Source organism: Nocardioides daeguensis, from assembly GCF_019192965.1.
GTDB lineage: Bacteria > Actinomycetota > Actinomycetes > Propionibacteriales > Nocardioidaceae > Nocardioides > Nocardioides daeguensis.
In genome coordinates this window covers 54196-99414 of record NZ_JAHTKU010000016.1, presented here as the reverse complement: position 1 = coordinate 99414, position 45219 = coordinate 54196, and the positions used below count along the sequence as shown (strand labels likewise).

Sequence of the window (45219 nt, the reverse complement as noted above, 5' to 3'; positions counted from 1 at the left end):
ATGCACGATGAGTGGATCGCGGGCGACCGCCGCTACCTGTCCGAAGGATCCATGGCGAAGCTCTACGAGACCAGCGATACTGACCCCGTCGCCGCCATCGAGAGCAGCGACACGTAGGCACCGAGGACCACCTCAAGCCCACCACCCCACGGGGCTCTGTCCTTGGCGGAAACCACCTAGCGAGGAGAGGCGATCGGTCCGGTGCGGCCGGTTGGGTTCCGGCGTTGCAGCGAGCCACTCCCCCCTACAGTCCCGCTATCACCCGATCTCGGACAAAAACCAAAGCCCTTCAGAAATGAAGGAAACCGCAGGCTGAGAGGCTGTCGCACGAATCTCTGGCGGGTCACAGTCGCCCCCGCTGGGCGTTCCTTCCCCGGGGCCGGGAACCCCCCTCAGGCCAGCCGGTAGACCTTGAGCAGGTTGTGGGTGGCGCAGATGAGCTTCCACTCGCTGTCTGCGGCCGTGAGTCCTCGTCGGGCGATCGTCCTGATGCCTCGGTTGTGCTTGATCTGGGCGAAAACGGGCTCGATGCTCGGTGCTCGTTTCTTATAGGTGCTCCGACCGTGCGGGGTGTCGAGCTTGGCGATCATCGTGGTGGTCAGCGGATCCGGGTCACCGGCTCGACGGCGGCGTAGGAGCTGGTTGACCCGGGCTCTGGTGACCCCGAGTTGCTCGGCTGCGGCGAGCGTGTCGAGTTCGCCGGTCTGCACGCGGTCGAGGACCTCGGTGCGTGCCTGCTCGCTCTCGGCGATCTTCTTCAGTTGCCGAGCACGTCCGGGCGCGATGAACGACTCGACTCCCTTCAGGGCCACGTTGTCGACACTCCAGTAGCCGGCATCGGCCACGACTCGGCGCACCCGGCGTCGTTCCCCGGCGGCCTTCAGGTTGGTCTTCGCGGCCGCGACCATCGGCGCATACGCCGGTGCGTCCATCGCCAGGTTGGTGGCTTCGGCAGCGATGACGAACTGGTCGGCGGTCGACACAGCTTGGACGTTGTAGCCCTGAACGTAGCCGTCCTTGGTCTTCAGCAGACGACTGTCTGGGTCGGTGACATTGGCCCGCTGACGTGACTTGTGTGTTGCCGATCCCGGCGTGGGGCGGCGACCTCGGATCGGCTTGCCCGTGGCCGCTTCCTTCTCAGCCCGCCTAGCGAGGTGTGCTTCGTAGGACTTCTCTGCGGCCTCCGCTTCAAGTTCGTCGAGCAGGGCACGCAGGCGGGCGCGGCGCCCGCTTCGATTGCCCAGGCCACCGTCGGCGTCGCCGTGGTGATCGCTGCGGTCGGCCTCTTGCGCAGCGTCTTCGGCCGCATCCGTGGCATCGGCTTCGGCGAGGATCTCTGCGGCGATCTGCTCGGCGGTCATGCTCGCGTCACGCGAAGCGTTGGCATTGAGCTTGGTGCCGTCGATTGCGATCAACCCCGGCCGGAGCAGTCCAGCGCGGGCGCACAGAGCGAGAACCTGGCCGAACAAGCCCGCGATAGCCGTCTCATGGGTCGCCCGGAACCGGGCGATAGTGGCGTGGTCGGGCTGCTGGTTTGCCGCGACGACACGGAAGGCGACGTCCTCGACCAAGCGCTTCTCGATCCTGCGGCTGGACCGTTCACCCACGCTGTAGGCGTACACGAGAAGCGCCAGCATCATCTGCGGGTCGTAGGCCGCGCCGCCCCGGCCATCAGCTCGATATCCAGCCAGGAACGCGGACAGATCGAGCTCGGCGACGACGTCGATGACGAACCAAGCCAAGTGACCTTCGGGCAGCCACTCCGCCACCGACGGCGGCATCAGCAGCAGTTGCTCACGATCGACAGCAGCGAAGTTGTAGGCCACGGCTCAGTATTTCGACTCGGTCGCCGAGCCACCATCCGCAACGCCGCATCGGCCTGGTTCGTGCGACAGCCTCCTGACCTGCGGTTTCTCTGGTGGAGCCTAGGGGACTCGAACCCCTAACCCCCTGCTTGCAAAGCAGGTGCGCTACCAATTGCGCCAAGGCCCCTCACCCGGCCGTACGACGACCGGGGGGTGATTCAGTTCTTGGGGAGGGTGTCGGTGGCCTCGGCCCAGAGGGCCTGCTCGGCCTTGCTCTCCTGGAGCTTCTTGCCGGCGAGGACGACGCCGACGAGCCCGAAGACCGCGAGAAGAATCTTCTTCATGAACCGCTCCTTCTTCGAAGAAGCCCCGGTCCGCGGTGACCGCGGCCGGGGCTTTCCGTGGGCCTAAGAGGACTTGAACCTCTGACCCCCACATTATCAGTGTGGTGCTCTAACCGTCTGAGCTATAGGCCCGGGTGACTCGCCGATCTGGGTGGAAGCCCCTCGGCAGCGAGCCGAGGACAGACACTACCGGAGGGGGCTTGTGGGGGACAAAACGGGGCGGCTCGATCGTCCTCGCCCAGCGGCTCGGACCACGCGACGAGCTCCCCTGGCGTCAGTTGTCCTCGGCGAGGGTGATCTCGACGCCGCCGAGGAGGGCGGCCGACATGTTGTAGAGGAAGGCGACCAGGGTGGCGGCCGCGGTGATCAGGACGACGTCGATGGCCGCCACGAGCATCGTGAAGCCCAGGACGCGACTGGTGCCGACGTAGTCCTCGATCCGGAAGGACGCCACGTCGTTGCCGCCGATGCCCTCCTGGATCGTGGAGTTGATCGAGTCCCAGACGCCGGCGGCGCCGAGCACCTGCCAGACCATCGCCACCGACACCACGGTGACGACGGCGAAGGCGATGGACAGCAGGAAGGACGTCTTCATCACCGACCACGGGTCGACGCGGGTCAGGCGCAGGCGCGCCCGGCGCGGGGGGCGACCCCGGACAGGCGCGCCCGGTACGGCGCCCGGGGCGGCCGGCGGGACGGGACCGGGCGCCGAGGGCGCGCCGGCAGGGCGGCCTGCGGCGGCCGCCGGCCGGACCACGGTGTCCTCGACGCGCTCGGTCATCAGATCTCACTCTCCCCGGCGGCCTCGTTCGTGCCCTCGGATCCCTCGATTGTGGCATCCGGAGCCTGAACCTGCGATTCCGTCGAGCCCTCGCCGGCACCCTCGGCACCGTCCACGGCACCATCCACGGCACCGTCCTCGGCGCCCTCCTCGTCGGCGTCCTTCGCCTCGACCGAGCGGGCGACGACGGCGACGGCGTCGCCCTTCTTCGGGCTGACGAACTTCACGCCCTGGGTGGCGCGGCCGGTGGGGCGGAAGTCGTCGTTGATCGGGCTGCGCACGACCTGGCCGGACTGGGTGATCGAGAGGACCTCGTCGCCGTCGACGACGATGAACGCACCGACGAGCGAGCCGCGCTCCTCGTTCTCCAGCTTCATCGCCTTCACGCCGAGACCGCCGCGGCCCTGGATCTTGTACTCCGAGATCCGGGTGCGCTTGGCGTAGCCGCCGTCGGTGATGGTGAAGACGTACTGGATGTTCTCGTCGCTCTCCTCCTGCGCGGCATCCGCAGCCCGGATCACCGTGAGGGAGAGGACGGCGTCACCGTCGCGGAACTTCATGCCCGTCACGCCGGAGGTGGCCCGGCCCATCGGGCGCAGCTGCTCGTCGTCGGCGCCGAAGCGGATCGACTGGCCCTTGCGGGAGACCAGCAGGATCGAGTCCTCGCTGGCCACCAGCTCGGCGCCGATCAGCTCGTCGTCGTCGTCGCGGAAGTTGATCGCGATGACGCCGGCCTGGCGCGGGCTGTTGTAGTCGCCGAGCCGGGTCTTCTTGACCAGGCCCTTCTTCGTGGCGAGGACGAGGTACGGCGCCTGCTCGTAGTCGCGGATCGCCAGCACCTGCGCGATCGACTCGTCGGGCTGGAACGACAGCAGGCCGGCGACGTGGCCGCCCTTCGCGTCGCGCGAGGCCTCGGGCAGGTTGTAGACCTTGGTCCGGTAGACCCGGCCGGCCGTCGTGAAGAACAACAGCCAGTGGTGCGAGGTGGTCGAGATGAAGTGGTCGACCACGTCGTCGCCGCGCAGCGAGGCGCCGCGCACGCCCTTCCCGCCGCGCTTCTGCGTGCGGTACTGGTCGGCGCGGGTCCGCTTGGCGTAGCCGCCGCGGGTGATCGAGACGACCTGGTCCTCGTCGGGGATCAGGTCCTCCATGGACATGTCGCCGGCGGCCGCGATGATCTGGGTACGACGGTCGTCGCCGTACTTCTCGACGATCTCGCCGAGCTCGTCGACGACGATCTGCCGCTGGCGCGCGACGTTCGCGAGGATGTCCTTGAGGTCGGCGATCTCGAGCTCGATGGCGGCGAGGTCGTCGATGATCTTCTGGCGCTGCAGGGCGGCGAGGCGGCGCAGCTGCATCTCGAGGATGGCGTCGGCCTGGAGCTCGTCGACGTCGAGCAGCTCCATCAGGCCCTGGCGCGCCTCGGCCACGTCGGGCGAGCGCCGGATGAGGGCGATCACCTCGTCGAGCATGTCGAGGGCCTTGACCAGACCACGCAGGATGTGGGCCCGCTCCTCGGCCTTCTTCAGCCGGAACTCGGTACGACGACGGATGACGTCGACCTGGTGCTCGACCCAGTTGCTGATGAACTGGTCGATGGTCAGCGTGCGCGGCACGCCGTCGACCAGGGCCAGCATGTTGGCCGAGAAGTTGGTCTGCAGCTCGGTGTGCTTGAGCAGGTTGTTGAGGACGACGCGGGCGACCGCGTCGCGCTTGAGCACGATGACGATCCGCTGACCCACGCGCGACGACGTCTCGTTGCGGACGTCGCTGATGCCCTGCACCTTGCCGGCGTCGGCGAGCTCGGCGATCTTCACCAGCAGGTTGTCGGGGTTGACCATGTAGGGCAGGTCGGTGATCACCAGGACGGTACGACCCGACTTGTCCTCGTCGACCTCGATGATCGCGCGCTGGGTGACCGAGCCGCGCCCGGTGCGGTAGGCCTGCTCGATGCCCTCGCGGCCCACGATGAGCGCGCCGTTGGGGAAGTCGGGGCCCTTGATCCGCTCGAGGAGCGCGTCCTGCAGCTCCTCGCGGGTGGCGTCGGGGTGCTCGAGCGCCCAGGTGGCGCCGGCCGCGACCTCACGCAGGTTGTGCGGCGGGATGTTGGTCGCCATGCCGACCGCGATGCCGGCGGAGCCGTTGACCAGCAGGTTGGGGAACCGGGCCGGCAGGATCGTCGGCTCCTCGGTCTTCCCGTCGTAGTTCGGGGTCATGTCGACGGTCTCTTCGTCGATGTCCCGGACCATCTCCATGGCCAGCGGCGCCATCCGGCACTCGGTGTACCGCATGGCCGCGGCCGGGTCGTTGCCCGGCGAGCCGAAGTTGCCCTGGCCGGCGACCAGCGGGTTGCGCATCACCCATGGCTGCGCGAGGCGGACCAGGGTGTCGTAGATCGCGGTGTCGCCGTGGGGGTGGTAGTTACCCATCACGTCGCCGACGACGCGGGCGCACTTGTTGAAGCCGCGGTCGGGGCGGTAGCCGCCGTCGTACATGGCGTAGAGGACGCGGCGGTGCACGGGCTTGAGGCCGTCGCGCACGTCGGGCAGCGCGCGACCGACGATGACCGCCATCGCGTAGTCGATGTAGGAGCGCTTCATCGACTCCTGCAGGTCGACGGGCTGGATCCGGCCACCACCGTCGCCGTTGTCGTAGGAGGTGTCCGTAGGCGTCTCAGTCACGATTGCTCTTTCTGCTTCGATCTATCGATATCTAGGGTTGGGGTTAGAGACCTAGATATCGAGGAATCGGACGTCCTTGGCGTTGCGCTGGATGAAGGAGCGGCGCTGCTCCACGTCCTCGCCCATCAGGATCGAGAAGATCTCGTCGGCCTGCGCCGCGTCCTCCAGGGTCACCTGCAGCAGCACCCGCTGGGCGGGGTCGAGCGTGGTCTCCCACAGCTCGTCGGCGTTCATCTCGCCGAGACCCTTGTAGCGCTGGATCGGCGCGTCCTTGGGCAGCTTCTTGCCCTGCTCGAGACCGTCGCGCATGACCGCGTCGCGCTCGGCGTCGGAGTAGACGAACTCGTGCTCGTGCGGCTTGTTCCACTTGATCCGGTACAGCGGCGGCTGGGCGAGGTAGACGTGGCCGGCGTCGATGAGCGGGCGCATGAACCGGAACAGCAGGGTCAGCAGCAGGGTGTTGATGTGGTGGCCGTCGACGTCGGCATCAGCCATCAGCACGATCTTGTGGTAGCGCAGCTTGGCGAGGTCGAACTCCTCGTGGACGCCCGTGCCGAGCGCCGAGATGATCGCCTGCACCTCCTGGTTGGCCAGGACCTTGTCGATGCGCGCCTTCTCGACGTTGAGGATCTTTCCGCGGATCGGAAGGATCGCCTGGATCCGGTTCTCGCGGCCCATGACCGCCGAGCCGCCGGCCGAGTCACCCTCGACGATGAAGACCTCGCACTCCTCCGGGTTGCGCGAGCTGCAGTCGCGCAGCTTGCCCGGGAGGCCGCCGCCGCCGAGCAGGCCCTTGCGGTTGCGGGCCAGGTCGCGGGCCTTGCGGGCCGCGATCCGCGCGGTCGCCGCGGCCTGCGCCTTGCGGATGACCTCCTTGCCCTCGTTGGGGTTCTGCTCCAGCCAGGCGCCGAGCTGGTCGTTGACGACCGACTGCACGAAGCCCTTCGCCTCGGTGTTGCCGAGCTTGGCCTTCGTCTGGCCCTCGAACTGCGGGTTGGAGATCTTCAGGCTGATGATGGCGGTGAGACCCTCGCGGATGTCGTCACCGGTCAGCCGGTCCTCCTTCTTCTTGATCAGGCCCCACTCCTCGCCCCACCGGTTGACCAGTGAGGTGAGCGCGGCGCGGAAGCCCTCCTCGTGGGTGCCGCCCTCGGGGGTGTTGATCGTGTTGGCGAAGGTGTGGACCGACTCGTTGTACGACGACACCTGCCACTGCATGGCCAGCTCGAGGCTCATCGGGTTGGGCACGTCGTCGCCGGTGTCGGCCTCGGCCGCGATGATCGAGCTGACGGTGGTCTTGTTGCGGTTGAGGAAGTCGACGTAGTCGGCCAGGCCCCGCTCGTACTGGAAGACCTGCTCGAGCGCCTTGTGCCCGTCGACGTCGACCGCGTGGACCGAGCCGGCTGCTGCCGTGGACGGCGCGACGCCGGCGTCGTCGGACCCGGTGCCGTCCTCCACCGCGTCGGCGATCTCCTCGGCCTTGGGCCGGGCGTCGCGCATCTCGATCCGCAGGCCCTTGTTGAGGAAGGCCATCTCGCGGAACCGGGTCGAGATGGTCTCGAGGTTGTAGTCGGTGGTCTCGAAGATCTCGGGCGAGGCGAACCAGGTGACCGTCGTACCGGTGCGCTCGCCCTCCTCCAGCGGGCGCACCTGGCGCAGGTCGAAGTCGGGGACCCCGAGGGAGAAGTCCTGCTCCCACAGGTAGCCGCGGTTCTTGATCTCCAGGCGCAGCCTCGTGGACAGCGCGTTGACGACCGACGAGCCGACGCCGTGCAGACCGCCGGAGACCTTGTAGCCGCCGCCGCCGAACTTGCCGCCCGCGTGCAGGACGGTGAGCGCCAGCGTCGCCGCCGGGAGCTCCTGGCCGGGAGCGGTGTCGGTCGGGATGCCGCGACCGTTGTCGGACACGCTGACCGAGCCGTCGGCGTTGAGCGAGACCTTGATCGTGTCGCAGTGGCCGGCGAGCGCCTCGTCCACCGCGTTGTCGACGATCTCCCAGATCAGGTGGTGCAGGCCACGCTCGCCGGTCGAGCCGATGTACATGCCCGGGCGCTTGCGGACCGCCTCGAGGCCCTCGAGGACCTGGATCGCCGAGGCGTCGTACTCGCCCGTCGTCGCGGGGACCTGGGGCTCGACCTCGGGGGACTGGTCGTCAGTGGACACGCGGGACCTCATTCACTTGGTCGTTCGGGGCACGCCCGTCCCCGACTTTTGTCGAAGGCATGGCGAAGGCCGAGCATGGCGTCCCGAGACGCGTTCCCGGCCGATGCCCCATTCTAGCCGTCTGAGGGCCCCAGGACACGCGTGGCGGCGCCGTCGGGGGACAACGGCGGGTGAAATGTGGTCGCAGGCGGCCCAGAAACGGCGATCGGAGCGCCGAACGGGGGTGTCGATGAGCCCCAGTACGACGCCCGGGTCCCCGGTCAGCCGTAGGTGTCGCGCGGGCCGCGGCTGCCGGGGGCCTTGCGCCGGCCGTGCTTCCAGCTCGGCGCGTGCGGCCCGAGCACCTCCACGACCGTGACCGTGCCGTCGCCCAGCTCCTCGTTGAGGCGGCGCACCACCGTCGAGGCGAGCAGCTTGAGCTGGGTGGCCCAGGCGGTCGAGTCGGTACGGACGACGAGGACGCCGTCGGTCAGCGACTCCGGCGTGCTGTGGGCGCCGATCTCCGGGCCGACGATCTCGGCCCAGCGGGCGAAGACGCCCCGCACCTGCAGGTCGAGGCCCCAGCCGCGCCCGTCGATCAACCGCCCCACCTCGCTGCCGAGGCCCTGGGGGTCGCGCCCGTCGGGATGGGCACCGCTCAGCTGGGGGTCGTTCCGGCTCCCGCGCCGCCGGAAGGCGGCGAACGCGGAACCGGACCCACCCGTGCCGGGACCGACGCGGGGCAGGCGCCGCGCGGGCGTCGTACTGGAGCCGGCAGTGCCGAGCATCTGCGAACGGGCCAGGTCGAGACCGTCGGGGCGGTGCTCCTCCCCGGGCTCGACGGCGTCGGCCGCCACGGGCTGGTCGGGCCGGTCGGGCTGGTCCGCCTGGTCGGGCAGGTCAGACACGGGTCACCTCCCCCGCGGCGACGTGGAAGGTGACCCCGGCCAGCTGCGCCGGGACGTCGGCCGGCACGGCCGCGGTCACCAGCACCTGCTCGGCACCGGCCACCAGCTCGGCCAGCTGGACCCGGCGCTCGGCGTCGAGCTCGGCGAAGACGTCGTCGAGGACCAGGATCGGGTCGTCGCCGTCGGCCCGCAGCAGGTCGTACGACGCCAGCCGCAACGCCAGCGCGAACGACCACGACTCCCCGTGGCTGGCGTACCCGCGCACCGGCAGCCGCTGGTCGTCGCCCGGGCCGAGGGTGAGCAGCAGGTCGTCGCGGTGCGGGCCGACCAGCGTCACGCCGCGGCCGATCTCGTCGGACTGCCGGCGCGCCAGCTCGGCCCGGAAGGCCTCCTCGGTCGGCTCCGCGACGTTCGGCTCGTAGCTGATCCGGGCGTCGTCGCGCGACGCACCGCGGGCCACCGCCTCGTACGCCTTCCCCACGTACGGCGCCAGCTCGGCGCTCAACGCCAGCCGGGCCGCGAGCAGCTCGGTGCCGGTCGTGACCAGGTGGTCGTCCCACACCGCCAGCGTCGCGAGGGCCGCGTCGCGGCTCGACCCGCGGGCGGCGTACAGGGTCTTGAGGAGGGTGTTGCGCTGCTTGAGCACCCGCTCGTAGTCGGCGATCAGGCCGGCGTAGCGCGGGGTGCGCAGCACCAGCAGGTCGTCGAGGAAGCGACGACGACCACCGGGGTCGCCCTTGACGAGGGCGAGGTCCTCGGGACTGAACACGACGGTGCGCACGATGCCGGCGAGCTCGCGCACCCGCGGCAGGGGTGAGCGGTTGATCCGCGCGCGGTTGGCCTTGCCGGGGTTGAGCTCGACCTCGAGCACCGCGGTGCGACCCTCGCGGACGACGGCCGCCCGGATCACCGCCTGGCCGGCGCCGGCCCGGATCAGCGGGGCATCGGTCGCCACCCGGTGCGACGAGAGCCGCGAGAGGTAGTCGACCGCCTCCACCAGGTTGGTCTTGCCCTGACCGTTCGAACCGACGAACGCCGTGACGCCGGGTTCGAGCTCGACGTCGACGTCGGCGTACGACCGGAAGTCGTGCAGGCTCAGCCGTGCGACGTGCACGTCCTCACCTCCCCCGCTGCGCTCACGTGACGATTCTCCCCCAACGCGCTCGGCGAAGTGCGTTTGGACACCGCCGCAGAACCCTAGGCTGAGGCGCATGACGCAACCACCCACCCCTCCCTACGGCGCTCCCGACCCCTACGGCCAGCAGCCCCATCAGCCGCAGCAGCCGCCGGCCGGCTACGGCGCGCCGATGGCCGGGCCGTTCTTCATCAGCTACCTCGGCCAGGAGCAGGGCCCGATCGACTTCGGCCAGCTCGCCCAGATGGCGGTCTCCGGCCAGCTCAAGGCCGACACCGCGGTCCGCACCGCCGACAGCCAGCAGTACGTCCTCGCCAAGGACGTGCCCGGGCTGTTCTCCGACAAGGAGTGGGTGATGACGCTGATCTTCACCTGGGTGCTCGGCAGCCTCGGCATCGACCGCTTCTACCTGGGCTACACCGGTCTGGGCATCGCCAAGCTGCTCACCTGCGGCGGGCTCGGCATCTGGGCGCTCATCGACGCCATCTTGATCACCCTGCGCAAGGTTCCCGACGCCCAGGGCCGCCCGCTGCGCTGACCATCCGAACCGTGTCCACCACCCACGCGCCGGCGACCCGGCGGCTCGCCACCTCCGAGGTGGTCGCAGCCGTCGGCGTCGCCGCGCTGGGTGTGGGCACCCTGCTCTCCCCCGAGCACATCGAGGATGGGCCGGTCATCTGCCCGTTCCGCCGGATGACCGGGCTGCCGTGCCCCGGCTGCGGCCTGACCCGGTCCTGGACCTACCTCGTCCACGGCTGGTGGCGCGACGCCTTCACCGCCCACCTCTTCGGGCCGCTGCTCGCGGCCTTCGTGCTGGCACTCGCCGTCGTCGTCGTCCGCAACCGGGTACGACGGACCGCGGCTCCCTCCTTCGACCGGGTCGTCAGGCACCCGCTCGCGGTCGCCGTGATCGTCGCGTGGCTCGGCTGGGCCGTGGTCCGCGCGTTCGTCGCGCTCTGACTCGTCCGCGCAACCGCTCGCTCAGGCGTCCGGGTTGGCCTCGCCGCCCGGCGGCGGCTCGGTGTGCACGGCGTGCCCGCCGAACTGGTTGCGCATCGCCGCGATCGCCTTCATCGCCGGGCTGTCGGCCTGCCGCGAGGTGAACCGGGCGAACAGCGAGGAGGCGATGACGTGCATCGGCACGGCGTTGTCGATCGCGGCCTGCACCGTCCAGCGGCCCTCGCCCGAGTCGTCGGCGTACCCGCGCAGCGCCTCGAGGTGCTCGTCGTCCTCGATCGCCTCGGTAAGCAAGTCGAGCAGCCAGGACCGGATCACGGTTCCGTGGCGCCAGGACTCGAAGATCGCGGGCACGTTCTCGACGATGTCGACCTTCTCGAGCAGCTCCCAGCCCTCGGCGTAAGCCTGCATCATCGCGTACTCGATGCCGTTGTGGACCATCTTCGCGAAGTGGCCGGCACCGGGGGTCGGTCCGGCGTGGACCGCCCCGCCGTCCTCGGGCTTGAGGGCGTCGAAGGCCGGCTGGACCTTGGCGATGTCGTCGGGCGATCCGCCGTACATGAGCGCGTAGCCGTTCTCGAGGCCCCAGACCCCGCCGGAGACGCCGCAGTCGACGAAGCCGATGCCCTTCTCGGCGAGCGAGGCGGCGTTGACCGCGTCGTCGGTGTACTTGGAGTTGCCGCCGTCGACGACCAGGTCGCCCTCGCCGAGGAGATCCTTGAGCTCCGCGATCGTCGAGCGGGTCGGGTCGCCGGCGGGCACCATCACCCACACCACCTTCGGCGCCCCGTCGACGCCGAGCGCCTCGACCATCGCCGCCAACGAAGGGACGTCGGCCAGCTCGGGGTTGCGGTCGTAGCCGACCACGGTGTGGCCGGCGTTGCGCAACCGGGTGCGCATGTTGCCGCCCATCTTTCCGAGTCCGACGAGTCCGATCTGCACGGCGGTGCTCCCTTTGAGTGGCGGTCCGAGTGGCGGTGCGGGGATCAGCTGAGCAGGCGGCGCGGCATCAGCAGGTAGCGGAACGAACTGCCGTCCTCGGCGTCGTTCTCGTCGCCGGTGCCGCTGATGACGACCGGCTTCGAGGCCTGCGTGAAGGCCAGCTCGACGACGGCCTGGTCGATGGCGGTGAGCCCGTCGAGCAGGAAGTTCGGGTTGAAGCCGGTGACCAGGTCGTCGCCCTCGATCTCCGCGGGCACCGACTCGGAGGCCTGGGCGTCGTCACCGGAACCGGCGTCGAGGATCAGGGCACCATCGCGGAAGCTCAGCTGGACCGCGGTGTTGCGGTCGGCGACGAGCGAGACGCGCTTGACCGACTCGATCAGCTCCTGCCGGTCGATCCTCGCGACCGTGAGCTTCTCGTTGGGGAACAGGCTGCGCACCTTCGGGAACTCGCCGTCGAGCAGGCGGGTCGTGGTGCGTCGTACGCCGCCGGGGCCGGTGCCCTCGAAGCCGATGATGCCGTCGCCCGCGCCGGAGGCGGAGAGCGCGATCGTCACCTCGGGGCCCGCGGTGAGCGACTTCGCCGTGTCGCCGAGGACCTTGGCCGGCACCAGGGCGGCGAGGGTGGCGTCGGGGGTGCCGGGGTTCCAGGTCAGCTCGCGCTGCGAGAGGCGGAACCGGTCGGTCGCGAGCAGCGCGATCGTCGAGCCGTCGATCTCGAGGCGGACACCGGTCAGCACCGGGAGCATGTCGTCGCGGCCGGCGGCAGTGACCGCCTGGGCGACGGCGTGCGCGAAGGCCTCGCTCGGGACGGTGCCGGTGGCGGCCGGCATCTCGGGGATCGTCGGGTAGTCCTCGACCGGCAGCGTCTGCAGGGAGAACCGGGACGAACCGCAGGTCAACGACACCCGGGCCCCGTCGAGCACCAGGTCGACCGGCTTGTTGGGGAGGCTGCGGCAGATGTCGGCGAGCAGGCGGCCGCTGACCAGCGCCCGGCCCTCGTCGCTCACCTCGGCGGCAAGGGTCGCGCGTGCGGAGGTCTCGTAGTCGAACGTCGAGAGCACCAGGCCCTCGTTCCCGGCCTCGATGAGGAGTCCCGCAAGCACGGGCGCGCTGGGCCGGACGGGCAGGCTGCGCGCAGCCCAGGCGACGGCGTCGGCGAGGACGTCGCGGTCGACACGGAACTTCACGTCGTCGTACCTCTCACGTGATGGGTGGGAGTTGCATCCTGCCACGTCGTCCCTGAGGTCGGCATGGGGAGGGAGCGAAGAGGGATTGATCCACAGATCGGGGGTCCGGAGGAGTTCCGGCGATCGAGGTCCGCATGGAGTCAGGGAGTGGTCATAGCGGTGGTGGAAACTGTGGAGAACCGGTGTTTCCGCAGGTGAACGGCGATGTGACCGGTGGATGACGGTTGTGGACGAGATCGGGAATCACAAGGATCGATGTGGACCACGGAGCCGGTGTGGAGGGCCGCGTCGGCGCCTCCACGGAATCCTCCCCGTGTAGTTCGCACAGTTCCGTGGGCTTTGTCCACAGGCCCGGGGTCGTGCGCCGGCTGTGGCGCGGCTCCCGGGCGTCGCGCGTCGTCAGCCCTGGCGGGCCTGCATCTTGACCCGGTTCGTCAGCTCGCTGACCTGGTTGAAGACGGCGCGACGCTCGCCGAGGAGCTGGTTGATCTTCCGCTCGGCGTACATGACGGTCGTGTGGTCGCGGTTGCCGAACTGGGCGCCGATCTTCGGCAGCGACAGACCGGTGAGCTCGCGGCACAGGTACATGGCGATCTGCCGGGCCATCACCAGGTGGCGGCCGCGGCTCGGGCCGGTGAGCTCGTCGATCGAGAGCCCGAAGTACGCCGCGGTCTGGGCGATGATCAGCGACGCGGTGATCTCGGGCTCGCCGCCCTCGGGGATGAGGTCCTTGAGCACGATCTCGGCCAGCGTCATGTCGACGTCTTGCCGGTTGAGGTTGGCGAACGCCGTCACCCGGATCAGGGCGCCCTCGAGCTCGCGGATGTTGGTCTGGATCTTCGAGGCGATGAACTCGAGCACGTCGGAGGGTGCCGTGAGGCGGTCCATCGCGGCCTTCTTGCGAAGGATCGCGATCCGGGTCTCGAGGTCGGGCGGCTGCACGTCGGTGATCAGGCCCCACTCGAACCGGTTGCGCAGCCGGTCCTCGAGCGCCTCGAGCCGCTTGGGCGGGCGGTCGGAGGTGAGCACGATCTGCTTGTTGGCGTTGTGGAGGGTGTTGAAGGTGTGGAAGAACTCCTCCTGGGTCTGGGTCTTGCCCTCCAGGAACTGGATGTCGTCGATGAGCAGGACGTCCACGTCGCGGTACTTCCGCTTGAACCGGTCCTGCCGGTCGTCGCGGATCGCGTTGATGAACTCGTTGGTGAACTCCTCGCTGGAGACGTAGCGCACCTTGGAGCCGGCGTAGATCGTGCGCACGTAGTGGCCGATCGCGTGCAGCAGGTGGGTCTTGCCCAGGCCGGACTCGCCGTAGACGAGCAGTGGGTTGTAGCTGCGGCCGGGGGCCTCGCTCACCGCGACCGCGGCGGCGTGGGGGAACCGGTTGGAGGAGCCGATGACGAAGGTCTCGAACGTGTACTTGGGGTTGAGCCGCGACTCGCCGCTCGGGGTCGCCGGGGTCGCCGGCGGGACCGGCGCGCTGAGCGGGGGCGCCAGGTCGGGCACGCGAGGCGATGAATCGACAGGTGGATTTGTCGACATGGCGACATGTCGATCCTGCGGCTCGCTCAAGGCGACGTCCTCGCGCGGGCGCTCGAACGCCGGCGGGGTCTCGAACGCGTCGTACGCCGGCCCGTCGGCGTAGGACGAGGAGGGCCCCTGGTCCGCGCCGAGCTCGTGGCGCAGCGAGCTGTCGACGGTGACCGCGAGCTGGACCTCGTGACCGAAGCGCTCGGTCAGCGCGTCCTCGAGCTCGCCGCGCAGCCGGCCCTCGAGGCGCTTGCGGGTGAAGTCGTCGGGGACGGCGACGATGGCGGTGCTGCCGTGCAGGGTCACCGGGCGGCTGGCCTGCAGCCACGCGCGCTGGTGGGTCTGCAGCTCACCGACGACCGTCGTCCACTCCTGGACGAGGCGCGCCGTCGCGGGATCGACGGGAGGAGTGTCCGGGGCGGTGCTGCTCGAGGTGTCGGTCTCGTCTCGGGGCTGATCCGGGTAGCCGGTCACGCCACTCCCTCTCGCTCGTCTGTCTGCCGGAGCCGGAACGCGTCGGGCGGGCGACGCTGGCTCCACAGGTTTGTCCACAGGTTGTGAACTCTTGCATCATCGGGCTGACAATGCCGAACCGAGGCCTGTCCGGTCAGCCCTGGTCGAGGCGTTTGCGCAGGTCAGCGGCCATCTCCCGAGAAGGAGAGGGCAACTGTGCGGCATCCGTCGACCAAGGCGGCCGGCACCGGCGGGGAATCCCGGATCCGTCGAACCTAACCCGTCCGGAGGCCGGCGATCAACCCGCTATCCACAGGTTGTGACGTCGCCGACCTCCGGCGTGCGTCGCCGCCGTCCGGACGCCGCCGGTTTGACCCCCGATCCGGCCTCCGCGTACCGTTGATTGGTCAACCGGTGTCGACCGGTGCCGCATGTCCACGACGCCCCGGATCTCACCGGTCATCGTGGCTGCGCGGTGCCGGCCGACGTGCTGTGCGGCTCCAGACCGGAGCTGGCTCCCGGCTGCCGGAGACCCTTCCCGACATCTGCATCATCCTGAGAGGCCGATCGTGAGCAAGCGGACGTACCAGCCCAACAACCGTCGTCGCCACAAGGTGCACGGTTTCCGACTGCGCATGCGCACCCGCGCCGGTCGCGCCATCCTGGCGAACCGTCGCCGGAAGGGCCGCTCGAGCCTGTCCGTCTGAGGACGGACCAGCGTGTCCGCCCAGCGGTTCCCGTGGGGCTGACGTGCTCGCTGCCGACCAGCGGCTGAGCGAACCGGACCTGTTCCGGGCCGCCAGCCGCAAGGGTCGTCGTGCCGGCTCGCGAACCCTCGTCGCCCACCTGCTGCTCCCCGACGAGCAGCAGGTTGTCGGCATGTCCGGGGACGGTGGGCGTGGGGCACGGCCCGCTCGGGTCGGTTTCGTGGTCAGCAAGGCCGTCGGCAACGCCGTCGTCCGCAACCGCGTGAAGCGCCGGCTGCGGCACGCCGTGCGACCGGCGCTCGCGGACCTGCCCGCGGGGGCGGTCCTCGTCGTGCGCGCACAGGCAGCCGCGGCGCAGGCGTCGTACCCGGAACTGGGGGCCGACCTCGCACGTTGTCTGGACCGCGTGGCGACCCACGCCCCGGCCGTCGGCGAGGAGGCGCGATGAAGTGGTTGCTCATCGGTCTGGTGCGCGGCTACCAGCTGCTCATCAGCCCGCTGCTGGGTCCGACCTGCCGCTACTACCCGTCGTGCTCGGCGTACGCCGTCCAGGCGCTCCAGGTGCACGGCGCGGTCAAGGGCAGCTGGCTGGCTGCCCGCCGGCTGCTGCGCTGCCACCCCTGGTCCCCCGGTGGCGTCGACCACGTCCCGCCGCGACGTCGACCCCGGCACGAGCACGCGCACGACGAGCACGGGCACGACGAGCACTCCACCACGCGCGCTGAGCGCACCACCGAACTCCGCTCGGCGACCGCCGGGCGTCACCCCTTCCAGCAAGGAGCCTGATTCGTGGGCATCATCGGCGACATCGGCCACTTCATCATGGTGCCGCTGTACTACATCATCTCGGCGGTGCTCCTCGCCTGGCACAAGCTGTTCACCGTCCTCGGGCTCGACCCTGACGGCGGCATGTCCTGGGCGCTGTCGATCATCGGTCTGACCCTGGTCATCCGCGCGGCGCTGATCCCGCTGTTCGTCAAGCAGATCAAGTCCAGCCGCAACATGCAGCTGCTGCAGCCCAAGGTGAAGGAGCTGCAGAAGAAGTACGGCCACGACCGGCAGAAGCTGGCCGAGGAGACGATGAAGCTCTACAAGGACGCCGGGACCAACCCGTTCGCGTCCTGCCTGCCGATCCTGCTGCAGATGCCGATCTTCTTCGCCCTCTTCCGGCTGCTGTCCGGGGCGACCAAGAGCGACAAGCCGCACGGCTTCCTGACCGTCGAGAAGGCCCATCAGTTCGGCGAGTCGAAGCTCTTCGGCTCGCTGCCGATCAACGGCAACTTCTGGGAGTCGCGCACCTGGGGCGACGACCCCAACGCCGCCGTCATGATCGTCGCCGCGATCCTAGTGCTGGCGATGACCGCGACCACCTTCATCACGCAGCGTCAGCTGATGGCCAAGAACATGCCCGCCGAGGCGATGAGCGGCCCGTACGCGCAGCAGCAGAAGATGCTGCTCTACATCCTCCCGGTGGCCTTCGGCCTCGGCGGTATCGCGTTCCCGATCGGTGTCCTCCTCTACTGGACGACCTCGAACCTGTGGACCATGGGCCAGCAGTTCTACGTCATCCGCAACAACCCGGCGCCCGGCACCCCCGCCTTCAAGGCCAAGCAGGACCGCGACAAGGCCAAGGCCGCCCGCCACGGCCACACCGCGACCGAGACCATCGTCGAGGCCGCTCCGGAGCCGGAGCAGCGCCCCAGCACCCGCCAGCAGCCCAAGCGGCAGAGCCGGGCGCAGCGCAGGACCACGCCGAAGCCGGGCGGCGACGCCGCCGGCGGAGGCACCAAGAACCCGTCGGCCGACCGGGAGAGCTACGACCCCGAGGCCGGAACCGAGAAGAGCGAGGGAGACACCAAGTGAGCGCCGAGACCGAGACCGAGACCGGTACCGAGGCCGAGACCGAGGAGACGGCGGCCGCCGCCGACGTGGCCGACGACCTCCAGGACGAGACCCCCGCCGCCGAGGGTGAGCGCATCTCTCGCCTCGAGCACGAGGGCGACATCGCCGCCGACTACCTCGAGGAGCTCCTCGACATCGCCGACCTCGACGGCGACCTGGACATCGACGTGGAGGCCGACCGGGCCGCTGTGTCGATCGTCGGTGCCGACCTGACCCAGCTCGTCGGTCGCGATGGCAAGGTGCTCGAGGCGCTGCAGGAGCTGACCCGGCTGGCTGTCTACCGGGAGACCGGCGAGCGTTCGCGGCTGATGCTCGACATCTCGGGCTACCGCGCCGACAAGCGCACCCGGCTGACCAAGCTCGGTACCGAGACGGCCGCCGAGGTCGCGAAGTCCGGTGAGCCGGTCTCGCTGGAGCCGATGTCCCCCTTCGAGCGGAAGATCGTGCACGACGCCGTCGCGGCCGCCGGCCTCCGCTCGGAGTCCGCCGGTGTGGAGCCGCGGCGCCACGTCGTGGTCCTGCCGGCCTGACGTCGCGCTGTCGACGTTTCACGTGAAACACGACGACGACACCACACCCCCGGTGTCCCCCGGTCCACAGGACCGGGTGGACCCGGGGGTGCTGCGTGCTGCCCTCCCCGCTCCCCCGGCGGTCCTGGCGGAGGTCTTCTCCGCTGACCGCCTCGATCTCGTGCTGGCGTACGCCGACCTGCTGGCGACCGACGGTGTCGTCCGCGGCCTGATCGGCCCCCGCGAGACACCCCGGCTCTGGGAGCGCCACCTGATCAACTGCGGCCTGCTAGCCGCGGCCCTGCCTGCCGACGCCACCGTCGCCGACGTCGGGTCCGGAGCGGGCCTGCCGGGCCTGGTGCTCGCGATCGCCCGCCCGGACCTGCGAGTGACCCTGATCGAGCCGTTGCTGCGCCGCACCACCTTCCTCGAGGAGGCCGTCGAGCGGCTCGGCCTCGACAACGTCACCGTGGTCCGCGGCCGTGCGGACGCCCTCCACGGAGTCGCCACGTACGACGTCGTCACCGCGCGCGCCGTGGCTGCGCTCGACAAGCTCGCGACCTGGTGCATGCCACTGGTCGCCCCCGACGGTGCCCTGCTCGCCATGAAGGGCACCAGTGCCCTCGCGGAGGTCGCGGAGGCCGCGAAGACCACCCGGTGTCTCGGCTGTGCCCCGGCCGTCGTGGAGGAGCTCGGCGCGGAGCTCGCCGCCGACGGCGCCGTCGAGCCGATCCGCATCGTCCGCCTGTCGTGGGCCGACCCGGCCCGCGTATCGTTGCCGCTTCGTGCGCAGCGCGCTCCTCGCGGAGCGCGTGGAGGTTCGTCGCGAAGGAAGAGGAGGAAGTCGTGAGTGACTCGTTGGGTCCCGGTCCCGGGTTTTCCACCGGTCCGGAGCCGACTGCTGAGCGTGAGTCTCCACAGAACGCCCCTAGTTATCCACAGGCTAGCCCGGAAGGGACCGTCGTGACCGAGGACCATGTTTCACGTGAAACCGACGCCGCGACGGGAGGCGTTTCACGTGAAACGCCTCCCGTAGCGCCGTCGGCGCCGCTGACCGCCGCCCAGCTCGCCGAGCGGGCGGCCGGGTTCGACGACGACCTCACTCCCCTCGCTCGTGCCGCCCAGGCGACCGTCATGGTCCGGGCGGGGATCCCGCAGGAGCAGCTGAGCCGACCGCAGGAGACGCGCGTCTTCGTGGTGGCCAACCAGAAGGGCGGCGTCGGCAAGACGACGTCCACGGTCAACCTCGCCGCCGCCCTCACGCAGCTCGGGCAGCGGGTCCTGGTCATCGACCTCGACCCCCAGGGCAACGCGTCGACCGCGCTCAACATCGAGCACCGCCAGGGCACGCCCTCGTCCTACGAGCTGCTCGTCGACGGCGTCGCGATCGCCGACATCTCCCAGCCCTGTCCGGACGCGTCCGGTCTGTGGGTGGTCCCGGCGACCATCGACCTCGCCGGCGCCGAGATCGAGCTGGTCAGCGTCGTGGCCCGCGAGCAGCGGTTGAAGAAGGCGCTCGACGCCCACCCGCGGATCGGCACCGCTGCCGAGGTCGGCGAGGACCGCTTCGACTACGTGTTCATCGACTGCCCGCCCTCGCTCGGCCTGCTCACCCTGAACGCGCTCGTGGCGGGCGCCGAGATGCTCATCCCGATCCAGGCGGAGTACTACGCCCTCGAGGGCCTCGGCCAGCTTCTCGCGACGGTCGACATGGTGCGCGCGCACCTCAACCCCGAGCTCGCGGTGTCGACCATCGTGCTGACGATGTACGACGCCCGGACCCGGCTCGCGGCCGGCGTCGCGACCGAGGTGCGCGAGCACTTCGGCGACCAGGTGCTGAAGACCGCGATCCCGCGCTCGGTGCGGGTGTCCGAGGCGCCGTCCTACGGCCAGACCGTGATGACCTACGATCCGGGTTCGCCGGGCGCGCTCAGCTACCTCGAGGCGGCGCGCGAGATCGTCGTCCGAGGGAGTCTCTCGTGAACGCCCAAGCCCCCCGTCGCGGTCTCGGCCGCGGTCTCGGCTCGCTCATCCCCACCGCCCCGCCGGCGCCGGTACCTGCCCCGACCGAGGGCGCCGATGTCAACCGGAACGCCCAGGATGCGGACTTTGCCGCTGGAGCCGCTTCCAGCGCATCGGCGGGCCCCAGGTCCACCCCGCCTGCGAACGGCGCTCAGATCGCGAATTCGGGTCTGCAGCCCGTCGATGGTGCCTACTTCGCCGAGCTGCCCGTCGGGCAGATCTCGCCGAACGCGGTCAACCCGCGGACGGTCTTCGACGAGGAGGCGATGGCCGAGCTGGTCCACTCCATCAAGGAGATCGGCCTGCTCCAGCCCGTCGTGGTCCGCAAGACGGGCACCGACGCCTATGAGCTGGTCATGGGTGAGCGGCGCTGGCGCGCGACCCAGCTCGCCGGCCTCACCACGATCCCCGCGATCGTGCGCGAGACCGACGACACCGACATGCTCCGGGATGCTCTGCTCGAGAACCTGCACCGCAGCAACCTGAACCCCCTCGAGGAGGCGGCCGCCTACCAGCAGCTGCTCGAGGACTTCTCCTGCACGCACGACGAGCTCGCCCAGCGGATCGGTCGCTCCCGCCCGCAGATCAGCAACACGCTGCGGTTGCTCAAGCTCTCCCCCGCCGTCCAGCGCCGGGTCGCCGCCGGCGTCTTGTCGGCCGGCCACGCGCGGGCGCTGCTGGGCGTCGGCGATGCCGACCAGCAGGACCGGCTGGCCCAGCGCGTCGTCGCTGAGGGGATCTCGGTGCGCGGCCTCGAGGAGATCGTCGCGGTCGGCGACGGGACCACGGCGCCGGCACCTCGCCCGCGCCGGGCCAAGCCCAAGGCCCCTGGTCTCGGTGAGCTGTCCGAGCGTCTCGGCGACCGGTTGGAGACGCGGGTCAAGATCGACCTCGGCAAGGCCAAGGGCAAGATCTCCATCGAGTTCGCCAACACCGGCGACCTGCAGCGAATCGTCGACCTGATCGACCCGCGCAACCGGGCCGACCGCCCGATCTGACGCGCCGATCCCGGGAACGGGGCGCGAACGCTTCGGCGCTCGCGCCCCGTTTGCACGTGGAACGCCGCTCGCGTGCGCCCGCGACGCTCTCCCGCCGGCGTCGTGGGGACGCCGCCTCCCCTCCCGAGCCTCAGCGGAGCGATGGGGATTTGTCGACAAAGCGACAGACCGACATAGCGATATATCGCCGAGTCGACCTGGCGGGGTGCCGCGGAGCGGGAGCGTCGGCCACCACGGGGCCCGTCCCACCAGCGGGGTCACCAGCTCCGCGGGCAGCTCCGCGGTCACGTTGGGTGCTTAAGGCGCCCGACGACGGCGCGGTGCCGATGTTCCACGTGGAACATCCGCCGCGAGGCTGCAGGCCGTGGCCTCGGTGGCCGGCGGGTCGTCGAGGACCGCGCCGGCCCAGATCCGGGTCAGCCGGCGTTCTTCTCCGCGGCCTTCGCGGCCCGCTTGGCGGCGCGGGCGCGCAGCTCGGCCTTGTCGAGGGCGGCGGCCTCGTCGGGCGTGGGTGCGGAACCACCGAACCGCGCCGGCGTCCACCAGCTGCCCGGCGCCTTCTCGGCCTCCGGGTACTCCGCGATGACCTCGTCGAGCATCCGCTGCATCACCCTGCGCAGCTCGGCGGTCTCGGCGTCGACGTCCTCTCCGGTGGGGTACATCGGCTCGCCGACCTTGACGATGATCGTCTTGGCCGAGCGGGAGAAGTCCTTGGGGTGGTCCTTGGTCATCAGCCGGTGGGCGCCCCACACGATGACCGGGATGAGCGGCACGCCGGCGTCGGCGGCGATCCGGGCCGCGCCGGACTTGAGCTCCTTGATCTCGAAGGAGCGGGAGATGGTCGCCTCGGGGTAGATGCCGACGACCTCACCGGCCTCGAGGTAGCTGAGCGCGTCCTTCATCGCCTGCACGCCCGAGGACCGGTCGACGCGGATGTGGTGGAAGGACCGGAGCAGGTGACCCACGCCCGGCGCGTCCATCATCTCCTTCTTGATCATGAACCGGACCAGCCGCTTGCGCGGCTCGGCGCCCGCGCCGGCGTAGATGAAGTCGATGTAGCCGGTGTGGTTGATCGCCATCAGCGCGCCGCCCTTGCGGGGCACGTTCTCGGAGCCGGACACGATCACCCGCTGCCGCATCAGCTTGAACAGCACCTTGGCGGTGAGGATGACGGGCGGGTACGTGATGTCGAGCATGACGAGAGTCTGTCAGGCGCGTGGGGCGGATCAGCGCCGGGCCGCGAGGAATTCCGCGATCCGGCCGATCGCCTCCTCGAGCATCTCGACGTCGGGCAGCGCGACGAGGCGGAAGTGGTCGGGCTCGAACCAGTTGAAGCCGGTGCCGTGGGTGACCAGGATCTTCTTGGCCCGCAGCAGCTCGATCACGAACGCCTCGTCGTCCTCGATCGGGTACATCTCCGGGTCCAGGCGCGGGAAGCAGTACAGCGCACCGCGCGGGCGGACGGAGGTGACGCCGGGGATCTCGTTGAGCAGCTTGTCGGCGAGCATCGCCTGCTCGTAGAACCGGCCGCCGGGGACGATCAGCTCGTTGATGGACTGGTAGCCGCCGAGCGCGGTCTGGATCGCGTGCTGGGCCGGGACGTTGGCGCACATGCGCATGTTGGCGAGCGTGGTGAGGCCCTCGATGAAGTCCTCGGCGATCTCCTTGGGGCCCGAGATCATCACCCAGCCGGCGCGGTAGCCGCACACCCGGTAGGCCTTGGACAGGCCGCTGAAGGTCAGGCAGAGGACGTCGTTGCCGGCGGCCGTCGCCGCGTGGTGGTGCACGGCGTCGTCGAAGAGGATCTTCTCGTAGATCTCGTCGGCGAACACGACCAGGTGGTGGCGCCGGGCGATGTCGACCAGTTGGGTGACCATCTCCTTGCTGTAGACCGCACCGGTGGGGTTGTTGGGGTTGATGATGACCAGGCCGTGGGTGTTCTCGGTGATCTTCGACTCGATGTCCTCGAGGTCCGGCATCCAGCCGTTCTCCTCGTCGCACCGGTAGTGGACCGGCGTACCGCCGGACAGCGACACCGCGCCGGTCCACAGCGGGTAGTCCGGCGCCGGGACGAGGATCTCGTTGCCGTCGTCGAGGAAGGCCTGGAGCACCATCGAGATCATCTCGGAGACGCCGTTGCCGATGAAGACGTCCTCGACGGCGGTGTCCCTCAGGCCGCGCCACTGGTAGTACTGCGCGACCGCGGTACGGGCGGAGTAGATGCCGCGGGAGTCGGAGTAGCCCTGGGCATCGGGCAGGTTGTGCACCATGTCGGCCACGATCGCCTCGGGTGCCTCGAAGCCGAACGGTGCCGGGTTGCCGATGTTGAGCTTGAGGATCTTGTGACCCTCGGCCTCGAGGCGCTGGGCCTCGACGAGGATCGGTCCCCGGACGTCGTAGCGGACGTTGCGGAGCTTCTGGCTCTGGCGGATCTTGCGCACGAACCACATTCTCTCAGGTCAGCGCCACCGGTTTCCCCCGCGCTCACCGACGTACCATCGAAGCCGTGGCCCGGACCACGGTCCCCCTCACGCTCGACCTGCTCGGCGACCTGTTCGATGACGCGGACGCGCCGTGCCGGACCTGTCTGTTCTGGGAGCGGGAGCCGGTGCACCGCCAGCGCCTCGACGCCGAGGAGCGCGCGGCCGAGAAGGAGGCCTGGGTCTCGGAGGTGCTGCGTGAGTGGGGGTCCTGCGGCCGGGTCGCGCTCGTCGACGGGCGGCCGGTCGGGTACGTCGTCTACGCGCCCGCGTCCTACGTGCCCGGGGCGGCGGCCTTCCCCACCGCGCCCGTCTCCGCGGACGCCGTGCTGCTGACGACCGTCTGGGTGCGCCCGGAGCACACGCGCGGCGGCATCGGGCGGCTGCTGGTGCAGGGCATGGCCCGCGACCTGGTCGGGCGCGAGGGCATCCGCGCCGTGGAGGCGTTCGCCCGCACCGGCCGCCTCGGGCCGGGCCGGATCCCGGAGTGCGTCGTCCCCGCGGAGTTCCTCGCGCGGGTCGGCTTCAAGACCCAGCGCGCGCACCCGCGCACCCCGCGGATGCGGATGGAGATGCGCTCGCTGGTGACCTGGCGCAGCGAGGTCGAGGCGGCGTGGGAGCGGCTCGTGGGCGCCGTACGCCGGCCCAAGCAGGCCGCGACCCCGGTCAGCCGCCGCTGAGCGGCCCCGCCGCAGCGGCGAACAGGTCGCGACGTCCGGGGACCGGCGGGACATGAGCGGGAAGTGAGCGGGAAATGAGCAAGCCCCCGGCCGTGGGCCGGGGGCTTGCTCGGGGGAACGTCAGTTGATGAAGTCGGCGAGCTCGTTGAGGATCGCGGCCTTCGGCCGGGCGCCGACGATGGTCTTGACGACCTCGCCGCCCTGGTAGACGTTGATGGTCGGGATGCCGGTGACCCGGTACGACGCGGGGGTGACCGGGTTCTCGTCCACGTTCATCTTGAAGAAGGTGATCTTGTCGCCGTGGGCGCCGGCGATCTCATCGAGGATCGGGGCGACCTGGCGGCACGGACCGCACCACTCGGCCCAGAAGTCCACGAGGACGGGCTTGTCGGACTTGAGAACCTGCGCGTCGAACTCGGCGTCGGTCACGGCGGAGATGTTGTCGGCCACTGGGGGCCCCCTTCGGGAACTTGGTTGAACGTAACGTCTGTGGACTTGAACCTACGCGTTGGCCGGGGCATTCCCGGCGGTCGCGGCGGCGTGGTCGAGCTCGGCGAGGTAGCGCTCGGCGTCGAGCGCCGCCGAGCAGCCGGTGCCGGCGGCCGTGATGGCCTGCCGGTAGGTGTGGTCGACCAGGTCACCGGCCGCGAACACGCCCCGGATGTTGGTGGCCGTCGAGCCGGGCTGAACGAGCACGTAGCCGTTGTCGTCGAGGTCGACCTGGCCGACCAGCAGCTCGGAGCGCGGCTCGTGCCCGATCGCGATGAACAGGCCGGTCGCCGGCAGCTCGCTGGTCTCGCCGGTGACGGTGTCCTTGAGGGTGAGCGACTCCAGGGAGTCCTCGCCGTTGATGGACTCCACGACGGAGTTCCACACGATCTCGAGCTTGGGGTCGGCGAACGCCCGCTCCTGCATGATCTTCGAGGCGCGCAGCTCGTCGCGACGCACGATCAGGGACACCTTGGAGCCGAACCGGGTGAGGAAGGTGGCCTCCTCGACGGCCGAGTCGCCGCCGCCGACCACCGCGATGTGCTGCTCGCGGAAGAAGAACCCGTCGCAGGTCGCGCAGTAGGAGACGCCGCGGCCGGAGAGCCGGTCCTCGTTGGGGAGGTCGAGCTTGCGATAGCCCGAGCCGGTGGACAGGATCACCGCGCGGGCGGTGTAGGTGTCGGTGGCGGTCTTGACGATCTTGATGTCGCCGGTGAGGTCGACCTCAACCACGTCGTCGGCGACCAGCTCGGCGCCGAACCGCTCGGCCTGGGCGCGCATCTCGTCCATCAGCGCCGGGCCCTGGATGCCGTCGCGGAAGCCGGGGAAGTTCTCCACCTCGGTGGTGTTCATGAGCGCGCCGCCGGCGGTGACCGAGCCCTCGAAGACGAGCGGGCTCAGCTGCGCCCGCGCGGCGTAGATCGCGGCGGTGTAGCCGGACGGCCCGGACCCGATGACGATGACGTTGCGGGGTTCGGACGTGACGGACTCGGACATGAGACTCCCAACGGGATCTGGTCAGCGGGATCTGACCGGCGGATCGGGTACGGCGGACACTTCGACAACGTGATCGTAGGCCGAGAGATTCCGCGGGCGGGGCGCCGGTCCGTGGACGGGCGCGGAGGGTGGGCGGCGCTCAGTCGGTCGCGGCGAGCGTGGTGGAGTGGATCACGTCGCCCGTGCCGCACGCGAGCACCTCCGCGACCTGGGTCGACCCGACCGGGAGCCGGAACGCGACCACGGCCGGCTTGCCGTCGTACTGGACGCCGACGAGGTAGCCGGGACCGAAGTCGGCGGGGTCGCACATGAAGCCGGCCGGGGAGGTGAGCGTCGCGCCGGAGTAGTCGACCTCGCGGGGGTGGGGCAGGTCGGCGCGCTGGAGGGCGACCAGGTCCTCGCGCAGGTGGGCGGCGCGCACCTCGCGCACCGGTTGGTCGGTGGGAACCCGCTGCGCCTCGACGGAGGGTGCGCCCGCGGCGTCGTCCCTGGTCGGCGCAGCGGCCTCGGGGGCCGTCTTCGCGGCCTCGTCCAGGGCACCGGCCGTGCCGGCGACGCCGGCGCTGTCGCGGGCCGACTCGTCGTGGGCCGCGTCGTGGGCGGCGGTCATGTCGTCCTGGCTCTGGTGGTCCGACACCATGCCGACGCCGACGCTCACCACGGCCACGGCCGCAGCGGCGCCGAGGAGCATCCGGACCCGTCGCCGCCGCCGGCGTGCCGCCGCGTCGAGGGGGACGACGACCGCCTCGGGATGCGACGCGTGCACCCCGCCGAGCGGGCGGGTGCCCGAGGTCCGCTCGGCGGCCAGGTCCGCGATCACGTCGTCGATCCGGGCGGCGACGTCGCCGGGCATGGGCACCGGGCCGCCCGCGTCCGCGAGGGCGCGGCGGATCGCTTCCTCCCGGGCGGGAGTCAGGGGCTCGGTGGCGTCGTTCATGGGGGTCCTGGCGTGGGGTCCCGGGCGGGACGGGGCGGGTGATCAGTCGACGGCGGTCCCGGCGGGTGGTCCGCGGGGCGTCACCGATCCGACGTCCGGTGCCGCGCTCGGGTTCCCGGTGACGTGGGGCGCGCGGTCCGCGGCCCCGTCGGCCCCGTCGGCCAGGTCGTCGAGCACGTCGGCGAGGAGCACCGCGAGCCGGGCCCGGCCCCGGGAGCAACGGCTCTTCACCGTGCCCTCGGCGCAGTCGAGGATCTGCGCGACCTCGGCGACCGGATAGCCCTCCATGTCGACGAGCACGATCGCCGCCCGTTGCTCCTCGGGCAGGGTCCGCAGCGCGGCGAGCACCTGCTGGCGGCGCTCGACGACCAGGCCGTGCTCGGCCGGGTCGGTCGGCTCGGCCGGGTCGGTCGGGGCGCCGGCGCTCGCGTGGTGCGCGTGACCGCCGGCGAGGTCGTCGAGGTCGTCGGGCAGTGGCTCGGCCCGGCGTACCTTCTCCGCGCGCAGGCGGTCGAGGCAGGCGTTGACGACGACCCGGTGCAGCCAGGTGGTCACCGCGGCGTCACCGCGGAAGGTCGCGGCGCGGCGGAACGCGGAGACGAGGCCGTCCTGGAGACCGTCGGCCGCGGTCTCGCGGTGGCCGCAGGTCCGCAGCGCGACCGCCCACAGCCGGTCGCGGTGGCGGGCGACCAGGGTGCCGAACGCCGTGGGGTCGCCGGCGACGTGCGCGTCGAGCAGCTGCTGGTCGCTCGGCTCGGCGGACTCACCCACCACGGACCACCACCTCGGAGACCTCGGCCCGGAAGTCGCTACCGACCTCGGGCAGGGCCGTCCACCACAGCACGAGGTAGCGAGCCGCCACCGGTTCCCCGGGCGTCAGCGTCAGCCTGCCGCCGCCGGTGTCGGTGGCGACCGGGGTGCCCGTGGGTGCCTGCGCGGGGGCGGTGGTGCCCGCCACGGGGTACAGGCCCACCCGGTTGGGGCCCATCACGCCCTCGTCGACCATGCGGACCTCGACGCCGGCCACGGTGCGGGCGCGGCCGAGGTCGAGGACCAGGCCGACGCCGGTCTTGATGCCGGTGGGGCCGAGCTGGTCGTAGTAGGTCTCGGTGCGCCAGCTGGTCCTCGGGTCGCCGTCGACCACGTTGCCCGACAGTGCCTGGTTCTCCTCGCCGTCGGTGCCGAGCGGGTCGATGGCGCTCGCCACGACCCCCTTGATCGCGCCGGCCCGTCCGCTCGTCGTCTCCGCGGTGCTCGGCGTCCGCTCCGGGTCGCCGCCGAGCACGGTCCGGCCGCGGCCGAGGTTGAACGCGATCGCCACGGCCACCAGCAGCAGCACCGCGAGGCCGACGGCCATCGCCAGGCGCAGCCAGCTGCGGCCGGGCACCGTCTCCACCTCGCCGGTCGCGCTCGGGTCGCCGGGGCCGGTGTCGGTGTCCCACGGCCAGAACCCGGTCGGCGTGGCGCCCGGCGGCGGGCCGCCGGGGGCGGGTTCGGCCGGCACGGGCGGCAGCCGGCGTCGTACGCCGTCGGGCGGGTCGGGCGCGAACAGCGGTCGCTCGGGCAGCTCCTCGAACGGGGGCGGCGGGGGCGGCGGGGTGCTCCGGGTCCGCAGCCAGGTCACGTCCTCGTCACCGAAGACGGGCATGCCGGCCTCGGTGGGGAGCTCGCTGACCAGCGGGATCGGCGGACCGGTGTCCTCGGGCGCGGGCTCCCGCTCGGGCTCCGGCTCCGACGCCGGCTCGGGCTCGGGCTCGGGCGCCGCCGGGACGACCGGGATGTCGTCGCGGGAGGCGTCGTGGGGCAGCGGGTCGGCCATGGCGGGCAGCCAGACCGGGCGCAGCTCGTTGATCGGCGGGATCGCGCGGGCCAACTTCTCCGGCATCCCGGTCGGGTCCCCGACGAAGGCCAGCAGCTCGGCGGCGATGCTGGCCGCGGAGGAGACGTCCGGATGGTCGGCGCCGCGTCGCCGCCACCGGGGCGCGGCGCTGCGCTGGTCGAGCTCGCGCCAGAGCACGTCGAGCGGCTGCGGGACGCCGGCGACCACCTGGCGCGGGCTGAGGGTGGTGTCGTTCTCGCGCGGCGCGGCCGGGACGATCGAGCCCGACGGGCCCGGCCAGGTCGCGGTCAGCGCGCAGTGCAGCAGCCCGCCGAGGTCCTCGAGGTCGCCCTGGACGTCGCCGGGCGAGAGCCCGTGCAGGGCGGCGTCGACGCACATCCCGATGATGCGCACCGCGCCGTACCGGTCGATGAGGACGTTCTCCGGGTTGAGCCGGCCGTGCGTCACCCCGGCCGCGTGCGCGCGGGCCAGGGCGTCGGCGATGTCGGCCACCAGCCAGGCGGCGTTGCGCGGGCTCAGCGGCCCGTCGTGGGTGACCAGGATGTCGAGGGAGATGCCGGTCCCCCACTCGTTGACCACGAAGCAGCGGCCGTCCTCCTCCTCGGCGTCGAGCACGCGCAGGATCCGGGGGTCGAGGACCCGGGCCGAGGTACGCGCGGCCTCCACCAGGTCGCGCGCCCGCGCGTCGTCCTGGTCGATGACGTGCAGCGCCACGAACCGTTCGAGCACCCGGTCGTGGGCACGCCAGAAGCGCCCGCCCCCGCTCTCGCTGAGCAGGTCGATCAACCGGTAGCGGCCGGCCAGGACATCGCCCGACCGCGTCGACGTCGCCACCTCGTCCCCCTACCGATCCATCCTCGAGTCCCTCCGGTCACCTTAGACCGGGCGCTGCCTGAACTATCGCCTGCGCAGCCGCCGGCCGACGGTGTCGGCGACGGACGTCACCTCGTCGAGGCCCAGCGGCCGGGAGACGCCCAGCAGGACGGCGCCCGCGCCGGCGCTGACCAGCGCCACCTCGAGCGCGGCCCACAGCCAGTTCGGGTGCGTGCCGACCAGCTCGACGACGGTGTCGGTGACCACGATGTCGAGGAACCGGGCGACCACGAACACGGCCACGCCGGCCGCCAGCAGGCGCAGCAGGAAACCGCGCCGGCGCCACACGGCGCCCTTCGGCAGGCCGCCGCGCCGCAGCGTGCGCAGCAGCACGACGGAGGAGAGGCTCGCGCCGACGGTGTACGCGCCGCCGTACGCCAGCACCAGCATCGGCGAGGTGTCCCACGGGTCGACCCGGCTGACGAACAGGAGCGCCAGGCTGATGTTGGTGGCCGCGATCGCGCACTGGACGAAGAAGACGATCTTGTTGAGCTCGAGGGCGTAGAACCCGCGCAGCACCAGGTAGTGGACGGTGAACGCGACGACTGCGAAGCCGAAGAGCACCATCGACGACTCGAAGCGGTGGACGTACGGCGCCGTCGCGCCGTGACCCCACACGACCTGGGCCAGCGGGAGCGCGATCGAGGGCAGCAGCGCCGCGAACGGGACGACGACCGACAGGGCAGTGCGCAGCGTCGAGCCGAGGGTGGTGGCGAGCCGGCCCATGTCGTCGCCGGCGGCGGCCGCGGACAGGCGCGGCAGGATCGCGGTCGCCAGGGAGACGGTGATGATCGAGTGCGGGACCATCGTCACCAGCATCACGTTCGAGTAGATGGTGATGCCGGTGCCGTCCTCGGCGGCGGCGGTGCCGCCCGACGCGAGACGCACCACGACGACGTACGCGATCTGGTTGACGACGACGAACAGCACCGTCCAGATCGCCAGGTGCAGGGTGTGGCCGAGCCCAACGCCGCGCCAGTCGAAGCGGGGCCGGACGCGCACCCCGGCCGCCCGCAGGTAGGGCAGCAGGATCAGCAGCTGGACGGCGATGCCGACGGTCGAGCCGATGCCGAGCAGGGCCTCCTGGCCGGAGGTGAACGCACCCCGCTGCTCGGCCGTCGTGGCCGGACCGAAGGCGACCAGGTAGGCCACCAGCACGGCGATCGAGATGACGTTGTTGGCGATCGGCGCCCACATCATCGGGCCGAACCGACCGCGGGCGTTGAGCACCTGCCCGACCAGCACGAACATGCCGTAGAAGAAGACCTGCGGCAGGCAGTAGCGCGCGAAGTCGATCGCCGACTGGCGCTGCTCGGCCAGCTCCGGTGCGTTGTAGCTCGGCACCAGCACCTGCATCACCAGCGGCGCGGCCACGACGAGCAGCACCGTCACCAGGCCCAGGAAGCAGGCGGCGAGGGTCATCACCCGGTCGACGTACGCCGCGCCGCCGTCGGGGTCGTTCTTCATCGAGCGGACCAGCTGCGGCACCAGCACCGCGTTGAACACCCCGCCCGCGAGCAGGATGTAGAGCATGTTCGGCACCGTGTTGGCCACGGTGAAGATGTCGGCGTGCAGCGAGATGCCGAGGGCGGCTGCGAGCAGGGTCGAGCGGATGAAGCCGCTGAACCGGGACACGATCGTGCCGGCCGCCATCACCGCGGTGTTGGCGAGGATCTTCTTCTGCTCCCCGCCGGACCCGGCGTCGCTGTCGGTCTCGCTCACGCGGTGACCTCGTCGGCGTCGTCGGGCATGCCGTCGCCGCGCGAGGCGCGGAACCGGCGGACCAGGCGGATGCCGATGGCGACGAACAGGATCCCGGCCCCGGTGCCGATGATCGCCCAGATCACGACGCCCACCTGGCCGGAGCGGATCGGCAGCTGGTCCTCGGCGCCGATCGGCGTACCGTCGGCGTCGGTCAGCCGGAGCCGGACGTTGTGGACGCCGGTGCCGTGCATGTCGGCGCTGATCGGGACCGACGAGCGGCTGTTGGCAGCCAGCACGATCGGGTTGGCGGCCTTGATCGTGGCGTCGGAGTCGGTGGCGGCCTCGATCCGCACGGTGACCGCATGGTCGAGGGTGTTGCGGATCGCGACGTTGAAGCTGCCGGAGCTGCTCGACAGGGTGACGCCCTGCGGCGCGTCGATGCTGACCTTGTCGAGCTGGTCGCTCACCCAGGAGCGGGACCGGGCCAGGCGCGGGGCGGCGTCGGCGTCGTCGCGCATGGCGTACGACGTCCCGGCGAGCGCCTCGCCGACCAGCGTGGTGCCGATCGTGTACTCCTCGCCGAGGATGCTCTGCAGCGACCGGCCGGACCGGATCAGCGCGCCCGCCTCGTCGAGGACGCTGGCGTCGAGCTGGGCCGCGACCTGGCCCTCGGGGTAGGTGAGGTCGTCGGGGTCGACCTGGCGCCCCGGGTCGCCCGGATCGGCGGCCAGCTCGTCGGTGCGGGTCAGTGTCGGCAGGTCGACCGGCCGGACCAGCGCGGGGTCGAGGCCGGTCCAGAACTCGTCGGCGCCGGCCGCGTCGATGCTGGAGGGCAGCACCACGGCGAGCGGCGCGGGGCGCTCGTCACCGGCGGCGAGGATCCGGACGGTCGCCTCGCTGAGCAGCCGCTGGCGCAGCGCCACCGGCGCCAGCGCCGGGTCGGGACCCGGACCGCCGCGGGCGGTCGCGGTGCTCGTGGGCACGACCGGCCGGTCCCCGACCAGGGGGCCGGCGGGCGGGCCGTCCGGGAAGGCGTCGGCGCCGAACACCTGGTCGCCGAGCAGCACGGTCGCGTCGTCGTCGACCTTCCCGATGGCGGCGGCGTCGAGATAGCCGTTGCGCGAGGCGACGACCGGGGTGCCCTCGACGCCCCAGGCGTCCAGGGTCGCCGTCGGGTGCTTGCGGGCGGTGCCGTAGAGGCTCGGCAGCGCGCGAGCGGCGGCGGCGAGGTCCGGGTCGCCGTACGGCAGGACGGCGACCGTGTCGTCGGGCAGCAGGGTGCCGGCGTTGCGCATCCAGGACTGTGCGGAGCGCACCAGCGGGCTGTCGGGCTCGAGGGTCGCGTTGCCGACGTCGGCCGCGTCGTCCCCGCCCTCGCCGGCGTCGTCGTCCCCGCTCTGCGATTCGCTGGGCGAGGGGCTCTCGCTCCCGGAGGGCTCGCCGGCCGGCGCGGCGGGCGCGATCTCCCGCACCGGGTTGCCGCTGGCGAGCTGGCTGACGGCGTCGGGCACCGCCGGGTCGACCAGCCAGGTCATCGGCGTGGTGCCGCCGGCGGCACCGAACGCGAGCGGCCCGCCGAGGCTGCCCTCCGGAGAGAGCGCGGCGTCCCACCAGCTGGTGCGGCCGAGCTCGCCGTCGGCGGAGTGCGCGACCCGGCCGCGCAGGGGGACGACGATGGCGGTGTCGACGGCCTGGCCGGCACCGGGGGCGACGTACGGCAGGAAGGTGCGGGCCCGGCCGTCGGCCAGCGTGTCGCGCCCGTCGGCGTTCTCGCCGAGCGCGTGCACCCCGAACCAGTAGACGCCGGTGGTCGGGTTGGGGAACTGCAGCCGCAGCACCCGCTGCGGGATCCGGATCGTGTACTCGGCGGACTCGCCGGGCCCGAGGGACGCGACCTCCGCGCGGACCTCGAGGTCCTCGGTGTAGCGCTGGCCGACCTCGGCCTCGGGGTCGGTGGCGATCGCAGAGGCCAGCTGCTTCTCGGCCGTCATCGGCGGCGCGGTCGACCCGAACATCGGGTAGAGGTTGACCCGCTGCCAGGTGTCGAGGTCGACGTTGGTCACGGTGCCGCTGATGACGAGCGGCCCGGAGCGCGGCAGCACGCCCGGCGTGAGCGCGTCGATGCTGACCTCGAGCGGCGGGTCGTACTCCGCGTTCTTCGGTGCGGCGTCGGCCGGCGTCGGGGGCGAGGCATGACCGGGCGCCGCCGGCAGTCCGACCGGGAGTCCGGCCGCGAGGACGAGAGCGGTCGCCAAGCCCGCGAGCAGGCGGGGAGGACGGCGGACCACGGACCGAGGGTAGTAGGGCCTCGGCTGTGCTCTCTCCTAGACTCTCCGCCCGTGACTGACACGCCTGACCCGACACGCTCCGGCGCCCCGCTGAGGCTGGTCGACGTCCAGGCCGCGGTCGCCGCCGAGCTGGACCGGATCGGCCCGGTGATCGACGAGCTCGGCGCGCTGTTCGCCGCGGCGGGCCACGAGCTCGCCCTGGTCGGCGGTCCGGTGCGTGACGCGATGCTCGGCCGGCGGTCCAACGACCTCGACTTCACCACCTCCGCGCGCCCCGAGCAGACCGACCGGATCCTCAAGGCCTGGGGCGACGCGTGGTGGGACATGGGCCGCGACTTCGGCACCATCGGCTGCCGCAAGGGCGAGTGGGTGGTCGAGGTGACGACGTACCGCTCCGAGTCCTACGACCCCGACTCCCGCAAGCCCGAGGTGCAGTACGGCGACACGCTGGCCGGTGACCTGGGCCGCCGCGACTTCACCGTCAACGCGATGGCAGTACGGCTGCCGGGTCGCGAGATCGAGGACCCGTACGGCGGCGTGCTGGACCTCGCCCACCGGGTGATCCGCACCCCCGGTACCCCGGAGCAGTCGTTCTCCGACGACCCGCTGCGGATGATGCGGGCCGCCCGGTTCGCCGCCCAGCTCGGCTTCTCGGTCGACCCGTCGGTCGTGCAGGCGATGACGGACATGGCCGATCGGATCCAGATCATCTCCGCCGAGCGGGTGCGCGACGAGCTGGTGAAGCTGGTCTGCGCGCCGCACCCGCGGCTCGGGCTGGAGCTGCTGGTCGAGACCGGGCTCGCCGACCGGGTGCTGCCGGAGCTGCCCGCGCTCAAGCTGGAGCGCGACGAGCACCACCGGCACAAGGACGTCTACGAGCACACGCTCACCGTGCTCGAGCAGGCGATCGACCTGGAGCCGCGGCTGCTGGAGCGCGCCGACATCCCGGGCCCGGACTTCGTGTCCCGCTTCGCCGCGCTCATGCACGACGTCGGCAAGCCACGCACCCGCCGCTTCCAGGACGACGGCGCGGTCACCTTCCACCACCACGACGTAGTCGGCGCCAAGCTGACCCGCAAGCGGATGAAGGCGCTCAAGTTCAGCAACGACCAGATCGATGCGGTCGGCGACCTGGTCGAGCTGCACCTGCGCTTCCACGGCTACGGCTCCGGCGAGTGGACCGACTCCGCGGTGCGCCGCTACGTCCGCGACGCCGGCGAGCAGCTCGAGCGACTGCACGTGCTCACCCGCGCCGACTGCACGACCCGCAACAAGAGGAAGGCCGACCGGCTCCGTCGTACCTATGACGACCTGGAGCTGCGTATCGACCGGCTCTCCGCGCAGGAGGAGCTGGCCTCGATCCGGCCCGACCTCGACGGCAACCAGATCATGACGATCCTGGGCATCGGGCCCGGCCGCGAGGTCGGCGAGGCCTACCGGTTCCTGCTCGAGCTGCGCCTCGACAACGGCCCGATGGCCGAGGCGGACGCGGACGCCGCGCTGCGGGAGTGGTGGGCCGCGCGCGGCTGAGCCGCCGCTACCAGGGCACCGGGCCGGCGGCGTCGAAGAAGCTGCCCGAGGGCCCGTCGTCGTCGAGGAGGGCCGCGCGCACGACCACGTCCGCGGCCTCGTCGGCGGGGGTCGGGGCCGCCGCCCGGTTCTCCGGGCCGCCGAGGTCGGTCTGCACCCAGCCCGGGCACACCGAGTTCACCTTGATCGGGGTGTCCGCGAGCTTCTTCGCGAGCGCGACCGTCAGCCCGTTGAGCGCGGCCTTCGACGCCTGGTAGGCCGGCACCACCAGGGAGTGGTACGGCGAGGCGGGGTCGAGCTGGTCGCTGAGCGAGCCCATCCGGCTGGAGACGTTCACGATGCGTCCCCGCTCCGAGCGGGTCAGCAGGGGGAGCACTGCCTGGGTCACCCCGACCGCCCCGAGCACGTTGGTGCGGAAGGTGCGTGCGAAGAGCTCGGGGTCGAGCGGGTCGGTGGCGTGCGTGGCGGTCGCCTCGGGCAGGATGCCGGCGTTGTTGACCATGATGTCGAGCCGGCCGTGCTCGCGCCGGATCCGCTCGCCGGCTGCGCGGATGCTCTCCTCGTCGTCCACGTCGAGCGGGACGGCGCTGGCCCACACCCCCGCCGACCGCAGGCCGAGGACGGCCTGGTGCGAACGCTCCGCGTCCCGCGCGCCGATCACGACGCTCACGCCCTTCCGTCCGAGGCTGCGCGCCGTCGCGAGGCCGAGGCCGCGGTTGCCGCCGGTGACGAGGGCGACCCTCGGGTTCATCGTCGTTGTCGTCATGCCTCCAGCCTCGCGCGGCGGGAGGGCGCCGGTCTGGCGGCAATCGGACGTCGCAGGCTGTGCGGGGGGTCACATACCGCCGGTCTGCTACCTGCGGGTAGGTTGCCCGCAACCGCCCTGTTCCCACGGAAGGCAATCGCCATGGCTGACACCTACGAGAAGCTCATCGAGGACTCGATCGAGATCTCCGCTCCCGTCGACAAGGTGTGGAGCCTGGTCACCGACATCCCGGCGATGGCGAAGTGGAGCCCGCAGGTCGTGAAGTCGACGGTGAAGGGCGGCGTGGTCAAGAAGGGCGCCACCTTCACCAACCTCAACAAGCAGGGCATCAAGCGTTGGCCGACCGCCGGCAAGGTCGTCCGCTTCCAGCCCCCGGCCGGTGCGACGCCGGGCGACTTCGCCTTCCGGATCCGCGAGAACCGGACCATCTGGTCCTTCGAGCTCGAGGCGACGGCCGACGGCGGCACCCGGCTGACCGAGCGCCGCGAGACCCCCGACGGCATCTCCGGCGTCTCGATGCTGCTCACCAAGGTCGTCCTGGGCGGCCAGGAGCCGTTCACCGACGAGCTGCGCCGCGGCATGCGGCAGACCCTCGAGCGGATCAAGGCCGAGGCCGAGGCCTGATCCTGACCGCTCCTCTGGTCTCATAGGCGCGTGAGCCAGGACCGTCCCCCGCGCCCGCGGCCCGCGGCGGTCCCCGCCACGAGCCGGGCGACGACGATCGCGACCCTCGCGGTCGTGCTGCTCGTCCTGGTCGGCGTGGCCGTCGTGCTGCTGTTGCCGGACGGCGGCGACGCCCCGGGCGGTCGTCCCAGCGCGCCGGGCAGCACCGTCCCCCCGCCGCCGTCCTCGGGCTCCACGCCCACCCGGACCGAGCCGCTGCCGCCCGTCCCGACGCTCCCGGCGCCGACCTGCCCGGCCCGCGCGCCGGTCCAGCTCACGGTCCTCACGTTCAACATCCACTTCGGCACCAGCCACACCGGCCGGATCGAGCTGAACCGGATCGCCCGGGAGATCCGCGCCTGGCAGCCCGACGTGGTCCTGCTCCAGGAGGTCGACAAGGCCCGACCGGTCAGCGGCGACCTCGACCAGGCGGCGGTGCTGGGGGCCAAGACCGGCCTCCACCACGTTTACGGCGGCAACTCGCGCAACACCGGCGCCGGACCCCGCGGCAACGCGATCCTGACCCGGTTCCCGATCGCGGCCGCCACCAACACCCACCTGCCGATGGCGGGCGGCAAGGAGCTGCGCGGGCTGCTGCACGCCCAGCTCGACGTGGGCGGCGTACCGGTCAGCGTCTATGCCAGCCACTTCGACCACCGCAGCCGCGAGGCGCGCCGGGTCCAGGCGAAGAAGGTGGTCGGACTGATGGCCGCCGACCCGCTGCCCAAGCTCTTCGGCGGCGACCTCAACACCGGCCCCGACTCGCGCCCGATCGCGATCCTCAAGCGCTCCGGCCTCGGCGACTCGTGGGCGGTCGGCTCCGGCAAGGGCGCCACCGTCCCCGCCGAGCGACCCGGCAGCCGGATCGACTTCATCCTCCACGACGGCTGGTTCACCCCGGTCCAGGCCGAGGTGCTGTTCTCGGCCGTCTCCGACCACCGGGCCGTGTGGACCCGGATGCAGCTCCAGCCGCCGCCGGCCTGCGGGTGACCTGGAGGTGAAATGCACATCGCCCCGGTTCGGTGTCCGAAACGGGGCGATGCGGGTGGTGTGGACTCGAGGTCCCTCACCTGGTTTCGACGCGCCCGTCGCGACTTCGTTCCTCAGTCGCGGGGCTTGCTCAACCTGCGGGCGTCGTGGTGACCGAGCTCGTTCCTCGCTCGGTCACACGCCCTTGATGAAGGCCTCGAGCTGGGCGCGGCCCTCGGTGTCCTCGATCTGCACCGGCGGGCTCTTCATGAGGTACGCCGAGGCGGGGATGATCGGGCCGCCGATGCCGCGGTCCTTGGCGATCTTGGCGGCGCGGACGGCGTCGATGATGATGCCGGCCGAGTTCGGGGAGTCCCAGACCTCGAGCTTGTACTCGAGGTTGAGCGGGACGTCACCGAAGGCGCGACCCTCGAGGCGGACGTAGGCCCACTTGCGGTCGTCGAGCCACGCGACGTAGTCGGACGGGCCGATGTGGACGTTGCGGTCGTCGGCACCCACGCCGGCCAGCGGGCCGTTGAGGTTCGACGTGACGGCCTGGGTCTTGGAGATCTTCTTCGACTCCAGGCGCTCGCGCTCGAGCATGTTCTTGAAGTCCATGTTGCCGCCGACGTTGAGCTGGTAGGTGCGGTCCAGCACGACGCCGCGGTCCTCGAACAGCTTCGCCATCACGCGGTGGGTGATGGTGGCGCCGACCTGCGACTTGATGTCGTCACCGACGATCGGGACGCCGGCGTCCTCGAACTTCTTGGCCCAGACCGGGTCGGAGGCGATGAAGACGGGCAGGGCGTTGACGAAGGCGACACCCGCGTCGATCGCGCACTGGGCGTAGAACTTGTCGGCCTCCTCGGAGCCCACCGGCAGGTAGGAGACGAGGACGTCGACCTTGGCGTCCTTGAGCACCTGGACGACGTCGACCGGCTCGGCGCCGGACTCCTCGATGGTCATCCGGTAGTACTTGCCGAGACCGTCGAGCGTCGGGCCGCGCTGGACCTCGACGCCCAGCGTCGGGACGTCGGCGATCTTGATGGTGTTGTTCTCCGAGGCGTTGATGGCCTCGGACAGGTCCTTGCCGACCTTCTTGTCGTCGACGTCGAACGCGGCGACGAACTCAACGTCGCTCACGTGGTAGTCGCCGAACTGGACGTGCATGAGCCCCGGGACGGTGCTCGCGGCATCGGCGCCCCGGTAGTACTGCACGCCCTGGATGAGGGACGTGGCGCAGTTGCCCACGCCGGCGATCGCTACTCGAACCGAACCCATGGGGTTTCCTTCCTTGGTACTCATGACATCTCGTGAATGACAGGTGCTGACCTGTTCCGTTGTGCGGTGCCGGTCAGGACGGCGTCGACGGTGCTGGCGTCGGCGTCTCCGGTCCGGGTGGTGCCTGCTGGCCGCTGCGCTCGGCGTTGATGAGCTCCGAGAGCCACCGGACCTCACGCTCGACCGACTCCACCCCGTGACGCTGCAGCTCGGCGGCGTACCGGTCGGCCTCGGCCTGCGTCATCATCAGCTCGCGCTGGACGCGGTCGAGCCGCTCCTGGAGCCGGGAGCGGCGTCCTTCGAGGACGCGCAGCCGGATCTCCATGTCGGTGGAGGAGAAGAACCGGAACCTGATGTCGAAGTTGTCGTCCTCCCAAGCGGTCGGACCCACCTCCGACATCAGGCGCGAGAACTCCTGGGTGCCCAGGTCGGTCACCTGGTAGACGATCCGCTGCCGGCGGGTCTGCGGACCCGACGGCACGGTCTCCTCGATGAGGTTGCCGCGGAGCATCTTCTTCAGCGCGGGATAGAGCGAGCCGTACGACAGCAGCCGGCCCCAGCCCAGCATCAGGTTGAGCCGCTTGCGCAACTCGTAGCCGTGCATGGGTCCCTCGTGCAGCAGTCCGAGGACTGCGAGCTCGATGGTGTCCCCGCGCCGTGCCATGCGACCTATCGTAGCGATATATCCGCGGGACGTGAACTTCCGATGGATCGGGAGTGTCGGCACGGGGGGTTGGACGACGAAACTCGCGCCTGGACGAGGAAGCTTCCTCGTCCCAGCGTGAGTTTCACCGGCCGGCCGGTGAAACTGTCCCCACCCCCTGGACCGACCCCGCCCCGGCCGCCCCTGGTCCGGCGACAGCGATCCGGGAATCGGGTCGGCCGAGGCCCGCGCCGTACCCTGTCCTGCGTGGTTCAGGGAAAACGGAAGACCGGCGCGCCGACCAAGAGGTCGAAGGCGCGCTCGAAGGACCGTGCGCCGCTCACGTGGAAGCAGTGGCTCAAGCGGATCACCGTCTGGGGCCTGATCGCCTCTGTGGTGATGGCCCTGCTCGGTGCGGCCGGCTTCTTCGTCGCCTACCGGTCGATCGATATCCCCGACCCCAACGCCGAGTTCCTGACCGAGACCACGAAGGTCCTCTACGCCGACGGCAAGGGCCAGCTCGGCCAGTTCGCGGTGCAGAAGCGTGACTCGATCGACTACGACGAGATGCCGCAGTACGTGAAGGACGCGGTGGTCGCGGCGGAGAACCAGACGTTCTGGACCGACAACGGCCTGGACCCGAAGGGCATCCTGCGGGCGGCGTTCAGCAACGCCCAGGGCAACGCGACCCAGGGTGCCTCGACGATCACCCAGCAGTACGTGAAGATCCTGTACCTCACCCAGGAGCGCACCTGGAAGCGCAAGCTCAAGGAAGCGATCCTCTCGCTGAAGGTGAAGAACCAGCTGAGCAAGCAGGACGTGCTCGAGGGCTACCTGAACACCATCTACTTCGGCCGCGGCGCGTACGGCATCCAGGCCGCCGCCCAGGCCTACTTCGCCAAGGACGCCGCCGACCTCGACCTGGCCGAGTCCGCGGCCCTGGCCGCGATCCTCAACAACCCCAACGGGCTCGACCCCGCCGACGGTGACGACGTGGTCCAGCGCCTGCTCGGTCGCTACCAGTACGTGCTCGACTCCATGGTCAAGATGGGCACCGCCCCCGCGGGCGAGGTCTCCCAGGTCCGCGAGGCGCTGCCGAAGTTCCCGAAGGTCAAGCAGAGCGAGCAGTACGGCGGCCAGCGCGGCCACGCGCTCACCATGGTCCGCCAGGAGCTGCTGCGCATGGGCTTCAGCGAGCAGGAGATCAACGGCGGCGGCCTCCAGGTCACCACGACCTTCACCAAGAAGGCGATGGCCGCGGCCGCCGACGGTGTCGCCGAGGCGCGTCCGGAGGGGTTCGGCCCCAAGCAGCTGCACGTCGCGGTCGCGTCGGTGCAGCCCGGAACCGGCGCGGTGCGCGGCTTCTACGCCGGCCAGGACTACCTGCTCTCGCAGATCAACTGGGCGGTGTCCGGCGGCCAGGCCGGGTCGACGTTCAAGCCGTTCGCGCTCGCGTCGGGGATCGAGTCGGGCTTCGAGCTCAAGGACACCTTCGACGGCAACTCCCCCTACGAGCTGCCCGGCGGTGGCCGCCCGATCGAGAACCAGGGCGACCACAGCTACGGCCGGGTCAACCTGATCAAGGCCACCGAGGACTCGATCAACACCGCCTACATCGACATGACCCTGGCGATGCCCGACGGGCCGAACCAGATCATCGCCACCGCCAACGCGATGGGGATCCCGCCGGCCGAGCCGGCCTCGCCGGCGTACGGCATCCCGACCTCGAGCCCCGGCTTGCAGCCCAACACCGGTGTCGCGCTCGGCTCGCAGACGGTCAGCCCGATCAACATGGCCAACGGCTACGCGACCATCGCCAACCGCGGGGTCGCCGCCGACGCCTACATCATCGAGAAGGTCGTGGACCGCGACGGCGTCGTGCGCTTCACCCACGAGAACGCCACGCACGAGGCGCTCAGCGAGGGCATCGCCGACGACGTCGGCTACGCCCTGCAGCAGGTCGTGCGGTCCGGCTCCGGTACGGCGGCCCTGGGCCTGGACCGGCCCGCCGGCGGCAAGACCGGCACCGCCACCAACGGGAACGGCGAGGTCTCCTCGGCGTGGTTCGTGGGCTACACGCCCCAGCTGGCGACCGCGGTGATGTACGTGCGCGGCAAGGGCAACGAGCAGCTCAAGGACTGGCTGCCGTCGTACTTCGGTGGCGCCTACCCGGCCGAGACCTGGACCGCGGTGATGACCCGCGCCCTCGACGGCACCGACGTCGAGGAGCTGCCGCCGGCCGCCTACGTGAAGGGTGAGGCGCCGAGCGACGGCCACGAGTACGTCCCGCCGCCGCCCCCGCCGCCGAAGAAGCCGAAGAAGCCCAAGGAGACGAAGACGCCGGAGGCTCCCCCGACGGAGCTGCCGCCGCCTCCCCCGCCGACCACCGAGCTGCCGCCGCTGCCGACGGACACCGTGCCGACGACGCCGACGACGCCGACCGCACCGGGCACGCCGTTCACTCCGCCCGGCCAGAAGCCGCGCGTGCGCCAGGGCCGCCGCCGTCCGGCCACCCGCTGAGGGAACGGTGACCCACGTCCACCCGACGCGTGACGACGCGGTCGTCACGGCGCTGAGCGAGGTCGTCGGTGGTCCGATGGGCGAGCGGGCGCGGCCGCACCGGTGGTGGACGCCGGCGCGGGTGCTGCTGCTGCTGACGGCGGTGGTGTTCGCCGCCGGCCTGGTCCAGAAGGCGCCGTGCTCGCTGGCCCAGGGACGCGACCAGAACTGGGTCTACTCCCACATGTGCTACACCGACCTCAAGCCGCTCTACGTGCCGCGGGGTCTGGCCGAGCACGCCTGGCCCTACTCCGACGACGCGCAGACCCGGGCCCGCTACGAGGTGATGGAGTACCCCGTCGGTATCGCCTACTGGGCGTGGGGCACCGCGTGGATCACCCACGGGCTCAACGGGTCACCGGACGTCGCGGCGCGCTCCAAGGCCCCGGTCTCCGACCTGTACGGCGACCCGGCGGTCCAGGACGAGGAGAACATCTTCCTGCTCGTCAACGCCGTGGGCTTCGCCGCGCTCGCGCTGCTGTCGACCTGGCTGCTGGCGGGGGTGAACCGGTCGCGGCCCTGGGACGCCGCGGCGTTCGCCCTGTCCCCCGCCCTGCTGCTGACCGGCCTGATCAACTGGGACCTGCTCGCCGTCGTCCTCGTCGCGGGGGCGCTGTGGGCCTGGTCGCGGGACCGGCCGCTGCTCACCGGCGTGCTGATCGGCCTGGGGACGGCGACCAAGCTCTACCCGCTGTTCCTGCTCGGCGGGCTGCTCGTGATCTGCCTGCGCCAGCGCCGCCTCGGCCGGTTCGTGGTGGCGGCGCTGGCCTCGGTCGCCGCCTGGGCGGTGGCCAACGCGCCGGCGTACCTCAGCGGCGCGGAGCAGTGGAAGGTGTTCTGGTCGTTCAACGCGCAGCGGCCGGCCGACCTCGGCTCGCTGTGGCTGCTCGTCGACCAGGCCGGCGACCTCGGCATCGCGGCGCACACGATCAACATCTGGTCGTGGGCGCTATTCGGCGCGTGGTGCGTCGGGGTGTTCGTGATCGGCATGACCGCCGGGCGTTCCGGTGCGGTGCCGACGGTCCCGCGGCTCGCGCAGCTGGGCTACCTGGTCGTGGTCGGCTTCCTGCTGGTCAACAAGGTCTACTCGCCGCAGTACGTCCTGTGGCTGCTCCCCCTCGCTGTCCTGGCCCGGCCCCGTTGGCGCGACCAGATCATCTGGCAGGCCAGCGAGGTCTTCTACTTCTGCACCGTCTGGTGGTACCTCGGCGGCTACCTCGCCCCGGCCGGCGGCGGCGACGCCGGGTTCTACTGGGTCGGCATCGTGGTCCGGGTCCTCGGCGAGCTCTACCTCGCCGCCGTCATCGTGCGCGACCTCTACCGCCCCAGCCACGACCCGGTCGTGCTCGAGCGGGTCGAGCCGGGGCGGGTCGTGGAACCGCACCCCATGCGAATCGGCGGCTGATCGCCCCCATCCGCGACCAATACGCATGGGGTGCGGTCACAGGATCAGCCGGAGACGACGACCCGGTCGAACGCGGTGGCGGTGTAGCGGACCCGCACGTCGACGTCCTCGCCGACCTCGGGCACCCGGGCGCCGTGCGGGACGAACAGCATCGATGCCTGCATGTGCGGGGGCTCGGCGAAGAGCCGCTGCTTGCCGTCGATGGCGTACGGCGAGCGCACGAAGCCGACCGCGTCGAGTCCGCCGCGGGCCAGCGTCGCGGCCCGCGCCTTGATCGACTGCTCGCCGGTCGGTGCCTCCAGGCCGATGCCGTGGGCGGTGCCGCCGCTGACGACGAGCACGTGGCCCGACTTCGGGGCGGTGCGGCCGCGGTAGCCGAACGCGTCGCCACGCTCGACCGGGTGGACGTCGAGGACGGTCGCGGTGACCCGCAGGGCGCCGCGGTCACCGAGCCACAGACCGGTGCCGATGCGGGGACGGACCGTGAAGTCGCCGTACTGGCTGCGCAGGGTGGCCAGCTCGGCACCGCTGAGGTGGCTGACCCAGACCTCGGGCCTCCCGTGGACGGGGACCTCGGCACCGACGAAGTCGTTGACCAGGCGGGTGACCTCGCCGAGGTGGGTGCCCTGCCCGAGCGGCAGGTGGAGGGCCAGGCCCTCCACCCGGGCACCCGGGTGCTTGCGGAGCAGGTCGCCGGCCTCCCACAGCTCGCGGGCGGCCATGCCGTGGCGGCGCATCGAGGTCATCCGCTCGAGCACGATCCGCGCAGCCGGGTCGGCGTGCAGCAGGTCGCGCAGGTCGCTCAGCCGGCTGACCGTGTGGACCAGGCGCCGGCGGGTCGCGGCATCGGGCAGCGGCACCCACGGGCGCCACGGGGTGAGCACGAGCAGGTCGCCGTGCCAACGCTGGGCGACCTCCGGCAGCTCGTCGTAGGTGCCGACGGCGAGGGTGCGTACGTCGTGGCCGCGGTCGGCCAGCCACTGCGTCTTGCGGGCCAGCCGGCCCAGCGTGAAGCCGTAGCCGTTGCCCTTCGCGACCGGGACGATCCCCGGCTGGGCGTCGGCGACCGCCTCGAGGTGGGCCCGCCAGCGCGGGCCGTCGACGGTGAGGGTCAGCCCGCCGGTCGAGCCTGTCGAGACCATCAGCCCCTCCGCTGCAGGTAGACCTGGAACGCCTTGTAGAGCACGCGGTTGACCGGCAGGTCCCACTCGCCGGCGTACTCGACCGCCTCGCCGCCGGTGCCGACCTTGAACTGGATCAGCCCGACGTGGGCGTCGTCGGCGTCCAGGGTCTCGGTGATGCCGCGCAGGTCGTAGACGGCGGCGCCGGCGGCGATCGCGTCGCGGATCATCGCCCACTGGATCGCGTTGGAGCCGCGCACCTCGCGCTTCTCGGTGGACGAGGCGCCGTAGGAGTACCAGGCGTGCTCGCCGACCCGGATCGCGATGGTGGCGGCCACCAGGTCGCCGTCGTGGCGGGCCAGCCAGAGGGTGAACCGCTCGGGGTCGTCGGCGCACAGGGCGTCGTACATGGTCTCGAAGTAGCGCAGCGGGCGCGGCGTGAAGTGGTCGCGCTGGGCGGTGTGGACGTAGAGCCCGTGGAACGCCGACAGGTCCTCCCGCGTGCCGCGGGTGACCTCGACGCCCTCCTTGACGGCCTTCTTGATGTTGCGGCGCCACAGCTGGTTCATGCCCTTGAGGACGTCGTCCTCGCTGCGCTGGGTGCCGTCGGCGGAGCGGAGCGGGATCTGGAACACGAACTGCGGCTGCCCGGCGGCGAAGCCGCCCTCGACCCCCTGGTGGCGCCAGCCGAGCTCGTGGAGCTGGGCGACCACGCGAGCCCCCACGGGCGTGCGTTCGGCGGGCGGGATCTCGCCGAGGAGGCGCACCGACGGGTCGGCGATGCCGTCCTTGACCTGTGCCGTGGTCCAGCGTCGGGTGACCACCGGAGGACCGATCCGGACGGCGAACGCGCCCTGCTCCTTGAGGTGGCGCACCATCGGGTCGAGCCAGGCGTCGAGGTCGTCGCTCTCCCAGTCGATGACCGGTCCCTCGGGCAGGTAGGCGAGGTAGCGGTTGAGCTTGGGGAGCTTGCGGTACAGCACCAGCGCGAC

The 45219-nt window shown here is 71.2% G+C and carries 40 protein-coding genes and 2 tRNA genes (1 of these 42 only partly in view); 16 read left to right on the top strand and 26 right to left on the bottom strand.

The annotated features are described in order from the left end of the window. Positions 1-392: 392 nt before the first annotated feature. The 9 genes from KU893_RS13640 to recF form a co-directional block, all read right to left on the bottom strand. Positions 393-1826, bottom strand: a complete 1434-nt coding sequence (locus KU893_RS13640; protein WP_218234910.1) for an IS1182 family transposase — start codon at positions 1824-1826, stop codon at positions 393-395. 90 nt (positions 1827-1916) lie between these two features. Continuing rightward, positions 1917-1992 (bottom strand) — tRNA-Ala (locus KU893_RS13635). Positions 1993-2023: 31 nt separating this feature from the next. Next, positions 2024-2149 (bottom strand): DLW-39 family protein, encoded by a 126-nt coding sequence (locus KU893_RS13630; protein ID WP_218234909.1) that lies wholly within the window; start codon positions 2147-2149, stop codon positions 2024-2026. 58 nt (positions 2150-2207) lie between these two features. Next, a tRNA-Ile gene (locus KU893_RS13625) sits at positions 2208-2281 on the bottom strand. 142 nt (positions 2282-2423) lie between these two features. After that, on the bottom strand, positions 2424-2930 hold the full coding sequence (locus tag KU893_RS13620) for a DUF3566 domain-containing protein (RefSeq protein WP_218234908.1): 507 nt from the start codon (positions 2928-2930) through the stop codon (positions 2424-2426). Beyond that, a complete protein-coding gene (gene gyrA, locus KU893_RS13615; protein ID WP_257441429.1) occupies positions 2930-5611 on the bottom strand; it encodes a DNA gyrase subunit A in 2682 nt (893 codons plus the stop codon). The genes KU893_RS13620 and gyrA overlap by 1 nt, the downstream gene beginning before the upstream one ends. A gap of 51 nt (positions 5612-5662) precedes the next feature. Continuing rightward, positions 5663-7786, bottom strand: a complete 2124-nt coding sequence (gene gyrB / locus KU893_RS13610; RefSeq protein ID WP_218234907.1) for a DNA topoisomerase (ATP-hydrolyzing) subunit B — start codon at positions 7784-7786, stop codon at positions 5663-5665. Positions 7787-8034: 248 nt separating this feature from the next. After that, complete coding sequence (locus tag KU893_RS13605; RefSeq protein WP_257441428.1) at positions 8035-8661, bottom strand: DciA family protein; 627 nt, start codon at positions 8659-8661, stop codon at positions 8035-8037. Further along, on the bottom strand, positions 8654-9775 hold the full coding sequence (recF, locus tag KU893_RS13600) for a DNA replication/repair protein RecF (protein ID WP_218234906.1): 1122 nt from the start codon (positions 9773-9775) through the stop codon (positions 8654-8656). The genes KU893_RS13605 and recF overlap by 8 nt, the downstream gene beginning before the upstream one ends. 97 nt (positions 9776-9872) lie before the next feature. Between recF and KU893_RS13595 the strand changes: the two genes are divergently transcribed. Beyond that, positions 9873-10334 carry an NINE protein gene (locus KU893_RS13595; RefSeq protein ID WP_246592604.1) on the top strand — a complete coding sequence of 154 codons (462 nt, stop codon included), beginning with the start codon at positions 9873-9875 and terminating at the stop codon, positions 10332-10334. Positions 10335-10345: 11 nt separating this feature from the next. Then, a complete protein-coding gene (locus KU893_RS22795) occupies positions 10346-10756 on the top strand; it encodes a DUF2752 domain-containing protein (protein ID WP_218234905.1) in 411 nt (136 codons plus the stop codon). 21 nt (positions 10757-10777) lie between these two features. Here KU893_RS22795 and gnd read toward each other — a convergent pair whose 3' ends face one another. From gnd to dnaA, 3 genes are all read right to left on the bottom strand, one after another. Then, positions 10778-11695: a phosphogluconate dehydrogenase (NAD(+)-dependent, decarboxylating) gene (gene gnd, locus KU893_RS13585; protein ID WP_218234904.1), complete on the bottom strand. Its 918-nt coding sequence runs from the start codon at positions 11693-11695 to the stop codon at positions 10778-10780. 44 nt (positions 11696-11739) lie between these two features. Beyond that, entirely contained in the window at positions 11740-12885 is a 1146-nt protein-coding gene (dnaN, locus tag KU893_RS13580) for a DNA polymerase III subunit beta (protein WP_218234903.1), read from the bottom strand. 399 nt (positions 12886-13284) lie between these two features. Further along, a complete protein-coding gene (dnaA, locus tag KU893_RS13575) occupies positions 13285-14760 on the bottom strand; it encodes a chromosomal replication initiator protein DnaA (RefSeq protein WP_372449704.1) in 1476 nt (491 codons plus the stop codon). A 674-nt stretch (positions 14761-15434) separates the two neighbouring features. Here dnaA and rpmH point away from each other — a divergent pair. The 8 genes from rpmH (at position 15435) to KU893_RS13535 (ending at position 21003) form a co-directional block, all read left to right on the top strand. Then, positions 15435-15572, top strand: coding sequence for a 50S ribosomal protein L34 (rpmH, locus tag KU893_RS13570; RefSeq protein ID WP_075018668.1), 138 nt, complete (start codon positions 15435-15437; stop codon positions 15570-15572). Positions 15573-15615: 43 nt separating this feature from the next. Further along, positions 15616-16020 carry a ribonuclease P protein component gene (gene rnpA / locus KU893_RS13565; protein ID WP_218234902.1) on the top strand — a complete coding sequence of 135 codons (405 nt, stop codon included), beginning with the start codon at positions 15616-15618 and terminating at the stop codon, positions 16018-16020. Continuing rightward, positions 16017-16358 carry a membrane protein insertion efficiency factor YidD gene (yidD, locus tag KU893_RS13560; protein WP_218234901.1) on the top strand — a complete coding sequence of 114 codons (342 nt, stop codon included), beginning with the start codon at positions 16017-16019 and terminating at the stop codon, positions 16356-16358. Before rnpA ends, yidD begins: the two co-directional genes overlap by 4 nt. Positions 16359-16361: 3 nt before the next feature. Beyond that, entirely contained in the window at positions 16362-17435 is a 1074-nt protein-coding gene (yidC, locus tag KU893_RS13555) for a membrane protein insertase YidC (RefSeq protein ID WP_218234900.1), read from the top strand. Then, the gene (locus tag KU893_RS13550) at positions 17432-18004 is read left to right on the top strand and encodes a Jag family protein (protein ID WP_218234899.1); all 573 of its coding nucleotides are present in this window, start codon (positions 17432-17434) and stop codon (positions 18002-18004) included. Before yidC ends, KU893_RS13550 begins: the two co-directional genes overlap by 4 nt. A gap of 52 nt (positions 18005-18056) precedes the next feature. After that, positions 18057-18833 carry a 16S rRNA (guanine(527)-N(7))-methyltransferase RsmG gene (gene rsmG, locus KU893_RS13545; protein ID WP_308167223.1) on the top strand — a complete coding sequence of 259 codons (777 nt, stop codon included), beginning with the start codon at positions 18057-18059 and terminating at the stop codon, positions 18831-18833. Positions 18834-18946: 113 nt separating this feature from the next. Continuing rightward, the gene (locus KU893_RS13540; RefSeq protein ID WP_372449701.1) at positions 18947-19966 is read left to right on the top strand and encodes a ParA family protein; all 1020 of its coding nucleotides are present in this window, start codon (positions 18947-18949) and stop codon (positions 19964-19966) included. Continuing rightward, positions 19963-21003, top strand: coding sequence for a ParB/RepB/Spo0J family partition protein (locus KU893_RS13535; protein ID WP_218234898.1), 1041 nt, complete (start codon positions 19963-19965; stop codon positions 21001-21003). Before KU893_RS13540 ends, KU893_RS13535 begins: the two co-directional genes overlap by 4 nt. Before the next feature lie 416 nt (positions 21004-21419). On the opposite strand, the gene KU893_RS13530 is transcribed toward KU893_RS13535, so the two are convergent. Then, on the bottom strand, positions 21420-22199 hold the full coding sequence (locus tag KU893_RS13530) for a lysophospholipid acyltransferase family protein (RefSeq protein ID WP_218234897.1): 780 nt from the start codon (positions 22197-22199) through the stop codon (positions 21420-21422). A 30-nt stretch (positions 22200-22229) separates the two neighbouring features. Next, positions 22230-23444, bottom strand: a complete 1215-nt coding sequence (locus tag KU893_RS13525; protein ID WP_218234896.1) for a pyridoxal phosphate-dependent aminotransferase — start codon at positions 23442-23444, stop codon at positions 22230-22232. A 65-nt stretch (positions 23445-23509) separates the two neighbouring features. On the opposite strand from KU893_RS13525, the gene KU893_RS13520 reads away from it, so the two are divergent. Beyond that, positions 23510-24163 carry a GNAT family N-acetyltransferase gene (locus KU893_RS13520; protein ID WP_218234895.1) on the top strand — a complete coding sequence of 218 codons (654 nt, stop codon included), beginning with the start codon at positions 23510-23512 and terminating at the stop codon, positions 24161-24163. Between the two features lie 120 nt (positions 24164-24283). Here the strand turns inward: KU893_RS13520 and trxA are convergent, their stop codons facing one another. From trxA to KU893_RS13485, 7 genes are all read right to left on the bottom strand, one after another. Beyond that, the gene (gene trxA / locus KU893_RS13515) at positions 24284-24613 is read right to left on the bottom strand and encodes a thioredoxin (protein WP_273519786.1); all 330 of its coding nucleotides are present in this window, start codon (positions 24611-24613) and stop codon (positions 24284-24286) included. 51 nt (positions 24614-24664) lie between these two features. Beyond that, complete coding sequence (gene trxB / locus KU893_RS13510) at positions 24665-25648, bottom strand: thioredoxin-disulfide reductase (RefSeq protein WP_218234894.1); 984 nt, start codon at positions 25646-25648, stop codon at positions 24665-24667. A gap of 139 nt (positions 25649-25787) precedes the next feature. Further along, complete coding sequence (locus KU893_RS13505) at positions 25788-26585, bottom strand: hypothetical protein (protein ID WP_218234893.1); 798 nt, start codon at positions 26583-26585, stop codon at positions 25788-25790. 42 nt (positions 26586-26627) lie between these two features. Beyond that, on the bottom strand, positions 26628-27359 hold the full coding sequence (gene sigM / locus KU893_RS13500; RefSeq protein ID WP_218234892.1) for an RNA polymerase sigma factor SigM: 732 nt from the start codon (positions 27357-27359) through the stop codon (positions 26628-26630). Next, positions 27349-29259, bottom strand: a complete 1911-nt coding sequence (locus KU893_RS13495) for a protein kinase family protein (RefSeq protein ID WP_218234891.1) — start codon at positions 29257-29259, stop codon at positions 27349-27351. Before KU893_RS13495 ends, sigM begins: the two co-directional genes overlap by 11 nt. Before the next feature lie 63 nt (positions 29260-29322). Next, positions 29323-31020, bottom strand: a complete 1698-nt coding sequence (murJ, locus tag KU893_RS13490; protein ID WP_257441425.1) for a murein biosynthesis integral membrane protein MurJ — start codon at positions 31018-31020, stop codon at positions 29323-29325. Then, complete coding sequence (locus KU893_RS13485) at positions 31017-33290, bottom strand: DUF6049 family protein (RefSeq protein WP_218234924.1); 2274 nt, start codon at positions 33288-33290, stop codon at positions 31017-31019. The genes murJ and KU893_RS13485 overlap by 4 nt, the downstream gene beginning before the upstream one ends. A gap of 90 nt (positions 33291-33380) precedes the next feature. On the opposite strand from KU893_RS13485, the gene KU893_RS13480 reads away from it, so the two are divergent. Further along, positions 33381-34820: a CCA tRNA nucleotidyltransferase gene (locus KU893_RS13480; protein WP_246592623.1), complete on the top strand. Its 1440-nt coding sequence runs from the start codon at positions 33381-33383 to the stop codon at positions 34818-34820. Positions 34821-34827: 7 nt separating this feature from the next. Here KU893_RS13480 and KU893_RS13475 read toward each other — a convergent pair whose 3' ends face one another. Next, entirely contained in the window at positions 34828-35586 is a 759-nt protein-coding gene (locus KU893_RS13475) for an SDR family oxidoreductase (protein ID WP_218234890.1), read from the bottom strand. 141 nt (positions 35587-35727) lie between these two features. Here KU893_RS13475 and KU893_RS13470 point away from each other — a divergent pair, with 141 nt between their 5' ends. Together KU893_RS13470 and KU893_RS13465 are read left to right on the top strand one after the other, a co-directional pair. After that, positions 35728-36210, top strand: a complete 483-nt coding sequence (locus KU893_RS13470; RefSeq protein ID WP_218234889.1) for an SRPBCC family protein — start codon at positions 35728-35730, stop codon at positions 36208-36210. A 30-nt stretch (positions 36211-36240) separates the two neighbouring features. Continuing rightward, a complete protein-coding gene (locus tag KU893_RS13465) occupies positions 36241-37239 on the top strand; it encodes an endonuclease/exonuclease/phosphatase family protein (RefSeq protein WP_218234888.1) in 999 nt (332 codons plus the stop codon). A gap of 174 nt (positions 37240-37413) precedes the next feature. On the opposite strand, the gene KU893_RS13460 is transcribed toward KU893_RS13465, so the two are convergent. Then, on the bottom strand, positions 37414-38499 hold the full coding sequence (locus KU893_RS13460; RefSeq protein ID WP_218234887.1) for an inositol-3-phosphate synthase: 1086 nt from the start codon (positions 38497-38499) through the stop codon (positions 37414-37416). Positions 38500-38572: 73 nt separating this feature from the next. Further along, positions 38573-39163: a PadR family transcriptional regulator gene (locus KU893_RS13455; protein WP_218234886.1), complete on the bottom strand. Its 591-nt coding sequence runs from the start codon at positions 39161-39163 to the stop codon at positions 38573-38575. Positions 39164-39409: 246 nt separating this feature from the next. Here KU893_RS13455 and KU893_RS13450 point away from each other — a divergent pair, with 246 nt between their 5' ends. Beyond that, entirely contained in the window at positions 39410-41662 is a 2253-nt protein-coding gene (locus KU893_RS13450) for a transglycosylase domain-containing protein (RefSeq protein WP_257441424.1), read from the top strand. Between the two features lie 7 nt (positions 41663-41669). Continuing rightward, the gene (locus KU893_RS13445; protein WP_257441423.1) at positions 41670-43106 is read left to right on the top strand and encodes a glycosyltransferase family 87 protein; all 1437 of its coding nucleotides are present in this window, start codon (positions 41670-41672) and stop codon (positions 43104-43106) included. A 44-nt stretch (positions 43107-43150) separates the two neighbouring features. On the opposite strand, the gene KU893_RS13440 is transcribed toward KU893_RS13445, so the two are convergent. Together KU893_RS13440 and KU893_RS13435 are read right to left on the bottom strand one after the other, a co-directional pair. After that, a complete protein-coding gene (locus tag KU893_RS13440) occupies positions 43151-44248 on the bottom strand; it encodes an alanine racemase (protein ID WP_218234885.1) in 1098 nt (365 codons plus the stop codon). Then, positions 44248-45219, bottom strand: the 3' portion of a protein-coding gene (locus KU893_RS13435; RefSeq protein WP_218234884.1) for a lipid II:glycine glycyltransferase FemX. 159 nt of this gene lie beyond the right edge of the window; the window shows 972 of its 1131 coding nt (coding positions 160-1131); its start codon lies beyond the right edge, outside the window; it ends in the stop codon at positions 44248-44250. The genes KU893_RS13440 and KU893_RS13435 overlap by 1 nt, the downstream gene beginning before the upstream one ends.

What these genes read in the sequence shown, in the direction of transcription:
- KU893_RS13630 (WP_218234909.1), bottom strand. Translation starts at nt 2,149, where the DNA reads ATGAAGAAGATTCTTCTCGCGGTCTTCGGGCTCGTCGGCGTCGTCCTC.
- KU893_RS13620 (WP_218234908.1), bottom strand. Translation starts at nt 2,930, where the DNA reads ATGACCGAGCGCGTCGAGGACACCGTGGTCCGGCCGGCGGCCGCCGCA.
- gyrB (WP_218234907.1), bottom strand. Translation starts at nt 7,786, where the DNA reads ATGAGGTCCCGCGTGTCCACTGACGACCAGTCCCCCGAGGTCGAGCCC.
- KU893_RS13595 (WP_246592604.1), top strand. Translation starts at nt 9,873, where the DNA reads ATGACGCAACCACCCACCCCTCCCTACGGCGCTCCCGACCCCTACGGC.
- yidD (WP_218234901.1), top strand. Translation starts at nt 16,017, where the DNA reads ATGAAGTGGTTGCTCATCGGTCTGGTGCGCGGCTACCAGCTGCTCATC.
- KU893_RS13530 (WP_218234897.1), bottom strand. Translation starts at nt 22,199, where the DNA reads ATGCTCGACATCACGTACCCGCCCGTCATCCTCACCGCCAAGGTGCTG.
- trxB (WP_218234894.1), bottom strand. Translation starts at nt 25,648, where the DNA reads ATGTCCGAGTCCGTCACGTCCGAACCCCGCAACGTCATCGTCATCGGG.
- KU893_RS13505 (WP_218234893.1), bottom strand. Translation starts at nt 26,585, where the DNA reads ATGAACGACGCCACCGAGCCCCTGACTCCCGCCCGGGAGGAAGCGATC.
- KU893_RS13475 (WP_218234890.1), bottom strand. Translation starts at nt 35,586, where the DNA reads ATGACGACAACGACGATGAACCCGAGGGTCGCCCTCGTCACCGGCGGC.
- KU893_RS13470 (WP_218234889.1), top strand. Translation starts at nt 35,728, where the DNA reads ATGGCTGACACCTACGAGAAGCTCATCGAGGACTCGATCGAGATCTCC.
- KU893_RS13460 (WP_218234887.1), bottom strand. Translation starts at nt 38,499, where the DNA reads ATGGGTTCGGTTCGAGTAGCGATCGCCGGCGTGGGCAACTGCGCCACG.
- KU893_RS13455 (WP_218234886.1), bottom strand. Translation starts at nt 39,163, where the DNA reads ATGGCACGGCGCGGGGACACCATCGAGCTCGCAGTCCTCGGACTGCTG.
- KU893_RS13440 (WP_218234885.1), bottom strand. Translation starts at nt 44,248, where the DNA reads ATGGTCTCGACAGGCTCGACCGGCGGGCTGACCCTCACCGTCGACGGC.